The sequence below is a fragment of the Bacillota bacterium genome, assembly GCA_012842395.1.
In the GTDB taxonomy this organism is placed as follows: domain Bacteria; phylum Bacillota; class SHA-98; order UBA4971; family UBA4971; genus UBA6256.
Map to the genome: position 1 here is coordinate 1 of DUSX01000009.1, position 57671 is coordinate 57671.

At 63.7% G+C, this 57671-nt stretch carries 52 protein-coding genes and 1 rRNA gene (1 of these 53 running past the window's edge); 38 read left to right on the top strand and 15 right to left on the bottom strand.

Features of this window, described 5'->3' with window-relative positions; genetic code table 11:
- Nucleotides 1-114, bottom strand: a 16S ribosomal RNA gene (locus GX515_03485); the annotation flags it as partial.
- A 156-nt stretch (nt 115-270) separates the two neighbouring features.
- Nucleotides 271-1782 carry a hypothetical protein gene (locus GX515_03490; GenBank protein ID HHY32079.1) on the bottom strand — a complete coding sequence of 504 codons (1512 nt, stop codon included), beginning with the start codon at nt 1780-1782 and terminating at the stop codon, nt 271-273.
- Between the two features lie 374 nt (nt 1783-2156).
- Between GX515_03490 and GX515_03495 the strand changes: the two genes are divergently transcribed.
- The gene (locus GX515_03495) at nt 2157-2927 is read left to right on the top strand and encodes a DUF4363 family protein (protein HHY32080.1); all 771 of its coding nucleotides are present in this window, start codon (nt 2157-2159) and stop codon (nt 2925-2927) included.
- Between the two features lie 196 nt (nt 2928-3123).
- On the opposite strand, the gene GX515_03500 is transcribed toward GX515_03495, so the two are convergent.
- The 11 genes from GX515_03500 to GX515_03550 form a co-directional block, all read right to left on the bottom strand.
- Nucleotides 3124-4581, bottom strand: a complete 1458-nt coding sequence (locus tag GX515_03500) for an RtcB family protein (GenBank protein ID HHY32081.1) — start codon at nt 4579-4581, stop codon at nt 3124-3126.
- Between the two features lie 361 nt (nt 4582-4942).
- Nucleotides 4943-5599, bottom strand: coding sequence for an archease (locus GX515_03505; protein ID HHY32082.1), 657 nt, complete (start codon nt 5597-5599; stop codon nt 4943-4945).
- A gap of 23 nt (nt 5600-5622) precedes the next feature.
- On the bottom strand, nt 5623-8058 hold the full coding sequence (gene gyrA / locus GX515_03510) for a DNA gyrase subunit A (GenBank protein ID HHY32083.1): 2436 nt from the start codon (nt 8056-8058) through the stop codon (nt 5623-5625).
- Between the two features lie 88 nt (nt 8059-8146).
- Nucleotides 8147-10123, bottom strand: a complete 1977-nt coding sequence (gene gyrB / locus GX515_03515; protein HHY32084.1) for a DNA topoisomerase (ATP-hydrolyzing) subunit B — start codon at nt 10121-10123, stop codon at nt 8147-8149.
- A gap of 628 nt (nt 10124-10751) precedes the next feature.
- A complete protein-coding gene (locus GX515_03520) occupies nt 10752-11015 on the bottom strand; it encodes a hypothetical protein (protein HHY32085.1) in 264 nt (87 codons plus the stop codon).
- 139 nt (nt 11016-11154) lie between these two features.
- Nucleotides 11155-11706, bottom strand: coding sequence for a DUF721 domain-containing protein (locus GX515_03525; GenBank protein HHY32086.1), 552 nt, complete (start codon nt 11704-11706; stop codon nt 11155-11157).
- Between the two features lies 1 nt (nt 11707).
- A complete protein-coding gene (gene recF, locus GX515_03530; GenBank protein HHY32087.1) occupies nt 11708-12862 on the bottom strand; it encodes a DNA replication/repair protein RecF in 1155 nt (384 codons plus the stop codon).
- On the bottom strand, nt 12852-13169 hold the full coding sequence (locus GX515_03535) for an RNA-binding S4 domain-containing protein (GenBank protein ID HHY32088.1): 318 nt from the start codon (nt 13167-13169) through the stop codon (nt 12852-12854). The genes recF and GX515_03535 overlap by 11 nt, the downstream gene beginning before the upstream one ends.
- A complete protein-coding gene (gene dnaN, locus GX515_03540) occupies nt 13166-14395 on the bottom strand; it encodes a DNA polymerase III subunit beta (protein ID HHY32089.1) in 1230 nt (409 codons plus the stop codon). The genes GX515_03535 and dnaN overlap by 4 nt, the downstream gene beginning before the upstream one ends.
- Nucleotides 14396-14856: 461 nt before the next feature.
- Nucleotides 14857-16209 carry a chromosomal replication initiator protein DnaA gene (gene dnaA, locus GX515_03545; protein HHY32090.1) on the bottom strand — a complete coding sequence of 451 codons (1353 nt, stop codon included), beginning with the start codon at nt 16207-16209 and terminating at the stop codon, nt 14857-14859.
- Nucleotides 16210-16263: 54 nt separating this feature from the next.
- Complete coding sequence (locus GX515_03550) at nt 16264-17091, bottom strand: ATP-binding protein (GenBank protein ID HHY32091.1); 828 nt, start codon at nt 17089-17091, stop codon at nt 16264-16266.
- A gap of 913 nt (nt 17092-18004) precedes the next feature.
- Here GX515_03550 and rpmH point away from each other — a divergent pair.
- The 16 genes from rpmH (at nt 18005) to GX515_03630 (ending at nt 33651) form a co-directional block, all read left to right on the top strand.
- Nucleotides 18005-18139 (top strand): 50S ribosomal protein L34, encoded by a 135-nt coding sequence (gene rpmH / locus GX515_03555; GenBank protein ID HHY32092.1) that lies wholly within the window; start codon nt 18005-18007, stop codon nt 18137-18139.
- A 46-nt stretch (nt 18140-18185) separates the two neighbouring features.
- Nucleotides 18186-18539: a ribonuclease P protein component gene (rnpA, locus tag GX515_03560; protein ID HHY32093.1), complete on the top strand. Its 354-nt coding sequence runs from the start codon at nt 18186-18188 to the stop codon at nt 18537-18539.
- A 68-nt stretch (nt 18540-18607) separates the two neighbouring features.
- The gene (yidD, locus tag GX515_03565) at nt 18608-18832 is read left to right on the top strand and encodes a membrane protein insertion efficiency factor YidD (protein ID HHY32094.1); all 225 of its coding nucleotides are present in this window, start codon (nt 18608-18610) and stop codon (nt 18830-18832) included.
- A gap of 39 nt (nt 18833-18871) precedes the next feature.
- A complete protein-coding gene (locus tag GX515_03570; GenBank protein HHY32095.1) occupies nt 18872-19573 on the top strand; it encodes a membrane protein insertase YidC in 702 nt (233 codons plus the stop codon).
- Entirely contained in the window at nt 19557-20273 is a 717-nt protein-coding gene (locus tag GX515_03575) for a KH domain-containing protein (protein HHY32096.1), read from the top strand. Before GX515_03570 ends, GX515_03575 begins: the two co-directional genes overlap by 17 nt.
- 227 nt (nt 20274-20500) lie before the next feature.
- Nucleotides 20501-21913: a tRNA uridine-5-carboxymethylaminomethyl(34) synthesis GTPase MnmE gene (gene mnmE / locus GX515_03580; protein ID HHY32097.1), complete on the top strand. Its 1413-nt coding sequence runs from the start codon at nt 20501-20503 to the stop codon at nt 21911-21913.
- A gap of 26 nt (nt 21914-21939) precedes the next feature.
- On the top strand, nt 21940-23838 hold the full coding sequence (gene mnmG / locus GX515_03585) for a tRNA uridine-5-carboxymethylaminomethyl(34) synthesis enzyme MnmG (GenBank protein ID HHY32098.1): 1899 nt from the start codon (nt 21940-21942) through the stop codon (nt 23836-23838).
- Between the two features lie 42 nt (nt 23839-23880).
- Nucleotides 23881-24612, top strand: a complete 732-nt coding sequence (rsmG, locus tag GX515_03590) for a 16S rRNA (guanine(527)-N(7))-methyltransferase RsmG (GenBank protein HHY32099.1) — start codon at nt 23881-23883, stop codon at nt 24610-24612.
- Nucleotides 24613-24880: 268 nt separating this feature from the next.
- Nucleotides 24881-25780, top strand: coding sequence for a nucleoid occlusion protein (noc, locus tag GX515_03595; GenBank protein HHY32100.1), 900 nt, complete (start codon nt 24881-24883; stop codon nt 25778-25780).
- 165 nt (nt 25781-25945) lie between these two features.
- Nucleotides 25946-26707: a ParA family protein gene (locus GX515_03600; GenBank protein ID HHY32101.1), complete on the top strand. Its 762-nt coding sequence runs from the start codon at nt 25946-25948 to the stop codon at nt 26705-26707.
- Between the two features lie 40 nt (nt 26708-26747).
- Entirely contained in the window at nt 26748-27548 is an 801-nt protein-coding gene (locus GX515_03605) for a ParB/RepB/Spo0J family partition protein (protein ID HHY32102.1), read from the top strand.
- Between the two features lie 2314 nt (nt 27549-29862).
- Nucleotides 29863-30348, top strand: a complete 486-nt coding sequence (locus tag GX515_03610; protein HHY32103.1) for a DUF4446 family protein — start codon at nt 29863-29865, stop codon at nt 30346-30348.
- 474 nt (nt 30349-30822) lie between these two features.
- Nucleotides 30823-31842, top strand: coding sequence for a peptidoglycan DD-metalloendopeptidase family protein (locus GX515_03615; protein HHY32104.1), 1020 nt, complete (start codon nt 30823-30825; stop codon nt 31840-31842).
- A gap of 295 nt (nt 31843-32137) precedes the next feature.
- The gene (locus GX515_03620; protein ID HHY32105.1) at nt 32138-32578 is read left to right on the top strand and encodes a polymer-forming cytoskeletal protein; all 441 of its coding nucleotides are present in this window, start codon (nt 32138-32140) and stop codon (nt 32576-32578) included.
- Nucleotides 32575-33276, top strand: coding sequence for a phosphoribosyltransferase (locus GX515_03625; protein ID HHY32106.1), 702 nt, complete (start codon nt 32575-32577; stop codon nt 33274-33276). Before GX515_03620 ends, GX515_03625 begins: the two co-directional genes overlap by 4 nt.
- Before the next feature lie 129 nt (nt 33277-33405).
- Nucleotides 33406-33651 (top strand): YkuS family protein, encoded by a 246-nt coding sequence (locus GX515_03630; GenBank protein ID HHY32107.1) that lies wholly within the window; start codon nt 33406-33408, stop codon nt 33649-33651.
- Nucleotides 33652-33717: 66 nt separating this feature from the next.
- On the opposite strand, the gene yyaC is transcribed toward GX515_03630, so the two are convergent.
- On the bottom strand, nt 33718-34308 hold the full coding sequence (gene yyaC / locus GX515_03635) for a spore protease YyaC (GenBank protein ID HHY32108.1): 591 nt from the start codon (nt 34306-34308) through the stop codon (nt 33718-33720).
- Between the two features lie 599 nt (nt 34309-34907).
- Here yyaC and GX515_03640 point away from each other — a divergent pair.
- The 18 genes from GX515_03640 (at nt 34908) to ltaE (ending at nt 52077) form a co-directional block, all read left to right on the top strand.
- The gene (locus GX515_03640; protein ID HHY32109.1) at nt 34908-36008 is read left to right on the top strand and encodes a hypothetical protein; all 1101 of its coding nucleotides are present in this window, start codon (nt 34908-34910) and stop codon (nt 36006-36008) included.
- 290 nt (nt 36009-36298) lie between these two features.
- Nucleotides 36299-36907, top strand: a complete 609-nt coding sequence (locus tag GX515_03645; protein HHY32110.1) for a tetratricopeptide repeat protein — start codon at nt 36299-36301, stop codon at nt 36905-36907.
- Nucleotides 36908-36935: 28 nt separating this feature from the next.
- Nucleotides 36936-38417 carry a vanomycin resistance protein VanB gene (locus tag GX515_03650; protein HHY32111.1) on the top strand — a complete coding sequence of 494 codons (1482 nt, stop codon included), beginning with the start codon at nt 36936-36938 and terminating at the stop codon, nt 38415-38417.
- A 77-nt stretch (nt 38418-38494) separates the two neighbouring features.
- Nucleotides 38495-38740 carry an AtpZ/AtpI family protein gene (locus tag GX515_03655; GenBank protein ID HHY32112.1) on the top strand — a complete coding sequence of 82 codons (246 nt, stop codon included), beginning with the start codon at nt 38495-38497 and terminating at the stop codon, nt 38738-38740.
- 26 nt (nt 38741-38766) lie between these two features.
- On the top strand, nt 38767-39099 hold the full coding sequence (locus tag GX515_03660) for a hypothetical protein (GenBank protein HHY32113.1): 333 nt from the start codon (nt 38767-38769) through the stop codon (nt 39097-39099).
- Between the two features lie 51 nt (nt 39100-39150).
- On the top strand, nt 39151-39819 hold the full coding sequence (gene atpB / locus GX515_03665; protein ID HHY32114.1) for a F0F1 ATP synthase subunit A: 669 nt from the start codon (nt 39151-39153) through the stop codon (nt 39817-39819).
- 159 nt (nt 39820-39978) lie between these two features.
- On the top strand, nt 39979-40233 hold the full coding sequence (atpE, locus tag GX515_03670; protein HHY32115.1) for an ATP synthase F0 subunit C: 255 nt from the start codon (nt 39979-39981) through the stop codon (nt 40231-40233).
- Nucleotides 40234-40355: 122 nt separating this feature from the next.
- Nucleotides 40356-40859 (top strand): F0F1 ATP synthase subunit B, encoded by a 504-nt coding sequence (gene atpF, locus GX515_03675; protein ID HHY32116.1) that lies wholly within the window; start codon nt 40356-40358, stop codon nt 40857-40859.
- Complete coding sequence (locus GX515_03680) at nt 40856-42715, top strand: F0F1 ATP synthase subunit alpha (GenBank protein ID HHY32117.1); 1860 nt, start codon at nt 40856-40858, stop codon at nt 42713-42715. Before atpF ends, GX515_03680 begins: the two co-directional genes overlap by 4 nt.
- Complete coding sequence (gene atpG / locus GX515_03685; protein ID HHY32118.1) at nt 42699-43646, top strand: ATP synthase F1 subunit gamma; 948 nt, start codon at nt 42699-42701, stop codon at nt 43644-43646. The genes GX515_03680 and atpG overlap by 17 nt, the downstream gene beginning before the upstream one ends.
- Nucleotide 43647: 1 nt before the next feature.
- A complete protein-coding gene (gene atpD, locus GX515_03690; GenBank protein HHY32119.1) occupies nt 43648-45180 on the top strand; it encodes a F0F1 ATP synthase subunit beta in 1533 nt (510 codons plus the stop codon).
- 3 nt (nt 45181-45183) lie between these two features.
- Nucleotides 45184-45636, top strand: a complete 453-nt coding sequence (locus GX515_03695; protein HHY32120.1) for a F0F1 ATP synthase subunit epsilon — start codon at nt 45184-45186, stop codon at nt 45634-45636.
- A gap of 41 nt (nt 45637-45677) precedes the next feature.
- Nucleotides 45678-46796 (top strand): aminotransferase class I/II-fold pyridoxal phosphate-dependent enzyme, encoded by a 1119-nt coding sequence (locus GX515_03700; protein HHY32121.1) that lies wholly within the window; start codon nt 45678-45680, stop codon nt 46794-46796.
- A gap of 113 nt (nt 46797-46909) precedes the next feature.
- A complete protein-coding gene (tmk, locus tag GX515_03705) occupies nt 46910-47686 on the top strand; it encodes a dTMP kinase (protein ID HHY32122.1) in 777 nt (258 codons plus the stop codon).
- A complete protein-coding gene (locus GX515_03710; protein HHY32123.1) occupies nt 47683-47985 on the top strand; it encodes a hypothetical protein in 303 nt (100 codons plus the stop codon). Before tmk ends, GX515_03710 begins: the two co-directional genes overlap by 4 nt.
- A gap of 2 nt (nt 47986-47987) precedes the next feature.
- Nucleotides 47988-49289: an MFS transporter gene (locus GX515_03715; protein HHY32124.1), complete on the top strand. Its 1302-nt coding sequence runs from the start codon at nt 47988-47990 to the stop codon at nt 49287-49289.
- A gap of 453 nt (nt 49290-49742) precedes the next feature.
- On the top strand, nt 49743-50465 hold the full coding sequence (locus GX515_03720; protein HHY32125.1) for an amino acid ABC transporter ATP-binding protein: 723 nt from the start codon (nt 49743-49745) through the stop codon (nt 50463-50465).
- Nucleotides 50466-51018: 553 nt separating this feature from the next.
- Complete coding sequence (ltaE, locus tag GX515_03725; protein HHY32126.1) at nt 51019-52077, top strand: low-specificity L-threonine aldolase; 1059 nt, start codon at nt 51019-51021, stop codon at nt 52075-52077.
- Nucleotides 52078-52269: 192 nt separating this feature from the next.
- Here ltaE and GX515_03730 read toward each other — a convergent pair whose 3' ends face one another.
- Nucleotides 52270-53718, bottom strand: a complete 1449-nt coding sequence (locus GX515_03730) for a proline--tRNA ligase (protein HHY32127.1) — start codon at nt 53716-53718, stop codon at nt 52270-52272.
- Between the two features lie 1293 nt (nt 53719-55011).
- Between GX515_03730 and GX515_03735 the strand changes: the two genes are divergently transcribed.
- The 3 genes from GX515_03735 to galT all read left to right on the top strand — a co-directional run.
- Nucleotides 55012-55698 carry a DUF554 domain-containing protein gene (locus GX515_03735; protein ID HHY32128.1) on the top strand — a complete coding sequence of 229 codons (687 nt, stop codon included), beginning with the start codon at nt 55012-55014 and terminating at the stop codon, nt 55696-55698.
- A gap of 46 nt (nt 55699-55744) precedes the next feature.
- Nucleotides 55745-56299: a hypothetical protein gene (locus GX515_03740; GenBank protein ID HHY32129.1), complete on the top strand. Its 555-nt coding sequence runs from the start codon at nt 55745-55747 to the stop codon at nt 56297-56299.
- A 485-nt stretch (nt 56300-56784) separates the two neighbouring features.
- Nucleotides 56785-57671 carry the 5' portion of a galactose-1-phosphate uridylyltransferase gene (gene galT / locus GX515_03745; GenBank protein HHY32130.1) on the top strand. 166 nt of this gene lie beyond the right edge of the window, so the window shows 887 of its 1053 coding nt (coding positions 1-887); its start codon is at nt 56785-56787; its stop codon lies off the right edge, out of view.

Sequence of the window (57671 nt, forward strand, 5' to 3'; positions counted from 1 at the left end):
CGTCCGCCGCTAGGATGCCTCGGTAGCAAGCTACCTCAACACCCCCGCTCGACTTGCATGTATTAGGCACGCCGCCAGCGTTCGTCCTGAGCCAGGATCAAACTCTCCGTAAAATACCCGAAGAGCTATCTCTAGCTCCCTCACACAAGCTCTAAATCAAAACCACACCTTGCCTTAGCTCACTGTTTAGTTTTCAAGGAGCAAAGCCAACTTCGGCGGCAGAGCTGTACCTCTGCCGCTTTTTGATATTACCACGGACCTAAGCCTGTGTCAAGGCCCGGCGGCAATTCTCTCGTAACAACTCCTCAACAGCGCTTTGACAATTGCCAAGCTAGACCCGATGTCACCCGATGCCCCGCCCGCCAGCGCACCGTCTCCAAACGGTGTCCCGGAATCGCCGGATCGCACCGCGGCCGCCTGCGCTGCAATGAACTCGCGCGCTTTTGCGGCGAGCTCGGGGTCGCTCCTGGGATCAGCATATGCCGTTCCGAATGGCTCTCGTGACGCCTCCGGCGGACCGAAGAGCACCCGTACGTCCTCGGCAAACGTCTCCTCCGGCGACGACGCCCAGGCTTCGGTGTTCACTTTGCCGTCCGCCGCCCAGCCGCGTATGCCGCGCAGCGACATGTAGCGGCTCCAGGTCGTCGGATTGGCAGCATATGTCGGGCCGAGCGCGCTGAGCTGTATATGGTGACCGAACTCGTGCGCAACCGTGACCGCGACCTGGTTCGCTATGACCTCACGTCCCGCGGCCGCCGCTCCGATGAGCGTGTACCCTTCCGCCCCGAGGCCGCTCACGTCGCCCATTGAAAGCGGGAGCAGGTACACCCGGTAACCATCGAACGCAGGACGAGGCAGGTCCATGGCCCGCAGCGTTCTCACGACCTCGTCCACCTGTGGAAGCCTCGACGGGTCCGCGTCATATAGGGGAGTGCCGTCGCTCAGGCGGTACAGCGAAGCCGCCTCTTGAGCTGCCGCGTCGCAGACTGCACGCTCGCGCGCTGCGCTCAGCCATCCTGTCAACGGGGACCGAAGCGCAGACAAGAGGTCCTCTCGTGTGCGGAGCGCCACATCCAGGACGTGCAACCAGCCGGTTGCTTGGGTGTCGTATACCGAGAACCCCAGGTCCGGGTCACGGTACGAAGGGCGCTCATCGAGATACGCGATGGCTTCGCGAAGTCGCGCGATCTCGCAAGATATCCGGCTCAGGAGGACCGCACGGTCGTCCAGACCGGCATACCCGCGCCCCGAGAGCGCGCCCAAGGTCTGGCCCAGGGTCCGCAGGTACTTTACGTCCCGCTCGAACCAGTCCAGAAACCCCGCGCCCTGCCCGATCGCCGGATCGTTCACCGGGCTCTGCGCCGTTGCGGGCGCAGTCCCCGCGAACGGCGTCTCTCGGGCCTCGCGGTCGCCCTCGACGGCCCCAGCGGTCCCGATGTCCTGCGCGCCAGCAACGTCCTCGGCGCTCCCGCCGCTGCGGCTTTCCCAAAAGCCGCAGCCTGCCACCGGCGCTGGGACGATTGTGCCGCGCTCAGCCGCCGCTCCGGCCTCCCGCCCGGGTCGACCCAGCGTGAGCCCGCTAGACTCCGTAGGCACGGCGGTCGCCCAAGAAGAGCGGGCCCACGCCACCGCTAGGACTGTCAAGACGGCTGTGAGAAGCAGCGCCGCAATGATCCCGAGTCTCTTCGCGCGGCCTGCCGACCATTCCCGCACCTTGCTTGTCACTTTGATATTCCTCAGGGCACACCCGGCCTGGCGTGCGCTTACAACCCGAGCGGACACGTGTCAGTCTCTCCCTCCCACTGTAACTAGGTATGCCGCCAAGAGTTCGCGCTACTTTTCGGCGGAGGGGTCCTGCCCAAGGCTTATCGGCCTTGCCCTCCGGGGACGGAGTGGTTGCGGCGCGCCTCGTTGGAATCAGGCGCTTAAGACAGCCGAATTCTCCACGCCCCGTCGTGCAAGTACCGGCAACCCTAACGCCGTGCCGTCAAGAACGGAGACGAAGACTTGTGGCGCCATACGTAGAACGCAGCAATAATACCACGTTCGGCGCATTATGTAAACCTCGCATCGCTGACGCGCACGAGCTCAGGGCGTGGACAAGCACACCTCTAACCATAGTGCCCTGAGCTTTGGTCTCCTTTCTTGGACAGTGCTTGGGCGGCTGCCTGGTCCTCGCCCGGCGAGGCGACCGGAACTTGGGGAGACTGCGGCGTGAACGTGAATTCGGACGAGGCGCCGCGAAACATCGCCCAGGCATCGACTCTCTCTGCCCCGTCGCTACTCACCGGTCGCAGCGCATTATCCGTAGATGCCCGGCAGATAATACTGTTCGAGGAGGTGATCACGTGGACGACCGTCTATCTTCAGATGACAGAGCAGGTGGTAACAGCGCCGAGCAGGTCTCGGCTGGGGGCGGAGCGAACGGCAACGGCTCAACCAGAGGCGCCGGAAACGGCAACAATAGACGAGGACGGGTGAACACGAGCGCCTGGATAATCGGTGCGCTCGTGGTGGTCATAGCTGTGTTCGCCGGACTGAGGTACGCGAGAACCCCCGCGCCGACACGCCCTGCGCCCACGAGGCCCGCACCTACTACGCCTACTCCATCGCCGACGCGTTCGGCTCCGACCGTCACGGATCTGGAGCGCGACCTGAACAGGGTCGAGGACGCTGTGCGGCGCAAGGACTGGACGGCCGCGGACAAGGAGTCTTCGAGGCTTCGCACCACCTGGGAATCGCTTCGTCCCCGTGTGACCAGCACCAACACGACGAAGGACGTCACGACGTTCGACACGCGCCTGGACAGGCTCAGAGCAAACATCCGAGCGAAGAATGAAGCCGGTGCCAGGCAGGATCTAGCGGAGCTCAAGACGACGGCACGCAAGTTCAAGGTGGCCCCTACCCGCGGGACGACTTCAGGATAGACATGGGGGAAACGCGGGAACAAGATGCGCCGGGGCCTGGCCGCGGACTCACGCGAACGTGAAACGCGAGGTGAGCGGCAGGCCGCCGGCGCTTATGTTGTCTCATTGTCTTGCATTACCCTTGGATTACCTCGCCGCTCCGGCGGAGCCGACGCATGAGACGGATGAGAGGTATCCGCTATCCTCCGACTGAGAGCTATCCCTTGACGACCCCAAGCGGCTTCATTCGTGCGACTTTGTGGGAGATGCCTGCCCCGTGACAGACATGCACCACCTCGTTCACGTCTTTGTACGCTTCGGGCGTCTCCTCCGCAAGCGCACCCCTGCTGGCGGCCTTGACGATGATCCCGCGCTCCCGTAACTCAGCCTGGAGCGCAGCGCCGCTCACCGCCTTTTTCGCCGCCGCCCTGCTCATGACGCGTCCGGCACCGTGGCAGGTCGAACCAAACGTCTCCTCCATCGCGCGCTGCGTCCCGACGAGGAGGTAAGAGTTGCGGCCCATGTCACCCGGAACTAGCACGGGCTGCCCGGTCTCGCGATAGTCCGCGGGCACGTCGGGATGGCCCGCCGGAAACGCCCTGGTCGCGCCCTTGCGGTGGACGCACACACGACGCCTCTTTCCGTCCACCACATGATCCTCGATCTTTGCGATGTTGTGCGCCACGTCGTAGATAAGCTCCATGCCGAGGTCTTCCGGCGAGCGCCTGAACACTTTCGCGAAAGCCTCGCGCGTCCAGTGCATGATGCACTGACGGTTCGCCCAGGCATAGTTGGCGGCGCACGCCATGGCCGCGAAATAGTCCCGTCCCTCCGGCGAACTCAAGGGAGCACAGGCGAGCTGCCGATCGGGAATGGTGATCCCGTACTTCTTTATGGCTTGCTCCATCCTGGCGAGGTAATCGGTGCACACTTGGTGGCCGAGGCCGCGCGAACCAGAATGGATCATCACCACGACTTGTCCAACGGAAAGCCCGAACCTCTCGGCCAACGCGCTATCGAAGACCTGGTCCACCACCTGGACCTCTAGAAAGTGGTTGCCCGAGCCGAGCGTGCCGAGCTGTGGCATGCCTCGCTTTATGGCTTTGTCGCTTACCTTGCCTGCGTCAGCGCCCTTCATGGCGCCGCGTTCTTCTGTGTGATCGAGGTCCCGCGGCCAACCGTATCCGTTCTCCACCGCCCAGAGCGCGCCCTTCTCGAGGACCTCGGCCGTGTCGTTCTTCCCCAGCTTGATCACGCCGGTCGAACCCACGCCCGACGGAATATCCCGAAAGAGCTGGTTCACCAGAGGCTCGAGGCACGCACGCACCTCGTCCTCGAAGAGGTTGGTTCGGAGGAGCCGCACGCCGCAGTTTATGTCGAATCCGACGCCGCCTGGTGAGATGGCCCCTTCGTCAGCGAGGGTCGCCCCCACGCCGCCTATCGCGAATCCGTAACCCCAATGAATGTCGGGCATAGCAAGGGACATGCCCACCATGCCCGGCAGAAAAGCAGCGTTAGCAACCTGCTCGGGAGCCTGATCCTCGCGGATATGGTCCACGTGCCGTTCGTCCGCGTAGATCATGCCGGGCACCCTCATGCCCGCCTTGTAGGTCACTGGGATGCGCCAGCGAAACTCGTCCACCCGCTCAAGAGGGCCTTTCCATCCGTCAGCCATCGCAATGCGCCTCCTGAGTTCCCGGATAGTCCTGGATCTGCCCGATCCAAGCACACCGTGACAGCATCGTCACGCCCGTTTCCAGCCCCGAAGTCCCGTCTTGGATTGGCGGCCTTGCCATCTGGATCCGAATATGCGGATCCGAATACATCGGCTGAAGTCCCCGCCGCTCTTCGGCGCGCGTGTCTCGCCCAGCGTTGCCAGCCTTGTCCTGCCGGGGCGCCGCGCTTGCGGCGCGCGGCGCGCCTGGTCCGAATTCGGCGCGCGAGGCACCTGAATTCTCCAAGCCCCGTCGCGCTCGTGCAACCACCGGCAACCCTGGCGCCGTCAAGCAAGGAGACGAAAACTCATGGCGCCACACCTAGACGTCGAATATGGCCTGCGCCATCCACGCATCGCTGCGACCTTCCCGGGCCGGGCGGCAGGCTACCCCTCGCGCGCCTCGTGCCGCCGCCGCCGGCTCTCCGGCACGTTCTCCTGGCGGCTCGGCGATTCTCTCAACCTTGAGCATGTGGTAACTAACGCCCTTTATCTCGATCTCCAGAGGATGTCGCGCCGGGTCTATACTCTCGCCCCATACCAGCGCGCTTACCTCCCAGGTGCCTGCGCTCTCAGTGGCTCCCTCCGCGCACCACTTGGACCCGGGTCTACCAGCGCCCAGGTCCAGGGTGTTGGGGGAGTCGCCGCCGGTCGCGAGCCGGGCCGCATGTCCCGGCTGAAGCCCTGGCCCCGCTCCCTCCGGGGCTACTATCGAGATCTCCTCCACCCTTGCGACGAGAAACCTCTCTGCGTCGACCAAGTAAACCAGCTCTTCAAGCCAGGCCACGAGCAGACCTTCCAAGTCGGTCGCGGATGCCCTGACCCGCCTCTTGTCTCTTTCGAGGACGAGCCTGTGCTCGGGGATGATGAGCGACATCATGCCCATCGCCATATTCGCGAACGCCTCCCCGAGCGTGCGCCCCCAGGCGCGGATGCCGATGTCGGCGGTATGCTCCAGGATCTCGTACGAGTTGGGCACTGCAGCATCCACCATCCCGAGCGTCAGCCGCCGTTCTTGCCCACCACCTGGGCGAGGGATACGACCTTGTCACCAGGCTCGAGCTTCATCACGCGCACGCCCTGGGTAGATCGCCCCTGTTGCGGGATGTCGGCGGCGTTCATCCTAATTATTATGCCTTCCGCCGAGATGAGCATCAGCTCGTCGTCGCTGGTAAGAACCTTGACGTCGGCAGCCGGCCCCGTCTTGGGCGTCACCTTGAGAGTCTTGATGCCCCTGCCTCCCCGAGACTGGAGCCTGTATTCCGCAAGGGGCGTACGCTTCCCGAAGCCGTTCGCCGTGACGACCAATAAGTCGCAGCCTTGCCTCACGACGTCCATGCCGACCACCGCGTCGCCCTTGGAGAGCGAGATGGCCTTGACACCGCGCGCGACCCGGCCGAGCGGCCGCACCTCGTTCTCCCTGAATCGGATCGACTGGCCCTGGGCGGTCACGATGATGAGCTCCTGGTCGCCTGAGGTCAGCTTGACGCTCACGAGGTCATCGCCCTCAGAAAGGTCGATAGCGATGACGCCGGAGCGCCTGACGTTATCATACATCGAAAGCGCCGTCTTCTTGATGACACCGTGGCTCGTGGCCATCACAAGGTACTTGTCGTCAGCGAAATCCCGGATGGGTATGACCGCCCGGATGCTCTCCCCCGGAGAAAGGGCGATGAGGTTCACGACCGCCGTGCCCCGCGCCTGGCGGCTCGCCTCCGGCACCTCATACGCCTTGACCGAGTATACCTTCCCTTTGTTCGTGAAGAAGAGGATGTACTCATGGGTCGTCGTCACGAAGAGATGCTCCACGAAGTCTTCCTCTTTCGTGCTCATGCCGGTCACGCCACGCCCGCCCCTGCGCTGGCTGCGGTAGGTCGTCAAGGGCAGTCTCTTGATGTAGCCCTGATGGGTCAGGGTCACCACGATGTCTTCCTCCGCGATGAGGTCCTCGACGTCGAGCTTGCCCGCGGCTGCCGCGATCTCGGTACGGCGCGGATCGGCATACTCGGCCTTCAGGGCCAACAGCTCCTCCTTGACGACCTCGAGAACCTTCTTCTCATCGGCAAGGATGCCCTTGAGCTTGGCTATGAGCTTGATGATGTCGATATACTCGTCCTCGATCTTCTGGCGCTCAAGGCCCGTGAGGCGCTGCAACCTCATGTCGAGGATGGCCTGGGCCTGTTTGTCGGACAGCATGAAGGTCTTCATGAGTCCTTCCTTGGCTATCTCAGGCGTCCGCGACTCGCGGATGAGCGTGATTATGGCGTCGAGATTATCGAGGGCTATTTTCAGGCCTTCCAGGATGTGTGCCCTTTCCTCGGCCTTCGCCAACTCGAACTTGGTCCGCCTCGTGACGACCTCTCTCTGATGCTCGATGTAGTAATGGAGGGTCTCCTTCAGGTTGAGCACCCTGGGCTGCCCGTCCACGAGCACGAGCATGATGACGCCGAACGTGGACTCCATCTGCGTGTGCTTGTACAACTGGTTCAGGACGACGTTCGGGTTGGCCTCGCGGCGGAGCTCGATGACTATGCGCATCCCCTCCCTGTCGCTCTCGTCGCGAAGGTCCGTGATGCCGTCGATCTTCTTGTCCCGCACAAGCTCTGCTATGCTCTCTATGAGCCTCGCCTTATTCACCTGGAACGGGATCTCCGTCACGAGAATCCTGGTCTTTCCACTTGAGGAAGTCTCGATCCTCGCACGTGCCCTGATCGTGATGGATCCGCGGCCCGTGGAGTAGGCATCCCGTATGCCGCCCCTGCCCATTATGAGAGCGCCCGTGGGAAAATCCGGCCCCTTTATGACCGTCATAAGCTCTTTGATGGACGCATCGGGGTTGTCTATGAGCATGACCACGGCATCTATGACCTCGCCGAGATTGTGAGGAGGGATGTTCGTGGCCATTCCCACCGCGATGCCGGACGAGCCGTTGACAAGGAGGTTCGGGAATCGCGCAGGGAGCACCGTGGGCTCCTTCAAAGACTCGTCGAAGTTGGGAACGAAGTCCACCGTGTCCTTGTCGATGTCGGCAAGGAGCTTCGAAGTGATCCTTGCCATGCGCGCTTCTGTGTAGCGCATGGCAGCCGGCGGATCCCCGTCGATGGAACCAAAGTTCCCGTGACCGTCTATGAGCGGGTACCTGTGCGAAAAATCCTGCGCCATCCTTACGAGCGTCTCGTATATCGCGGCGTCACCGTGTGGATGGTACTTGCCCATCACCTCGCCCACGATCGTCGCCGACTTGCGGTGGGGCTTGTCTGACGTAAGCCCGAGCTCGTTCATGGCGTACAGGATACGCCGGTGGATGGGCTTGAGCCCGTCCCGCACGTCGGGAAGCGCCCTGCCCACTATCACGCTCATCGAGTACAGGAGGTAGGACCGCTTCATCTCGTCTTCTATGTTTATGGGGATAACCTTCCCGTCCCTAGGTTCAACCAAGCGTCAGGACCTCCCTACGCGCTCTTTGCGCTCATCTGAAACCGTCGCGCCCACAGCACCGCCACGGGCCGTGGCATAGCACCTCAAGCTATATGTCCAGGTCAGTGACCTCCTTGGCGTGTTGCTGGATGAACTCGCGTCGCGGCTCCACCTTGTCGCCCATCAGCGTGGTAAAGATCTCGTCCGCGGCCATCGCGTCCTCGAGCGAAACCTGAAGAATCGTGCGCGTCTCCGGGTTCATCGTTGTCTCCCAGAGCTGCTCCGCGTTCATCTCACCGAGACCCTTGTACCTCTGCACGGTCACGCCCTGCCTGCCCACTTTCTGCAGGATGGCTTCGAGCTCCCTCTCGCTGTATGCGTAAAAATCCTTCTTGCCCTGGCGCACCCGGAAGAGCGGGGGCTGGGCGATATACACGTTCCCGTTCTCTATGAGCGGCCTCATGTATCGATAGAAGAAGGTCAGAAGCAGCGTTCGAATGTGCGCACCGTCCACGTCCGCATCGGTCATCGCCACGATCTTGCGGTAACGCAGCTTGGACGGGTCAAAGTCGTCGCCGACGCCCGTTCCGAGGGCCGTTATCATCGCCCTGATCTCCTCATTGGCGAGGATCTTGTCGAGGCGCGCCTTCTCAACGTTCAGGATCTTGCCGCGCAGCGGCATGATGGCCTGAAAGCGCCTGTCGCGGCCTTGCTTGGCGCTGCCTCCCGCGGACTCCCCCTCCACCAGGAACAGTTCGCACAGCTCAGGCTCGCGCATCGAACAGTCAGCGAGCTTCCCGGGGAGCGATGACACTTCGAGCGCGGTCTTGCGTCGAGTCAGCTCCTTGGCTTTCCGGGCAGCCTCCCTTGCGCGCGCGGCCGATAGGCATTTCTCCACGATGGCCCTGGCGCTCGCCGGCCTCTCCTCGAAGAATTCCGCAAGAGCCTCGGCCACCACCGAGTCGACGATCCCCCGAATCTCGGTGTTGCCGAGCTTCGTCTTCGTCTGCCCCTCGAACTGCGGCGCGAGCAGTTTCACGCTCACGACCGCGGTAAGGCCCTCCCTCACGTCATCGCCGGTGAGGTTTTCCTCGTTCTCCTTCAGCATCCCCGTCTTTCTGGCGTAGTCGTTGATGGTACGCGTGAGCGCCGAGCGGAAGCCGCTCAAATGCGTGCCGCCTTCGGTAGTGTTGATGAAGTTGGCGAATGAGAACGTGTTGTCCACGTACCCATCGTTGTACTGAAGGGCGACCTCCACCGTGGCATCGCCGACGTCACGCGACACGTAGAATATCTCAGGGTGAATGGGATCCCTGTTCTTGTTTAGGTGCTCGACGAAGGAAACGATGCCCCCGTCGTACTGGAACTCGACTCTTTTTCCGTCCCGCTCATCCGAGAGGCTGATCTTCACGCCACGGCTGAGGAACGCCAGCTCGCGCAGACGATGGACAAGGATGTCGAAATTGAACTCTATCGTCTCGAAGATCTTGCGGTCGGGTAGGAACGTAATCGTCGTGCCCGTGCTGTCAGCGGTTCCTTTCACCTTGAGATCGGTGACGGGCTTTCCTCGCTGGTAGCGCTGGTAGTATACTTTACCGCCAGAGCGCACCTCAACCTCGAGCCACTCGGAAAGGGCGTTCACCACTGATACGCCCACGCCATGGAGCCCACCGGAGACCCGATACGCGCCGCCGTCGAACTTTCCTCCGGCGTGAAGCACCGTGAGGACCACCTCAACGGCTGGCCTCCCGGTTTTCGGATGAATATCAACCGGGATGCCCCTGCCGTTGTCGACCACTCGGAGAGAGCCGTCCTTCCCGATGGTCACATCTATAGCGTCGCAGTAACCCGCGAGGGCCTCGTCGATGCTGTTGTCGACGACCTCGTAGGCAAGCTGGTGCAGCCCGCGCACGCCGGTGCTGCCGATATACATGCTCGGCCTTTTCCGAACGGCCTCGAGGCCTTCGAGCACCTGGATCTGCTCCGCGCCGTACGGCGCGTCAACATGGGCTCTATCTGGATGGGCGCCTGGCGCGGCCCCGTAGCGGGCTTGATTGTTCCCTCCACTGCCGATGACATTACTCATGATACCGCCGCACTTTCCATTACGAGGTTGTTGGTTGGGAGCACGTTATCTGAGACTATGCCAGCACCTGTCTCACTTCGGGTGGTCGCCGGGCTGCGGACATCGCACTAGGGGCCGACGGCCGACGCCTCAAGCGGGACGCGCCTCGTCGGAATCCGGCCCTCGAGGCCAGTGACGGGCAACTGACATCCATCGTGCAATCACCCAATCACCGGCAGCCCTTCCTAACAGTCGGGAACAGCCGGGAGCGCTCCTGCACGAGACTGTTGAACTTCCCCAGCAGGTCCCAATCAGGTGCCAATTCGGACAATCCCGGCGACGGCCTCGTCGGCTTCAACCGCGCCAGGGTGGCACAGACTGGTTGGGCTGGCGCCGCTCAACGGCCCCCACCGCCCCTACTTATAGCTAGAGCTTGTCTTTGAACCGTCAAGAACCGTGATGTCATCATCACGGTTCCCGCAACAGAGCAGCCCCGCACCATTATACCAAACGTAGGTTCGACGTCAACCCGCCGCAGCGCGCTGCATTTATGTTATTATACCGCCGGACCCTTGTCAACGAGACCAGGCCGAGGCCGGAGTCCGGAGTGCGGGGTTGGACAAGGCCGGGCAAGGCCGGGCGGTCTCGCTCACTCCTCGCCCTCGGCACCCGCGTCACCCCCGGCAGCTGCCTGGGGATCCGTGTAACCAGCTTCGAGGCGCCGGCGTAGGGTTGCGAGTGATATCGGCGACAAGTACACGGCAGACGGCGTGATCACGGCGCACTTGGCCTCTTGCCCGTCCATAGGCGAAAACCTCTGCCCGGCGCCGCTCTTAGCCAAGAATTCCGCCAAAAGAGGAGATTTCCTCGCAATATCGATATCCAGCATGGCCACGAGATCCTTGACGGCCACGCTTACCTGTCCTCCTATGTGTAGAAACAACTGCATCAGCCCCTCATGTATCGGTGCGTCTCGCCCTTGTCACACCACGCACGGAGTCTAGGCCCATTCGCTTCACCTCGAGCCCGATCGCTACCCAGTCATCCCGAACTCACCCCACGTTCGCCGGCCCGCCCAGGTCCATGTCTTGGCGTGCCCTGAGCGCGGCCGCCATTGCAGCTCGGGTGAAGGCCGCCCTCACTTCAGGGTCGGCGATCGCCGCAGCAAGAGCCTGGATCTCCTTCATTTCGGCGCTGGCGAGCGCGTCCGTGCGAGACTCCCCGCGCCCGCGCCGGCCGTTCGGCGCGCCTGCGCCGGGCCCGCTGCTCTCGCTTGCGTCGCACCGGGCTGCGTTCTCGTCGCAACGTCGGTCCCTTCCCAGGCTCCTCGCCTGGAACCGGATGTCCACGATCGTGCCGCGTCCGAGCTGTCGGTTGAGCTTCTTGATGATGTCCGCCTTCAAGAGCGAGAGCTCGTTCGCCCAGACCGAGCTCTTCACGGCCACGAAAAGAACACCGTCCCGGCAACTCAAAGCTCTCGACGCTTGAGCGGCAGCAGGCCCCACGACCTCTGTCCAGACGTCGACGGCCCGCGCTCGCCTCACCTGTCTCATAATGCCGAGGCGTTTCAGGCCTCCATCAAGCGCCTGCTGCAGCCGCACCACCTCAGCTCACCTCTTCCACTCGCCCTGCCTCCACCCGGAATCGCTTGAGCGGCCCACCCATGTCACCCAGCAGCTTCTCGTCGGTGGTTGTGACGATAGTCTGCACGCGGTCATTGAGATACTCCCAGAGTCGTTGTCTCTTTCCCGGGTCCAGCTCGCTGGAAACATCATCCAGCAGCAGGATGGCATCCTCCCCGACCTCGCTCTTCACGAATTCGAGCTCGCCCAGCCTCACCGCAAGCAGGACCGAGCGCTGCTGACCCTGAGAGCCGAAGACCCTCATGTCCACGCCGTCGACGACGAAAGCCACCTCGTCCCGGTGAGGGCCCACGAGCGTGACACCTCTCGCCAGTTCCTCGGGACGGGCCTTCTCGAGCTCGCGGTGGAAAGCCTCCTCCCACCTGCGCGCCGTGTCTCCTTCCTCGCCCCGCGTTTTTGCAGCAGCTCCCACGTTCACGAAGACGGAGGGCCGATAGACCATTTCAAGGGTGCCGTCCGGGGATATGTGCCGATGCGCGACCTTGGCGAGCACCGAGAGCTTTCTTATCGCCTCGGCTCTCTTCAGCATGACACGGGTGCCCGCGGCAGCGAGCTGCTCGTCCCACACGTCCAGGGCGGGGTCAGGCTTGCCGGCTGGCGGGGAGTCGTAGCGCCTCTCCTTGAGATAGGCGTTTCTCTGTGCCAGGATCCTACGGTACGCCGAGAGGTCTCTGCGATACGACTCGCTCACCGCACCTATCTCCGTGTCGAGGAAGCGGCGCCGTTCCATCGGGCCGCCTTTGATCATCCGAAGGTCGTCCGGGCCGAACACTACGATGTTCGCCGCGCAGATGTTCTCAAAGGCCGAGTCCTGCGGAACGCCGTTTATCTTCACGGTCTTACCGGCTTCACGCGTGCAACCTACCTCCACGACGAGAGGCTCCTTTCTACGGATGAAGCGACATGCCGCGTAGAAGGCGCTCTCGCCCCACGTGATGAGGTCAGCGTCACGCACCGTCCGGTAGGACGACCCGGTGCCGCAGAGATACACGGCCTCCAGGACGTTGGTCTTGCCCTGCCCGTTGTTGCCCGATAGCACGTTTTTCCCGGGAAATAGCTCCAGGTCTGCCGTGACGTAATTCCGGAAATGCCTGAGCTTCAGCCTCTCAAGGACCATCGCTGCCCTCTCCCGCGCCCACAACGCCCTCTCGCGCGCCCACAACCTCGAAGGTTTTCACCGGACGCCTTCCCTGGCCATCAACCGTCCCGTCATTTCCTGTGACGGTCACAGCAACGATGTCGCCGGGGTGGAGCTTTCTTCCGCGGCGCAGCTCCTGCTCGCCGTTCACGCAAACCCAGCCGTCCAGGACCACGGCTTTCGCTTGGCCCCCGGTCTGGGCTACGCCGGCCCACTTCAGAAACTGGTCGAGCCTGATCGTGTCACCAGAGATGTGGACTCTCGTCGGCTCTTTCGCGACTGTCATGCGTTCACCGTCACCGGCATTATGAGGTACAGGTACTCACTGCCGGCCCCTTCAGGTCGCGGTTGCTTTACGACCACCGGGCTCACGGGCCCCGTGACCTCGAGGACAAGCTCGTCATCGCCCACGGCTCGCAGCACGTCCAGAAGGTACCGCGCGCGGAGAGTCGTCTCGCCTGCCTCTCCCTCGCTCCTCGAGACCGCTATCTCCTCGAAAGCCGTGCCTACCTCGGGCGCGTTGGCGGTGATCGTGAGGGTCTCTCCCCCATACCCTAGCTTGACAGTGCCGAATTCGTCCTTCCCGAGCACCGCGACGCGTTCGACAGCCTCCAGGAGACTTGCCCTCTTCAAGAGCAGACGACTCTTCCACACCTTTGGAATCACCCGCTCGTAGTTGGGGAATTGCCCGTCGATGAGCCGGCTAACGATGGTCGTCGTGCGGCACCTGAAGGCCACCTGGTTGGCGGAGGCGTGCACCTCCACCTGTGCGGCCTCGCCCTGGACGATCCTGCCGACCTCGCCGAAGGCCCTGGCAGGGACGATCATCTGGACCGCGCCGCGTTCGGGGTAACCCGCGGCGGTGCCGGTCTGTCCGCCGTCCAACCCCACTTTACGGAGGGCAAGCCTGAATGTGTCAGTCGCAACGAGCCTCGCCTCGCCGGCCCCGATCGACACGAGCACACCGGTCAGGAAGGGACGATTCTCGTCCACGGCCGCTGCGAACGACGTCTGCCTCACGAACTCGGCGAGATCCCTTCCCGGAACGCTCCAGCATACGTCCCCCTCGACCTGAGGAAACAGGGGAAACTCGGCGGGGTCCATGGAGTTGATGCTGTACACCGCTTTGCCGCTGGAGATCGTTGCAACCCGGTTGCCTGGATCGAAATCGATCGTAACCTCACTAGCGGGAAGGCGCTTCACTATCTCTCCCAAGTAGCGGGCCGGGAGCACCATCGCAGCCGCGGACGTGACGCTCACAGGCATGTACGTCTCCACGGAAAGCTCAAGGTCGGTCCCCACGAGACGAAGGCCTTCGGACGTGGTCTCCATCAGCACGCCCGAGAGTATGGGCAGGGTAGTCCGGGCGGACACGGCGCGCTGCACCGTGGCCACTGCCGAGGCCAAATCGTCCCGGTCACACGAAAGGCGAATCGGGTATCCGACCGGTCTCCCCTCTTCTGAACCTGCTGTCTCGATAGTTGACTGCTCCATCTGATCAAGGTTATCCACGCTTGTCAGGTCCCCCTCTCATTCGCGGCGGTCGTCGAGTCTCCGCAACCCCGCGACGGCTTTGTTGGCTTTTTCCCCCGGGCTGACCTCACAGGATGCGGCAGAACCCAGCATTCCCGTGTCGCTGTGGTTGGGTATGAGAGGCCGATCACGTGAGGCGGTTTTCCACAGGACCGTACTCCGGATCTCATTCTTAGTACGTGTACAGTTTTCTAGTACCAGTAGTAGGGCCTGTGGATTTGTGGATAAGCCCCGCGATCCGTTGCGCGGCGCGGCGTCTAGGTGTGGACAAACCTGTGGATTTTCGGCACGATCTGTCCACATTATAAACAGGTCGTCCTGATTCGACACCTTACCCACAGTGGCTCCACAGGCTATCAACCGCTTGTCCACAGGATGCTCACAGGCGGCTCGGCCATGTGCGGCGGCGGCATTAATGGGCGTCAACGTCAAGGTCAACGTCAGGTCATCTCCTTCAAGCGGGCGATGATGGTCCGGATCGCGCCGGCGAGGGCCTCGTCCTCCTCCATGTCCGCCCGTATCTTCGAGCAGGCGTGGAGGACTGTGGTGTGGTCTCTGCCGCCGAAGGCGACGCCGATCGTCGGAAGGGACTCCTCGGTGAGCTCCCGGCAGAGGTACATCGCGACCTGCCGCGGGTAGGAGATGGTCCTGGTTCTCTTCTTCGCTTTCATCTCGTCCGGAGGGATCTGGTAGAACTCGGCAACAGCCTGCTGGATGTGGTAAATCGAGACCTGCTTCGGCTTTTGAGACGGGATCATGTCCTTGAGGCACTCCGCCGCCGTGGCGACGGTGACGGGCTTGTTATGTATGGAACAATGCGCTGCCACGCGGGTGAGGGCGCCCTCCAGCTCCCGGATGTTCGACCGGATCTGGTTCGCGATGTACGCAAGGACTTCGAGCGGCATGTCGAGCTGCTCGAGCTGAGCCTTCTTCTTGAGAATCGCTATACGGGTCTCGAGGTCTGGTGCTTGGATGTCGGAGATGAGCCCCCACTCGAACCTCGACCTGAGCCTATCCTCAAGCGTGGGGATCTCTTTTGGAGGACGGTCGCTAGAGATCACGATCTGCTTGCCTGCCTCGTGTAGAGTGTTGAAAGTATGGAAGAACTCCTCCTGCGTTCGCTCCTTTTGGGCCAGAAACTGGACGTCGTCGATGAGAAGGACGTCGACGTTCCGATATCTCTCCCGGAACTCCACGGTTTTGTCATCCCGAATCGCGTTGATGAGGTCGTTCGTGAACTTCTCGCAAGGCGCATACACCACCCGTGTGGACGGGCTGTGCTGGAGCACGAAATGGCCGATTGCCTGCATGAGGTGGGTCTTGCCTAGGCCGACGCCTCCGTAGATAAACAGAGGGTTATACGCCCGGCCAGGAGCCTCGGCGACAGCGAGGCAGGCAGCGTGCGCGAAGCGGTTGCTGTTCCCGACCACGAACGTCTCGAATGTGTACTTCGGGTTCAGGCGAGTCGTGTAAAGCTCATCGTTCATCAGCGACCCCGCATGGCCCGCGTCATCTCCGGCAAACTCGTCCGCTCGTTCGGAGGGCACGGAGCATACGAAGGACACGTCGAGGTCCTCGTTCGTGAGCGCTTTCAGCGTGCGACGGATGGGCTCGCGGTAGTTATCGGTCAAGAACTTCCTGCCTATGTCGTGCAGAGTCCGCACTACGAGCGTGTTCCCGTTCATACCGATCCCCTCGGTACCGCGAAGCCACGTCTCGAAACTGGGCTTCGGTACCTGACCCTGCATTACCTCGAGGACCTTCGCCCAGAGTGCATTCGCGCTTTCAGCCATAACTGCTTACCTCCCACAAGAAGGCCCACCAGATGTCCCGCTATCCCCCACCATTTACCTCGCAAGGCGAGCGAGGTACGTCATGCCTCGCGCCGTAAGGCGGCGCTTTCCGCTTCCGTCGGCGGGCTCGACAAGCCCGTGCTCCTCAAGGGAAACGAGATCGCGGTAGGCCGTGCTAAGGCTTATGTCAAGCTCTTTCACAATGGTGGAGGGCCCCGCCTCGCCCTTTTCAGCGAGCACCCGGAAAACCTTTCTCTGCCGGTCTGAAAGGGTGGCATCGAGCCTTTCGAAAAGACCCTTTTCATCCCGGGCATCTGAAACGGCCGCTCCCTCGTCAACGACGCCCTTGCGTGGCGCCGCGGAAGGCTCCGGGCGGGCCTCGCGCAAGCCGGGTTCAGCGACCTTTTCCACGGTGGAAGGCCTTTCCGGAGCGCCGGACACGGACTCGGGCGGCCTAGAAAACGACGAAAGGGTCACGACGCACCCGCGCTTCAGGTTGTCCTCGATCGAGACAAAGCCCCCGATCGCGCGCATGGAGTCCCGCACGATGGGAAGGCCGGAGCCCACACCTCGGATTATCTTGCGCATTTCGGTGGTCGCCGTGGTGAAACCAGGAAGGAATGCCTTCTCCTTTTCAAGTATTCCAGGACCCTGGTCTGACACCCTGATAGTGTTTCCGTCCGGCAGGATGCTTATCACCGCGTCCTGGAAGTCGGCGTGAAGGAGGTTTTCGACGACCTCCTTGATGGCGACGTACGGGAGCTGGCCCCCCTTTTCGTGAGCGAACGAGTACGTCTTCGAGGCCAGCTCGTTCAGGAGCTCTGAGAAGTCCTTTCCGCGTACGTCCACGATCCTGGGGACCGTGCTCAGCGAGTCGTACACGGCTATGCGCACCTCTCGCTCCGACTGCCTCTTCCGCTGGGTGAGATGATCGCCCTGCGAGCTAGGCTGGAGGGAGTGGCTCTCTGAGCCCTTGCGGAAAAGCCATGAAAAGACGCCTGGCATACTGTCTGCGGCCCGCCTTTCAGCCGGAGTTTTCCACAGAGTTTTCCACAGCTGTGAAAAACCCTGGGGGAAAGGAACGTGCACAGGAAATCCATAGGTTGTCCACAAGTTATCCACAAAAACTGTGGATAACACATGCTGAGGCCAGAGAGGGGTTTCCAATATCGAAAGGCCGTCTAGCTGGCCGTCGGTGATATCCACAGGCGATTCCGGAAAGCGTTGAAAGGCTTGTGGCGCCGTGATCAGAAACATCAACAGGTTACCCACAGAGTTATCCACAGGCTGTGAATTAGTCTGTGGGAAACTGGGAACTCTATACTTCTGACCAGGCGACATGGAAAGCCTGGAAAAGCCTCCGAAATCATATTAGCAGAGCTTTTCCAGGGTATCAAGGGACGATGGGACGAGGGGAAACGCGAGGGGGAGGGCCCGGAAAAGCACGGGGGAGTGCGAGAGAGTATTGGGATGAAAGGGACGGGTTGCGGGGACGCCGGAAGGAGGACGACGCGGGAGTCGAAGTGAGGCGGGAGGTGGTGAGCGGGCCGCGAGGAGGCGTGGAATGAGGGGCCGGAGGTTGTGCCGCCGCGGTGCGTAGGTCGCGGGGTGGTCTGTCACGGCGGGCTCGGGGCGGCGCTCCCCAGCTTGGGTGCCCAGCTTGGGTGCTGGTGTGGGATGGGCGTGGGTGTTGCGAAGCGGTTGCCGCACTTGACATGCAGGAAAGCGTTGGCTATAATTTGGCTGGCGTACACGCGCCACGGAACGGACGAGATACAGGAGGCGCGCGGTTATCATGAAGCGAACTTATCAACCTAATGTAAGGCACCGGAGCAAAGTGCACGGTTTCATGAAAAGGATGTCGACGCGTGGCGGCCGCCTCGTGCTGAAAAGGAGGCGCGCCAAGGGTAGAAAGCGGCTGACCGCGTGATGTCGGCGTGAAATGGGCGCGCCGTGGGGCCTATGGGGTGCGGTGGATGCCGAGAAGCGAGCGGCTGCGCAAGAGCAGTGATTTCACGAGGGTTTTCGAGGAAGGAAAGTCCCTTCCAGGCAGGCGGGTTGTGGTATACTACTTGGAAAACGGCCTGCCGTTCAACCGCGTCGGGGTTGCTGTGAGCAAGCGTCTCGGCGGAGCGGTTGAGAGAAACCGCCTGAAGAGGATCGTTAAGGAAGCGTATCGGACGAGCGAGGCGGCACTTCGGGATGGCCTGGACATTGTATTGCTACCCAGGTCGAAAGCGAAGACCGCCTCTTTTCAGGAAGTGAAAGAGGAGCTTCTCGGGCTTCTTTCGACGTGCGGTGCCTTACGAAAGGACGACGACGAAAAGTGAAAAAGGTGGGCATCACGACGAAAAGGGGAGCGGCTTGGCATAACGCGTGGGCGCGCGGCAGACTTGCTGTGTCCAGAACAGCCAAGGGTCTTGCTCTCCTATGTATCTGGGTTTACAGAAAATGGCTGACGAGGCTGAAGACGAGGCCCACGTGCAGGTTCTACCCTAGCTGCTCGGCGTACGCGTATCAGGCAATAGAAAAGTATGGGGTGCTCAAGGGCGGCTATCTAGCCGCGAGGCGGATCGTGAAGTGCCATCCGTTCCATCCCGGAGGGTACGACCCGGTCCCGTAGGCGAAACGGGGATGGAGAAGCGACGGGAGGGTGCGTGTATTGACTCTCACAGGCATTATCAACTCCATAGTTCATTTCCTCCGGGATGTGACGGGCAGCGACGGACTGGCTATCATCGCCTTGACCGTCCTCTTGAGGCTCGTCACGTACCCGCTTACGGTAAAGCAGACCAAAGCCATGGAGGAGATGAAGCTCCTTCAACCCAAGGTGAAGGAGATACAGGACAAGTACAAAGAGCAACCCGAGGAAATGCAGAAGAGGCTGATGGAGCTGTACCGTGAGCACAGAATCAACCCTCTCGGAGGCTGTTGGCCCACGCTAATCCAGCTACCCATCATTTGGGCCCTCTTCACCGCACTTAGGAGCTACCCATTCGAACAGCGGTTCCTGTGGATGCCGAACCTTGGAAAGCCCGACGTGGCGCTCGCGGTGCTGGCCGGTGTGGCCACGTACCTTCAGTCGGTGATGATAAGCACGGATCCGAGCCAGAAGATGATGAACCTGATAATGCCGGCGTTCATCATCTGGATCAGTTTGAGTTTCCCTGCGGGCGTGACTCTCTACTGGGTGGTCACGACGCTTCTCGCCGCAGTGCAACAATGGTGGATGGGAAAGCAGGTTGCGCGGACGGGGCTCGTTGTCGAGACGGTGACGCGGCCGAGGAAAGGCAGCGTCCCAAAGGCTGTTTCATCGCAGCCTCAGGAAGCGGAGGGGGAATCCGGGCATGGCACAAAGCGTTGAAAAGACCGGCCGGACGGTTGACGAGGCAGTCCAGGAGGCCCTCAAAGCGCTAGGCCTGATGCGCGACGAGGTGGAGGTCGAGGTGCTCGAGGAGCCGGCGAGGGGCATCCTTGGGCTGGTAGGCCAGAGGCCGGCACGAGTGAAGGTGACCGCCAAGGAGACGGCCGAGGCGGGCGCGGCTGGCACGATCGAGGTCTCGGGAAAGGCCGTTGAATTCCTGAAGGAACTGCTGATGCATATGGGGTTCACCGACGTGTCAGTAAACGCCCGGGAGGCCGACGGAGTGCTCAGGCTCGACGTGGAGGGGAAGGGCCTGGGCGGGCTCATCGGGAGACGTGGTGCCACCCTTGACGCCGTGCAGTACCTGGTCAACCTGGTCGCGGGTCGTTACGCGCGGGCGACGGGGCGGCGTGGCGCAGCGGACGAGGAGAGGCTCCGTATAATAGTGGATGCCGAAGGCTACCGGGCGAAGAGAGCGAAATCCTTGGAGCGACTGGCCCAGGCGGTGGCAGAGCGCGTGCGCAGGGAGGGGCGCAGTGCGACTTTGGAGCCCATGAACCCCATGGAGCGGCGCATAATCCACCTCGCTGTTCAGGGTTGCGACGGGGTCACGTCGTTCAGCGAGGGAGAGGAACCCTACAGGCGGGTGGTCATAGCGCCTGCGAAGAACGGGGGAACGGAGGATGGGGAGACCACGTGAGTCACAGGAGGCGCCCTGGTGCGGGCGCGGGCCGGGGGCCCGCTTCGTGGAAGTTCGCGGAAGGCGAATGGGTGGTTGACCGAGCGTTTTGGCGTGAATGCGTGTCGTGCAGGCACGCATTTTAAATTGGCGCCCTGGCCTAGAAGTCCGGGTGGGCGGGCGGCAACGACGTGGCCGTGCGGCGACGCGGGACACATGCGCAGGGAGCGTGCAGGGAAGAGAGCACTATGGAAGGACGCTGGGTTGCTTCGAGCGAGGATACGATAGCGGCCATATCCACGGCTCTAGGAGAGGGCGGGATCGGGATCGTGCGGGTGAGCGGGCCGCACGCTTTCGAGATCGCCTCCAAGGTGTTCCGGGACCCGTCGGGAAAGCGGCGTCGCAGCCTGAGGCCATGGGGGCTGAGGTACGGCGTGGTCGTGGACCCGAACACGGGCGAGGTGATAGACGAGGCGCTCGCAAGCGCGATGCCGGCTCCCCACAGCTTCACCCGGGAGGACGTGGTGGAGTTCAGTTGTCACGGCGGGGTGGGGCCTCTCTCCCGTGTACTGGATGTGGTGCTGAAATGCGGCGCGCGTCTGGCGCAGCCCGGCGAGTTCACGAGGCGCGCGTTCCTTTCGGGAAGGATCGACCTGGCGCAGGCAGAGGCGGTCATCGAGATCATACGCGCGCGCACGGATTCCGCACGGAGGCTGGCGCTGGCAAACCTAAGAGGGGAGCTGTCCTCATCGGTGGCGTCTATCCGGGAAGACGTGGTGGCGCTGTTGGCCCATCTCGAGGCGGTTGTGGATTTCCCAGAGGACGATGTTGAGGAGTTGGGACGGGCCGCGGTGGCGAGCGCGGCGCGCGAGGGCGTCGCGAGGCTGCGGGGCCTTGCGGCGAGGACACGGCGTGGGCGCGTGTACAGAGAAGGTGTGAGCGTGGCCATCGTCGGGCGGCCCAACGTTGGGAAGTCCAGCCTCCTCAACGCTCTCCTCGGAAGGGCGAGGGCGATCGTGACGGATGTGCCGGGCACGACGCGCGACGCTGTGGAGGATTGGACGAGCATGCGCGGCGTGCCCGTGAGGCTCGTGGACACCGCGGGCCTGCGGCATACGGACGACCCGGTGGAGCGCATGGGGGTCGACCGGGCGCTGGAGCATCTCACCGATGCCGACCTCGTCATCATCGTGATCGACGGGAGCGAGCCGTTGCAGGAGGACGACGTCCGAGCCTTGGGCCTGGCTGGTGAGAGAGGCGAAAAGGGCTGCGTGGTGGCGCTTAACAAGAGCGATCTCGAGTGCAAGGTGTCGGAAAGCGATATCGCCCAGCTTGCACGCGGCATGCCGATAGTGCGTGTGAGCGCGAAGTGCGGCACGGGCATAGCGGACATCGAGGAGGCTGTTGCGAGACTCGCCGTGGGCGCAGTCGCTGGCGTGAGCGAGGGGACGGTGATGGCGACGGCGCGGCAGCAGGAGGCCCTGGAGCGCGCGGCGGCGGCGCTGGAGGACGCGGCATCCGCTGTGGACCAAGGCGCACCCGTTGATCTCGCGGCGATAGACGTGCGGGAGGCTCTGTTCTGGCTCGATCAAGTCACGGGGCGGTCGGCTTCGGATGATGTGTTGGACAAGATCTTCTCCGAGTTCTGTGTGGGCAAGTGAGCTGGCGAAAGGGGGTGTTGGCAGAGGTGAAAGAACGTGAGGCGGACGTCATCGTGGTTGGCGGAGGCCACGCCGGATGCGAGGCCGCGCTCGCGTGCGCGCGCATGGGCGCGGGCGTGCTTCTGCTGACCCTCGGCTGGGACGCGGTGGCCGCAATGCCGTGCAACCCGTCCATCGGCGGACCCGGCAAGGCTCAGCTCGTGCGGGAGATAGACGCGCTTGGGGGAGAGATGGGCCGGAACATAGACGCGACCTATCTTCAAATGAGGTTGCTCAACACAGGCAAGGGGCCGGCTGTACGCTCCCTACGAGCCCAGGCGGACAAGACCGCGTACGCCGAGAGGATGCGCGAAGTGCTGCGGCGGGAGCCGAACCTAGCGGTGGAGGTCGCACATGTCGTGGGGATCGAGGTGGGCGCGGACGGCGCCGTGTCGGGTGTTGTGACGCGCGAGCGCGGTCTCCTACGAGCGGCGGCTGTGATCATCGCGACCGGCACATATCTCGGGGGAACGGTCCATGTGGGTGAGCGTTCTTGGTCCTCGGGGCCTCAGGGGCAGCCTAGCGCGCAAGAGCTCGGACGCGCGTTGGCCGCGCTGGGCCTGCGGCTTGCGAGGTTCAAGACTGGTACGTCTCCAAGGGTCAGGAGGGACAGCGTGGACGTGGCAAAGATGCAGGAGCAGCACGGGGAGGTGCTCCCGTTCGGCTTCTCGTTCGATACGGAAGGCACCCGTCCCGATCAGGAACTCTGCTGGCTGACGTACACAACCCCTCGGACCCACGAGATAATCCGGGCTAATCTCGGCAGAGCTCCTCTCTATACTGGGGCCATCACCGGACGCGGACCGCGCTACTGCCCGTCCATCGAGACCAAGGTGGTGCAGTTTCCTGCCAGGGAACGTCACCAGGTGTTCTTGGAGCCCGAGACGCGGGACGGCGATGTCATGTACCTGGGAGGGCTGTCCACGAGCCTCCCGGCGGACGTGCAGGAGGAGATGGTCCACAGCGTCCCTGGGTTGGAGGAGGCCGAGATACTCCGTCCCGGTTACGCCATAGAGTACGATTGCCTGGTCCCCACGGAGCTCCTGCCCTCGCTGGAGACAAAGAAGATCTCTGGGCTGTTTGCTGCAGGGCAGATCAACGGGACGTCCGGCTATGAAGAGGCCGCAAGCCAGGGGCTCATGGCGGGCATCAACGCGGTCCTGAAGATCCGTGGCAAGGAGCCGCTGGTGCTGGAGCGTTCGGAGGCGTACATCGGCGTCCTCATCGATGACTTGGTGACGAAAGGGACCTGCGAGCCGTACAGGATGATGACCTCGCGGGCGGAGTATCGCCTCACTCTGAGACAAGACAATGCAGACTTGAGGCTTACGGAAAAGGGCCACCAGGTCGGGCTGGTTCCGGAGGAGCGGTACGAGAGGTTTCTCGCAAGACGGCGGATGATCGAGGACGAGATGAAGCGGCTCGGCCGGACGGTCGTGCCGGGGGATGCGAGGACCGCGCGCCTGCTGGCGGCCATCGGCACCGCGCCCCTTCAGTCGGAGACGTCGCTCGCGGATCTCTTGGCGAGACCCGAGGTGAGTTACGACAGACTGGCGGCAGTGGACGAGGGGAGGCCCGCGCTGCCGCAGAACGTCGTGCAGGTGGTGGAGATAGAGCTGAAGTACGCCGGCTATATAAGGAAACAGAAGGCGCAGATTGAGCGGGCGAGGCGCCTCGAAGCGCGGCTCCTGCCGCCCGACACTGACTACCGGATGATAGCTGGGCTTTCTCGCGAGGCCGTGGAAAAGCTCTCGGAGATCCGCCCGCGGTCGATAGGACAGGCGGCGCGCATATCTGGGGTATCTCCCGCTGACATCATGGCGCTCCTGGTTTACGTCGAATCCGGGCGGCGTCGAGCAACCATCGGCGGCTTGCGTGGCGCGTGACGGTCCAGACTGGGGGTGGCGGCTGCGGGTTTCAGGGACGTCTTGGAGCGAGGTGCGAGTGAGCTCGGAATACGGCTCGACTCCCGGGCGATCGGTGTTTTCGAGCGCCATTACCGTGTGCTCGTGGACTGCAACCGGCGGGTGAACCTCACTTCGATTGAGGGCGAGGAGGAGGCGGCGGTGAAGCATTTCCTGGATTCCTTAACGTGCCTCCTCGCCGTTGATCTGCCGGAAGGGTGCAAGGTAGTGGACGTAGGGAGCGGCGCGGGTTTCCCCGGTGTGGTCCTGAAAGTGGCCCGTGGCGGGATCAGGCTTGCGCTGGTGGAGGCGTCGCGGAAGAGGGCGGATTTCCTGAGAGATCTCGTGGACATGTTGGGGCTCAGCGATGTCGAGGTATTGTGGGACCGTGCGGAGCGGCTGGGACGAACGTCGGTACACCGGGAATCGTACGACGTGGTGACCGCACGGGCTGTTGGCGAAATGGCGGTCCTGGCGGAGCTGTGCTTACCCTTCGTCAGAGTGGGGGGCATGTTTGTCGCCCAGAAGGGGCCGGACGCGCGTGAAGAGATGGAGGCGTCGGCTGAGGCCGTGGAGACGATGGGAGGCGTGGTGGACCGCGTAGTACCGGTGTGCCTGCCCTTTGGATACGGCGGACGGAGCATCGTGGTAGTAAGAAAGGAATCCACGACCCCTGCCCGTTATCCGAGACGTCCCGGGATCCCTGAAAAGAGACCCATTAAGAGAGCCAGAGAGCCGGAGCTGACACGGGGTTGAAGCTGCCGGGAGGCGGGGCGGGGGCGGCGCGCGGTGATGAACGGCGCCGCCCGTGCATGCGTGTATGCGTGCGTGGGTGGGTGCGTGGGTGCGGGCGGGCCGGTGGGGCCGGTGGGGTGGGCCGGCGCTGTCGTGAGGCGGAGAGCTGCGAGGCTGGCGGGGAGCGGGCGCGGTTCGGGTGGGTGTTCTTGAGGGACCTGTGGGGAGGATCTAGGTTCCCGGCGACGAAATACTATGTTACCGGTTCTGGGGGAGAGGCGGCTCGGCAATGAAGGATGAGCTTGCGCGCCTCATAGGGTTGCGCAGGAAAGGCGAGACAGGGGCAAAGGAAACCGTGAGGGAGATCCCGTTGGACCTCATTGGGCCAAATCCCTATCAGCCGCGGGAAGCCTTCGACGAGGAAAGCCTCAGAGAGCTAGCCGACTCCATAAGGGAGCACGGCTTGATCCAGCCCGTGATAGTGCGGCAGCTAGGCGAGAAGTACGAGGTCATCGCGGGGGAGAGGCGGCTGCGAGCCTGTCGGCTGGCGGGGCTGCAGACCGTGCCGGCCATTGTCCGGGATATGTCGCCTGGCGAGAGCGCCGAGGTCTCGCTCGTCGAGAACCTTCAGCGCAAGGACCTGAACGTGCTGGAGGAGGCTACTGGCTATCAGAAACTGCTGGGTGAGTTCGGGCTGACGCAGCAGGAGTTGGCGAAGCGCGTAGGCAAAAGCCAGTCGACGATCGCGAACAAGCTGAGGTTGTTGAAACTACCGAAGCCCGTGCTCGATGCGCTGGCAAGTGAGATCATATCCGAGCGGCATGCAAGGGCTCTTCTCAGGCTTCCATCAGAGCAGGAGCAAGTGATGGTGTTGCGAAGGATTCACGCCCAGGGCCTGACGGTGGGGCAAACTGAGGCGCTCATCGACGAGAGGCTGAAGGAGATCCGGCGCAAACGAGTGAGACGAAAGGTGCGGGGACAGGAAGCCGGAGCCGTGCGCGCGTTCAAGGATATACGGGTGTTTCTGAACTCTGTGAGGGATGTGGTCCGGCAGCTAAAGGCAACGGGCGTGAGCGTGGGCTTCGAGGAGAAGGACGAGGGTGACGTCCTCGAGCTCAGGATCAGAATCGCGAAGTCGGGTCGCGATGAGAGTGGCGAGTCTCAAGGGCCGAAGGCTGCCGAAGGGTGAAAGCGCAGGAAAGCGCCGGAACGCGCAAGGGCGCAGGCGCGATCGGGGCGCGGTCGTGGGTGGCTGCGACGCGGCCGCGGCGGGCCGGGCGGGCTGCGGGGCAGGTGCGGCGGAGAGAGCCGAAGGTTAGGGTTCCCGGCACAACATCTGCAGGGGCGTGTGACGATGGGCAAAGTGATGGCTGTGGTGAACCAGAAGGGCGGAGTTGGGAAGAGCACGACGGCTGTGAATCTCAGCGCGTGCATCGCGGCGCAGGGACTGCCGGTCCTGCTCGTGGACGTGGATCCGCAGGGCAACGCGAGCAGCGGGGTCGGCGTCGACAAGGGGTCGACCAAGCGCTGCGTGTACGACGCTATCATCAATGACGAGCCGCTGGAAAGCCTCACCCTCGGAACTGCCATCCCCGACCTGAAAGTGGTGCCTGCAAGCATACAGTTGGCCGGAGCGGAGATCGAGCTCGTGTCCACCATGTCACGCGAGGTAAGGCTGCGGAGAGCGCTCGAACGCGTGCGCGACAGGTATAGATACGTGATAATCGATTGCCCGCCGTCGCTAGGCCTTCTGACGTTGAACGCGCTCACCGCGGCGGACTCGGTCATCGTGCCGATCCAGTGCGAGTACTACGCGCTTGAGGGCCTGAGCCAATTGCTGAATACCATCCAGCTTGTCCAGAAGCACTTGAACCCGGCGTTGAAGCTGGAGGGCGTGGTCCTCACCATGTACGACCCCCGCACGAACCTGTCTCAGCAAGTGATAGACGAGGTCAGAGGCTTCTTCAAGGAGAAGGTGTACGCGACAGTGATTCCGAGGAACATCCGCCTCAGCGAAGCCCCAAGCTATGGGAAGCCGATCATCCTGTACGATGATAGGTCCAAGGGCGCCGAGGCATACAGACAACTGGCGAAGGAAGTGATGGCCAGTGCCTAGGAAGGGGCTGGGTAAGGGGCTGAGCGCGCTCATTCCAGATATGCAGCCCGAAGACTCTGAGCGAGTTAGGGAGCTGCCGATAGATCAAATCCAGCCCAACCCGTATCAGCCGAGGAAGCGCTTCGACGATGCGAAGCTTGCTGAGCTCGCGGACTCCATCAAGGCCCACGGCATCGTGCAACCTGTGGTGGTGCGGAAGGTGGATGATGGATACCAGCTCGTGGTGGGACAGCGGCGCCTTTTGGCGGCTCGGATGGCCGGGCTCGCGGAAGTTCCCGCGGTGGTGACCGAGCTGGACGACTCGGAGATGATCCAGGTCGCGCTGATCGAGAACCTGCAGCGGGAAGACCTCAATCCGATGGAGGAGGCCGAGTCATACCGGCGGTTGGTTGAGGACTTTGGGATGAGTCAAGAGGAGCTCGCGGGAGTCCTCGGGCGGAGCAGGCCGTCCATCGCTAACACGCTGCGGCTTCTCAATCTTCAGCCAGAAGTGCAGGAAGTTGTTTCACGTGGAACAATCTCCATGGGGCACGCGAGGGCGCTCCTGGCTATTCAAGACCCGGCGTTGCAGGTGGAGACGTGCGATCACGTGGTTCGAGAGGAGCTCTCCGTGCGCGAAACGGAGGAGCTGGTGCGCCGGGTGCTGGCGGCCGGCAGGATCGGCGAGAAAGGAAAGAAGGACGAGCGTCCAAAGGATCCGGAGATAGCTTCCCTTGAGGAGAGGTTGCGACGGGCGTTCGGGACGCAAGTGAGGATCATACCGGGCAAGAAAAAAGGCAAGATCGAGATAGAATACTATAGCGACGAGGACCTCGAGAGGATACTCGCCCTAGTGTTGTGAGCACGGCCGGGCCCGGCCTCGGGGCCGCGCATCGGACAGGCGTGGCAGGGTCGGCTGGCCGGGCTTGCGTGAAGGCGACGGGGAGGCTTGGCTTTGATGGAGGCCGGGCGCGATGTTGGTGGAGAGCGCGCCCGGCCCTTTGCATCTCAAGGACATCCCCACGAGACCGTCGAAGTCACGGGCATCGTGGCAAGACGGCCGGGCCGTGAATGAGAGTGCGTTAGTCTTTGCCCCGTTGCCGGCAGTTACCAGATGGCGGGTGTTGTGCCGCGTGGGCGATGTTGCGCCGTTGCGCTCGGGGACGCGGGGACGGCGCGCAGAGCGGGGCGCCTAGACAGAATCCAGCCCGTGAGGCTAAGTACGAGGCTAGGTACGTTGGGAAAAGTCCGCACGACTCTTCGGGATGGGGCGGTCCTTCCCGGGGTTGCCGGCGTTGCCCTCCGGGGACGGCGCGCCTGCTGCGCGTCTCGTTCGAATTCGGAGCTTAAGGCGGCCGAATTCTCCCCCCGCCCCGTCCCGCAGGCACCGGCAACCCTGGCGCCGTCAAGAACGGGGACGAAAAGTCATGGCGGAGAGTGTTGAACTCCCCAGTGGTTGCCAATCTGTGCAGCCTTGGCGACGGCTTGGTGGGCTTCAACTGGGCCGAGGCGAAATAATGTGGGAGGGTTCGACGCTCCCACGGCGCCATACTTAGTGGCTAGTGGCCGGATGTTGACACGCCCCATGCTGTCACCGGCTCCCCTCCGACGATCTGAAGCACTTTCGCACGAGAATGTTGAACCGTTGAACCTCGCGGTAACCGGCCACCTGCGCGGCCACAGCGAGGGTTTTGCCGACTTCAAACGGGCCGAGACGGCGTGATATCGGGAAAACGAGAGGTGTGCGGCACCTCCCTCTGGCGTTGAGAGGCAATGGTGTGTCGTTCGCGCGCGACGGGACGCGCCCGGGTGCGAATGAGCCTCCGTTGAGGGCGCCCGCCTGTCCCAGGTGGCCCGCCCGCCATGCAGGGCGGTCTCTCTTGGCCCGGGCGCGCCACGTGGGCAGGGCTCAGTGTGGGAGAGCCCTGCGTTCCAGGCGAACCGGGAACGGAGGTTTGCGCAGGTGCGGGCGTGGGTTCAGGGTGCAGTCGCAGGTTGGCCGGAGGCGGCGAGATCGCGGAGGCCGGGGTAATCCCACTTGGGTGGCCGTGGCCCATCCGGTCTGACGTGGCGAACAGCCGTTCGGTTTCTGTATAGGCAAACGCCCTTAGTCCAAAGAGAGTGTTCCACGTGGAACATTTTCGTTTGCCCACGGTGAACGCCCCTGGGCTGGGGTGCGTTATGCAGGGTGCGTTAGCTGCCGTCCCATTGCCAGCACCTGCCGGGTTACCGGTATCATACTCGGGAACGGCCCCCACCCCCCGAGCGGGCCACGCTCCGCCGCAACCCGGTCCCTCAGGCCAGTGCCGGGCCTCTCACACGCCCCGTGCAACCACCGCCAACCCATCTCAATGACCGGAAGCATTCTTGCACATCCACTCAGAATGTGCGGCCCTTCACGCCCCTCTATGGAAACACCAGCCATGTATAAGCGGTAGGCGGCACCCGAGTCCCTGTCGCGGGGGAGCCTGCGACGTCCACCCCGAGCGAGCGCCACGGCACAAGAGGATGCAGCGGCCTCTCAACCAGTCTTGAGTAAGAGACTAGCGCCGCGAACGCCTTGCCTGCTCGCCCGTTGAGTGGTTGCGGGAGGACATCACTGGCGAGACCGGCAGGACGCATGCGCCACGGTGCGGCGCGAGCCGAACCTTGCGCCGTGTGCCCGGCTGCTGCGGAGAGCGCCTGACCGCCGGCTGGGCCGCCGTCCGCCAGTACTCAACTTGCTCGGGCAATTGCAGGCGGGGCAATCGCAGGCGACGCGTTAGCAGCTCGCGCAAGCACGGTCCGCGCTACGGCACCTCCCGCGTGAGCGTGACGACTGTGTGACGAGGGCCATGCGACCAGCGCAGCACGGCAGCGTGCCGTGCCTCTCGGGAGCGGGTATTTCCCGGGAAATACTCATCGAGCGTCCCCCGGCGTGGTGGACGCATGGTGGAAGGCGATGCGTGCGAGGGTACGATTGGAGCGCCGTCGCGCGTCCCAGGAGAGGACGACCGCTCCGCATGCACGAGGCCGTCGGGGCAAGTCCTCGCGCGAGACGGGGCCGGGTCAGCCGCATCAAAGGAGGTTTCCCGGATCATAGCAGCTTGGAGCAGGAAAGCCCTCACTCCTGTCGAATGTAGAGAACCGGGTTGGGAGGAGGGGAACGTGTGGGAGTGTTCACTTTAGTCGAGGATCTGATTTCCGCCCACCTGGGGACGCTGACACTCGTCCTGGTCGTCCTTCTAGCGGCAGGTACCGTGGCGTTGGCAGTCCTGGACTGGCGGCTTGGACGGCTGTTGCGGAGATACCGGGCGCTCGTGCAGGGCTCCTCTGGGGAAAGCCTGGACGGCATAATAGAAGACTGCGTAAGGCGCACGAGGCAGCTCGAAGGGGACCTCGAGGAGCTGAGGAAGTTCGTAGAGGACATGCACCATGCGTCGCGACGCCACTTGCAGGGACTGGGCATCGTGAGATTCAACGCCTTTCAAGACATCGGCGGGGATCAGAGCTTCGCGCTCGCCATGTTGGACGGTGCCGGGGACGGCGTCGTGCTGAGCAGCCTGTATGGACGGGACGAGTCACGCGTGTACGCGAAACCGGTGGAACGGGGCTCGTCAACCTATGCCCTAACCGCTGAGGAGCAAAAAGCCGTCGATGCAGCTCTGCGCGGCAAGCGTTAGCGCCAACCTCACGCGCTGAAGGCGCTGTGAAGGCGGCCGCCCACGACGAACGCGCGCCTCGCCCCAACCGGCGAAATCCCGGCGCCGTGCGCGGCAAACTACCCGCCTACGCCCGTGACGCGGGGGGGGGCGGACGGCGGGCCGGGGCTGAGCCGGCTGCTGAGGTCCGGGCGGCGGAGGCGACGAGGCACATGGAGCGGGCGCGGGCCCGGAACGCCTCCGCAAAAATCCCGGCGCATTCTTCCCGTTCCAGGCAGGAAAACCGGCAGTGACGTCGAAGTTTAGACCTGCCTTTTGGGTCGCTCTGTGTTTTCTGGTGAATAGTACCTGCTCCATCATATTTCCGGCAGATCTTCATATACTTCAATAGTGGACCAGCCTTTGTTTCGGACCGGGGCGCGTGCTTCCCGCGTGCTTCCCAAGACAACCGGTGGCAGAGTGACGGGCGCAACTATCACCTGGAAGGGGAGAACCATGATGTGGCGCAAGGTGCTCAGGCGCAAGCTCGCAAGACGTCGCCGCGGCGCGCTCACTATCATGGCCATACCTGCGACAGACGGCACCATCCGAAGCATCAGCATCCCGCTCCTTCTCGTGTACATGGGTTCCGCGGTCGCCGTAGCGGTCATTGCCTTTCTCGTGCTCTCCTATTTCGGCATGACAGCGACGGTCGCGCGGTTTTACCACGACCAGGTCGCCAAGGATGCCCACATCGAGGAGCTGACCAAGAAGAACGCGGAGCTAGAGCAAATCAACGCTGATAACAAGAAGCAACTTGAGACGTTCGCCAAGCGGACGGCTGAGCTCGAAAAGGAACTTGCGCGTCTCGACGCGCTGAGTAAGGAGATCACGAGCATAATAAAAGGTAAGAAGGTGTCGAGCACCGCGACCAGCACCACGACCTTGGCCAGCCGGGGAGACTACCAGCGCGGTGCAGCGCCGGGCGAGGACAGGGAGGTCGACCTTGAATCGGACCCAGCGGCTGGACTGGCCCAGCTCGCAGTCGAAACCGACTCGCGCCTTGCGGACCTCGCGCGCGCTGCGGATGACATGGCCGCGGACCTCTCGTCGCTTCGCCGGTCCGCGGTATCATATAGAGAAAAGCTCGACCATACCCCTGACGGATGGCCTGCGAGGGGAAGGATCACTTCAAGCTTCGGGAGGCGGCGCCATCCGATCACCAGGAACGTCCAGCCCCATGACGGCGTCGACATCGCGGCGCCGGTAGGCACTCCCATCAGGGCGACCGCGGACGGCACGGTCCGGTTCGCGGGGACGCAGTCAGGGTACGGCCTCATGGTCATAATAGAGCACGGGTATGGGTTCCAGACCGTGTACGCCCATAACTCACGGAACGTTGTCCGTGCGGGGCAGCGGGTAAAGCGGGGGCAGGTCATAGCGTATGTGGGAAGCACTGGCACCAGCACCGGCCCGCACGTCCACTATGAGGTACGCGTCTCGGGCAAGCCTGCGAATCCGCGAAACTACATGTAGCGTTCGGTTCCTATCGATGGAGCACACGGCCACAGCTCCGAGCCTCTCTTCAGGGGATATAACCTCTCCCGGCCTGTCAAAGGCACAGTGCAAGAGCGTAGATTCGCGAACGCCGGCCTCAGGGCACGGCTCCCCTGCCAGCGATGCCCGTCGGGATGTCCGTAGAGCCGCACGTTTGCGGAGGCGCAGGGCCGCTCCTATGGCGTACACGGAGGGGTTGGCCGGACGATGCGCCCCAGGGACCCTTCAGCATACGCGGTATCGATGATCCTTTCACAAAGGAGGCAGGACTGCCATGTTTGGCAAGCGTCCCAGCGAGCCGGCCCAGCCACGCAAGGTCGACACCATTATCGGCAAGGAGACCCGAGTGACCGGGAGGGTGCAAGCGTCTGGCACCATACGCGTAGACGGTTCCATCGACGGCGAGATAGAAGCTGATGGCGACGTTGTCATCGGCGAGCCTGGACGGCTGGTCGCGTCGATACACGCGCGCAACGTCACCATAGCGGGTGAGGTCCAGGGTGACGTCCACGCCGAAGGAAGGCTGGAGCTCCTTCCCACGGGAAAGCTCTACGGCGATGTGAAGACCGCGATCCTCGCCATAGAGGACGGGGCCATCTTCAAAGGAGCATGCGAGATGATCGCAGCCGAACCACAGGGCAGGCTCCTGACAGGGAAGGTGTCCCCGCCCGCGCTCCCGGAGGGGACCGCAGAATCGGGGGATGCCGCGGAATGATCTTCGAGGATCGCGCCCACGCAGGGCAACTCCTCGCCAGAGAGCTCGCGCGATACGCTGAGCCCGACGTTCTTGTGCTAGCGTTGCCCCGAGGCGGGGTCCCGGTGGGAGCCGAGATCGCGCGCGCGCTCAAGGCCGAACTCGATGTGGTGATCCCGCGCAAGATAGGCGCGCCCGGCGACCCCGAGCTCGCCATAGGTGCAGTCTCGGGAAACGGGGCTGTCATCCTGAACGAGGAGCTCGTTCGCGTCCTCGGGGTCCCCGAGGCATACATCCGCGAAGCGGCAGCGCGCGAGCGGGTGGAGATCCGGCGCAGGTCGCTGCTTTACCGAGGGAGGCAGCCCGCGCCACGCGTCAAGGGCAGGACGGTGATCGTGGTGGACGATGGCATAGCCACCGGCTACACCATGCTCGCTGCTCTGCGGGGCGTGAGACAGGAAGGGCCGGCGATGCTCGTGGCCGCTGTGCCCGTGGCACCTCCCGACTCCATTGCGAAGCTCGAGGCCGAAGCGGATGAAGTCGTGGCGCTGTCCACACCATCTCACTTCTTTGCTGTGGGCCAATTCTACCAGGACTTCTCGCAAGTGACCGACGAAGAGGTCCAAGCCATCCTTGCCGAGGCGCGCGTCCCCGTCCGCCCGCCGGGCCCCGCTGACGACAGCTCTCCTAACGACGGCCCTCTGAGACGGCCCGAATAGCCCTCGAAGGAGCGGGGGATGATAAAGAGCGGCGCGCTAGCAGCGGCCCGCCCTCCCCAGACGGAGGAGGTGTGCCGATCAAACTTGAATGCTCCCGCGCGCTCATTCGTCACCCGAGGTGAACCCGGAATGAAAGGGATCATAGCGGTTTCCGACAGTCTGTCCGATTATCGAGACATGCTCGAGGAAGAGGGCTACGAGGTGGTAAGCCTCGAAGAAGGCCTCGACATCGCCGACGCAGTGCTGATCTCCGGGATGGACCGAGACCACTCAGGCATCTCAGCCATCGACACGGAGGTACCCGTGCTCGACGTAACCGGGAGACGGCCGGATGAAGTGCTAAGAACGCTCGAAGAGCGCCTAGAGCTTCTGTGAGCGACGAGAGGTAGAGGTAGAGGTAGCCAGCAGCGCTCGCCGCCTCGTCCTCTCCGGCTCGTCGGCTCATGTAGGCGAGTCCCATCTGGTCGCGGCGACGCGCTGCGCCATCTCGAGAGCGGGGGACACCCCCAGGAGCTCGCGCGCGGCGGACGCGAGCGCGCATCCGATAACCTCAGCCATCCTCATCACCAGATGGAGTCTGGTGTTTTGCAGGACCATGTATTCCATGTACCCTCCGACGTTCACGATCCCCGTGATGTGAGCATGCCCCACCTGTGGCAGAGTCTTGCTGACGCCCGTGCCAGGCCTGAGAGGCCCTCTAGTGGCGGTGATGGTCCCCACGCTCTCAAGCCTGCCCAGACACGCGTCCACCGCAACAATGTAAGGGTTTGCGAACGCCGCAAGTGCCCTGTTAATAGACTCCTGAAGATTCGCGGCGTGAACTGGGCTGTCTAGCGTGCCCCAGACGCGGGAGCTATCGATCCCGAGGCTCACGAGGCGCGTGCCTGTGAGGGGCCCGAGCGAGTCGCCGGTCGACCGGTCGGTGCCGATGCAAAAGAAGAGAAGGGGTCTACGCGCCGGGTCCGGCACGTCCCGCAAGAAGATCGATCGAAGCGACTCCGCGAGCACGGCTGGCGCGTCGGGATCGTCCACATGAGCGCGGCATACAGGCTCTCTGTTGCCTCCGAAAAAGCCCAAAGGGGCGCCCTCCCTAAAGAAATGATGGCCCTGACGTGCACACCCTGGACGGAACGTCACTTGCAGTATATGAACCGCGACTCACAGGTATTCCTGTCCATGCCAGCCTTCTAGCGGGAAGCGAACCGACGGCGCACCCTCACTAACCGCCGGCTGCGCCGCCCGCCTGCGCCTAACGGGCGCGGCGCCCGGACGCGCTCTACTCTGCAGACACCCTGGGCCCTCAGCCCTCGCCCCATCCAGAGGCATCCCACGTGACCGAAAGGCACCGCACCAACGGCCGCAGGGGGAGGGCCCGGAGACCGGGGTCTCCGCCGTCGTGGTGCGTCTTGCCTCCGACGGGTGCCGTGAACGACCCGGACCGCAACGCGCCGGCTATGGTGCTGTACAGGCAGCCAGGCTGAATATAAATCCCGATGTAGGCCGGTCGCTGCCCCGGGCCGCGCCAGTCCAAGCTCTCGTCTCAACGCCCGTTTCAGCGAACGTCGCGGCGAGCTCGGAACGTTGCACCGGGCCCGGGGCGACAAGGCGACGCCGGCCGCGGAGGTGACGAGGTGAGACCTACCTCCAACCGCACCGTTCCCGCCATGAACGTCAGACTCGCCGCCACGTACCTCGGCACCGTGGTCGGCGCGGGCTTCGCTTCAGGTCAGGAACACCTGCACTTCTTCGCCAGGTTCTCGCGGGGGGGAGACCTCGGGGTGGCACTTTCCGGCCTTCTGTTCATCACCCTGGGGGTGATGCTTGCCGACCTTGCCTCAAGGCATGCCACGTCCTCGGCTGAGGATCTCCTGGAGCTCCTCGGCGGTCCGGTGGCCGCGCGTGCGATGGATGCGGTTCTCACGGTGTTCACGTTCTGCTCGCTCTGTGTCATGATGGCGGGGAGCGCCGCGCTCTTCAAAGAGCACGCGTATCTCCCCTCAAGCCTGGGGATGAGCCTCACGGCGCTGGTCACGGTGGCTGCGGTCGTCAAAGGGGTCGAAGGGCTTCTCTCTCTGAACACCGTGATCGCCCCTGTTCTGCTGGGTGCTCCCGTGACGGTCGCATCTCTCTCGCTGATACGAGCGATAGCGCGCTCATCACCGTGCCCGGGCCCGCCCTGGCCCGAAGGTGCAAGCGGGAATGCGTTCATTCCAGCGTGGCCGGTAGCGAGCGTCCTGTACGTCTCATACAACCTCATCCTTGTCGTGGCAGCGTTCGCGTCCATGGGAAGGGATCTGGACGACCCGAGGGCCGCGCGACGCGGTGCCGCCCTCGGGGGAGTTGCGCTTCTCGTGTTCATGGCGGCGATTCACATCTCGCTCGAGCTTCACGGACCCGCCATCTGGCGCGCAGAAGTGCCGATGCTCCTAGCGGCCTCGCGCTTCGGCTTGGGCCTCCGTGTGGTGTACTTCGCAGCCCTCTGGGTGGCAATGGTCACGACAGCCGCAGCGGCATGCTTTGCGTTCTGCCGGAGGCTCGGGAGACGCAACAGATCGGTGGAGCGCGCGCTCGCCGTGTCGACCGTGCTCGCCTCCGCTCTGCTTGCGCAGGTCGGGTTCGGAGACCTGGTGAGCCGGGTATATCCGGTCTTCGGCTACCTCGGCCTCCCTCTTGTGCTCGGCCTAGTGCGAGCTTGGCTCAGGAGCCGGTTCGCGTTGATTTTCCTTACGTGACCGAGCACGCCGACTTGCGGAGCGTGCGCGCTAGGTCGCGGACGAGGCGCGTCGTGGGGGCGTGCCGGCCTCGCAGGGGAGCGCGGGCGACCGCAGGCGGGGCCCTTTCTGGTGCGATGTGCCACTAACCCAGTGAGATGTCCTAGACGTCGTGGCGCACAGCTTCCGCACAGCTTCGCCCGTCGCGCGCCGGGCGAGGCAAGACACGGGGCAAGACACCACGTTGACTCTTGATATATAATTGCGGTGAGGGATGGGTGCGGACGCTACGGAGTATGGAGGCGGTGTGCTTGAGATTCGCTCCTTGGAAACCCGTGCCGGCCAAACCTCATACCGAGTCGAACGATCACCCGCACGCGGGGACGGACGCCACGACCCAACGGGCGGATGCAGCGCAGCGGCTGAAGGACGCCTGCGACCTCCTGCGTCTCGGCAAACTCGACGAGGCGCAGGCAGTGCTCGAAGCGGCCGTAGGCCTGGACCCGGAGAACGCGGAAGCCCACAACAAACTGGGAGTCGTGCTGGCGCGCAAGGGGCGGCTCGACGAGGCCGAGACCAGCTTTGAAAGGGCCCTCGCGCTCAACCCGCGGCACGCCGCAGCCATGAGCAACCTCGGCAACATATACAAAGAAAAGAACATGCTTGACAGGGCCATACAGTGCTATAATATGGCGTTGTCGATCGATCCCGACCACGCCACGGCCCATCACAACCTTGGCGTGGTGTACCGACAAATGGGAATGATCGACCGTGCAGTCGGCCATTTCAAGCAGGCACACAGGCTTCAGGTGCGCGGTTTCGTCGGAGAAGGCCGGACGGGGGTCATGGGTGGCCGGTACCTCTGGTTACTTGTTGTTGCGGCCTTCATCCTGGTTTACGTCCTTGGGTTCAGGAAGTGAGGCGCGTTTCCGGGATGTCCCTCCAAGCGTGGAAGAGGGCCGGACGCGGGGTGATGGTGTGAACTTCCTCCTTACGTGGGTCTTGGCGATACAGACTCCAAATCAGAGTGCCCGCAAGCCGGCGAGCACTGCCATGACGGCGGCGATGGCCATCGCCGTTGCGGTGCTGGTTTTGGCGGGCGGTGCGGCCCATGCCGCTGCCCCGCAAGCGCCCCGCATCATCGACGGGGTGCGGGTGGCCGACATTGCCCTCGGCGGCCTTACGCCCGAGGAGGCCAGCCGCGTGTTGGAGCGGTTCGCATCCGAGGTGGTTGCGGCCCCTATCACCCTTGTGTGGGAGAACCAGTCGTGGCAGCTCAACCCCGTCGACATAGGCGTGGAAGCACACGTATCGGCTACCGTGGAGCAGGCCATGGCCGTGGGACGAACTGGGCCGTGGCTCGCAAGGTGGCGGGAGAGGCGCGCCGTAGCTGCGCACGGCCGTGACGTGCCGCTCATCATCACGGTAAACGAGGACCTCTTCAGAGACGTCGTGTTCGAGCTTGCGGCGGAGATCGACAGGCCGGCGGAAAACGCGGGCTTCACCATCGCTCCGGACGACACGGTGAGCCTCCGGCCCTCGGCCAACGGCAGGCGCCTCGACGTAAGCAGCCTGGGCGCGGCGATCAAGGCGGTCCTTCCCCAGCGCACAGGGAGGATTGTGCGGCTGAGCGTGGAGCCGGTCGTTCCCCAGGTGACCACGGAACAGCTGCAGGCGATGAACATCAAAAGGTGTATAGGCGCCTACACCACGAAGTTCAACCCGGCGGACGAGGCGAGGGTCCACAACATCCGCGCCGCTGCGGACGCCATCAACGGCGTCCTGGTGGCGCCGGGCGAGGTATTCTCGTTCAACACTGTGGTTGGCCCGCGCAGCAAGGAAGCGGGCTACCTCGAGGCACCAGTCGTGGTCGAGGACGAGCTCGTTCCGGGTGTGGGCGGGGGCATATGCCAGGTCTCGACGACCCTCTACAACGCCGTGCTCCTCGCTGGCCTGGATATCGTGGCACGGGCGAATCATTCGGTGGCACCGGCGTACGTGCCGGTAGGCCGCGACGCCACAGTGGCTTACGACTACATCGACCTCCGGTTCAGGAACGACGGTTCCAGCCATGTGATGCTGGCCTCGCAAGTCGGCAAGGACTCCGTCACCGTCAAGGTGTATGGGAATGCGCCGTCCGACCGGAAAGTGATCATCGAAACGGAGATCGAGGAGAGGATTCCCCCGGGCGTGGTCAGGCGCGAGGATATGTCCCTCGCTGCGGGCCAGGAAGTGATCGAGGATGAGGGGACCTGGGGCTACGTCGTTAGTGTCTACCGCATAATCAAGGTAAACGGCGTGGAGACGAGCAGAGAGCTTCTGTCACGCGACCGATACCGGCCGAGAGCAAGGCGGATTCTGGTCGGCGTAGGGGCGCCCCGGGCGCCAGACACGGAGGCTTCGGCCACCGGCCGTCAACCGAACCACTGAACCCGCATAGGTCCGGTGCGTGCGCGCCCGGCCCACTGCGGGTGAGGCCGGCGCTCCGGTGGTCTGGAGGTGGGAACTTGGGAGAAGGCAAGTTCGACCCGGAGCTCGTGAGGGCGTTCAAGTTCTACGGCACCATCAGCTTCAACATCGCGGGTTCGATGGCCATAGGCTTTGCCGCGGGGCACGCCCTCGACACAAGGCTCGGGACACGCCCGTGGTTCGCCGTGACGGGCTTCCTTCTTGGCGCCCTCGCGGGGTTCTGGGGCGTTTACAAGCTCGTCATGTCCGAGTTCCGCGACAGACCACCGAGACCAAAACGTTGACATCCACTGAAGGGGGATAGCTCTGCATGGCAGCAGGGTCACTCGCCGGCGCCCTTCTCGGGGCGCTTGATCTTTTGACGATGGTCCAAATGGCGAAGAAAGCCGCGGCCCTCAACCCGAACCGCGCATCGGCGCTTGTGCGCCGGGTTGCGCTCGGACGGATGGCCCTCGTGTTCGGGGCGCTGGCGCTGGGGGCGATGGTTCTCGGTCAGACATCGTTCCTGTGCATGGCGGCCGCCTACATCGTCGTTCGCCTGGGCGGGCTGTTCGTGATTGCTGCGAGGAGCCGCGCCGCCTGGCGGCGCACCGGCGTGGACGCGGGAGCGTCCCTGCGTGCCGACAGAGCAGAGCGAGGGTGAACGGCGAGCCGTGACGGCTCCTTTCTCAGCGGGCTGATCGGAGGCGAGAAGATGTCGAACGCTTCCAGCGAAATCGGTGCGCACATCGTGTTGCGCATTGGGATGTTCACGTGTCACCTGGACACCATCATCATGACGTGGATCGTAATGGCCCTGCTCGTGGCGGTGGCCGTGATCGCGACGCGCAGGATGAAGGATGTGCCAGGCGGCTTCCAGAACATGGTGGAGTACGGTGTGGAGGCTCTATGGGGTCTCGTGGTGGATAACGTGCCGCCGCGAGCCCGGGGCTGTTTCCCCGTCATCGCGACTCTGTTCCTGTTCATACTGGTGGCGAACCTCATAGGGCTGGTTCCGGGCATGAAATCCCCGACGGCGGATATCAACGTGACGCTGGCGCTGGCCGCGGTGGTGCTAGGGCTCACGATCTATGCCGGGGCGTCCGTGAAAGGGGTGTGGGGGTACATCGTGGGATTTGTGAAGCCGAACCCACTCTTCCTGCCCCTGAATCTGATCGAGCTGTGCACCAGGGCGATCACACTGGCCCTACGTTTGTTCGGCAACATATTCGCTGGTGACGTCCTAGTGATCATCCTTGGCAAGCTGGTGGCCTACGCCGTGCCCACGGTGGGCCAGGCCTTCCACGTATTCGTGGGGGTGCTCCAGGCGTATCTCTTCGTGATGCTGTCCATCGCGTATGTCACGGTGGCGGCCGAGGACTGAAGGGCGTCCGAACCCAGAGGACGGGCGTCCCCCGACGCGTCGTCGACGCGCGCGCGGCCGTGTGGCCACACAGGTGCGAGGTGGGCGGTCTCTCGTGACCGCCTGTGCGCCGCGCGTCCTCCGACGAACGACAAACTTACGTAAGGGAGAGGGGTTACCATGACAGAGGTAATGCTTCTTAAGCTCATCTCAGTTGCTGCCATCTGCATCATCGTGTGCGTTGCAGCGCTCGTGGCCGGCTTGGGCGACGCCCACGTGGCCGGGAAGGCTGTGGACGGCATCGCCCGTCAGCCCGAGGCGAAGGCATCGATCTTCTCGACCATGCTCATAGGTATCGGCTTGGTCGAGGCAACGCCTATCATAGCACTGGTTGTTGCGCTCATCCTCCTCTACGCCAACCCATTCCTGGGGTGACCGCGAGGTAAAGAGGCGAGGCTGCCGGGCGCGGGCGGCGCGACAAGGTCATCCGCCCTCGAACCCGCGCGGCAGGAGTCCCATTGTCGCCCGGAGGAGGCGTGCAGAGGGGGGAATCTACGTTGATCCAGATCGACATGACGTTCTTTGCAAGCGTGCTCAACTTCCTGCTGCTAGTGGCGCTCCTCACGTTCTTCCTTTACCGGCCGATCCGGAAGTTCATGATGGACCGGCAGGACCGGATAAAGCAGTCTCTTGAGGAAGCAGCACGAAACCGCGCTGAGAGCGCGAAAATGAAGCAAGAGTACGAGGCCCGCCTCGCGCAGGCGAGCCGCGAGGCGCAGGAAATCATCGAGAAGGCCGTCGTCCAGGGGGAACGCGCCCAGACCGAGATACTGGAAGCCGCGCGGAAAGAGGCGAAGGCCATTCTCGAACAAGCCAGGGCCGAGGCTGCACGCGAACGGCAAGTGGCGTTTGAAGCCCTGCTCGACGATATCGTCGACCTGGTCGTGGCCACGGCCAGCGCAGTCACGGCAAAGAAAGTCAACCTCGCCGACGATGAAGCAGTCGTGAAACGCCTCATCGAGGAAGGTTGGCTGAGTGGCGCGGGGGAGCGGGAACTATGAGACCCATCAGAAAGAGGACACAGCCGCCGGCCGAGCGGCCGGTGCGCGTCATCGTGAGAACGGCCCGCCCACTGTCACCCGAGCTCGGGGAGACGATCCGGACGCGTGTGTCGGAGGGGCTGGGCAGGCCGATCCTCCTCTTCTTCGAGGAGGATCCCTCTCTTCTGGGCGGGATCACGCTTCAAATCGGTAACACCGTCGTGGACGCGAGCCTGAGCCGGAGCCTGGAGGAGATTCGGGCGAAACTCGCGGAGTACTTCCACCTGGCGGCGCTGGGCACGGCTCCGGGAGTACCCGGCGGCGAGCCTGAGGGCGACTGGAAGGGCCCGAAGCTCACGTCAGAGATGCTCAGAACAGCCATCGAGCTCGTGAAGAAGCATACGCCCGCCCCGGTGGTAGAAGAGGTCGGCACCGTCATCTCCGTGGGAGACGGCGTAGCGAGGATAAGCGGCCTTCCGTCGGCGATGGCCGGAGAGCTCGTAGTGTTCGACGGCGGCGGTGAGGGTATGGTCCTCGACCTTGACGTGGACGCCGTGGGGTGCATCGTCTTCACGGGCGCGGAGAGGATCACCGAGGGGTCCGTCGTGCGATGCACGGGAAGGGTCGCGGACGTGCCTGTGGGCGAGGAGCTCCTTGGGCGGGTCGTGAACCCTCTCGGCGAGCCGCTGGACGGCAAGGGGCCGATCCTGGCGCGGGCGAGGCGCTATATCGAGAGCCCCGCACCGGGCGTGGCGGAACGCGAGCCTGTGAGCGTGCCGCTGCAGACCGGGATTCTGGCGGTGGACGCGATGGTGCCGATCGGGCGCGGCCAGCGCGAGCTCATCATCGGTGACCGCCAAACCGGAAAAACGTCGATCGCTGTGGATGCCATAATCAGCCAGAAGGATACGGGGGTGCTATGCATCTACGTGGCCATAGGCCAGAAGGCCTCGAGCATAGCCCAAACCGTCAGCGTGCTCGAGGAGCACGGGGCGCTCCCATATACCACGGTCGTGGCGGCGTCCGCGAGCGATCCAGCGCCGCTTCAGTACATCGCGCCATACGCGGGCTGCGCCATGGCTGAACACTTCATGTACAGCGGCAGGGACGTCCTTATAGTGTATGACGACCTGTCCAAGCACGCAGCCGCTCACCGGGAAGTCGCGCTGCTGCTGCGCAGGCCGCCGGGCCGCGAGGCTTATCCAGGGGATGTCTTCTACATCCATGGCCGCCTCCTGGAACGTGCGGCCAAGCTCTCGAAAGAACGCGGCGGCGGGTCGATGACCGCTCTACCGATAGTGGAGACGCTAGCGGGCGATGTCTCGGCGTACATCCCCACCAACACCATATCGATCACGGACGGTCAGATCTATCTCGAGAGCGACCTGTTCTTCTCGGGCGTGCGGCCGGCGGTGAACGTCGGGCTCTCCGTGTCGCGCGTGGGCGGGGACGCGCAAGTGCCGGCCATGCGCGAGCTCTCGTCCCACCTGCGCCTTGACCTCGCGCAGTACCGAGAGCTCTCAGCGTTCGCCCAGTTTGGCTCCGACCTGGACAAGGCCACCCAGGCGCAGCTTCGCCGGGGCGAGCGGATAGTGGAGGTGCTGAAGCAGCCAAACCACGAGGTGCTCACAGTCGAGGAACAGGTGGTCACGCTGTTTACGCTGACCGGTGAGACGCTGGACGACATCCCCGTGGACCAGACGAGGTGGTTTGTGAAGGAATTCCTCGTCCATGTGAAGGACGCGTACCCGTCCATCATGCGCCGGATCCGAGACACAGGCCGCATCGACGAGGTGAGGGCGGACCTCGCCCGGGCGCTAGACGAGTTCAAGAGGGATTTCGCAAGGATGGTGGAGCGCCATGCAGAGTCCGCGTGAGGTCAGGCGTCACATCCGAACCATTCGCGAGATCAGGCACCTCACGAGAGCCATGAAGCTCGTGGCTGCGGCGAAGCTGCGGGATGCCCAGGCGAGGGTCGAGGCGGCGAGGCCTTTCGCCAAGAAGATCAGCGAGGTCCTGCTTGACATATCGTCGTTCGCCGGGTACGTACACCCGCTCATGGCCGCGCGCCCGCCGCGCACCGTGGGCGTGATGGTGGTCACGTCCGACCGGGGCATGTGCGGGAAATACAACGACGACATCATCAAGGCGGCGCTCGACCTCATAGATCGAGCATGCGGCCGCGCGAACGCGCGGGTGATCGCCGTGGGCCGCGTGGGCGCGAGAGCCCTGCGCGAGCAGGGAGTGCCTATACTGGGGGAGAGGAGCCTTGCGTCAAAGCGCCCCACGTTCGCGCTCGCAAGAACCATAGCGGCGCGTATACTCAAGGCGTTCGACGCCGGGGAGCTCGACCACGTATACCTGGTCTACTCCCGCTTCTACTCGGCGATGCAGCAGCGCCCTCGGGTCTTTCGGCTGATCCCGATTGTGCCGCTGGGCAGCGGCCGGTCCGATCATGTTCCGGCTGGCACGTGTCTTTTCGAGCCGTCGCCGAAGGAGGTCGTGGATCACCTGGTCGTGAGATACGTGGAGGTAGAGGTATACCGCGCCCTCCTCGAGGCCGAGGCGGGGGAGCGCGGCGCAAGGATGACTGCCATGAGCGCTGCCTCCGACAACGCTTCGGAGATGATCGAGCGACTGACGCTCGCGTTCCACAGGTCGCGCCAAGCCCAGATCACCCGGGAGATCGCCGACATAGTCGGGGGTGCCGAGGCGCTTGGCGCCGGTGCTGAGGGGTCCCCGGCGCCAGGGGGGCAGATTTTCGACGGACGTGTGCCCTCCACGAGGGTTGAAAGCGAGGGGGCGTAACATGAAGGGTCATGTAGTAAGGGTCAAAGGTGCCGTTATCGATATCAGTTTCGAGGGTGAGGAGGAGCTCCCACCGATACACTCCGCGGTGTTCATTCCGAAAACTGAGGCAAACGCGGGGCGGCCGGGCGGGCCGCGGAGCGCAGGCGCTGGAGTGGGCGCACGCTCCGAGGACGCGGACGCACATGGAGCAAGTGGGCGAGCCAGCGAGAGTGTGCCGGCAGAGGCTCGCGGGGCCGTGGTCGCTGAGGTTGAAAGCCACGTGGGAGCCGGGGTCGTTCGGTGCGTGGCGTTGTCCCCCACCGAGGGTCTCCGCCGAGGCATGGAGGCGCTGACAGACGGCAGGCCGCTTGCCGTGCCGACGGGGGAGGCCGTGCTGGGGCGCGTGTTGAACGTCTTCGGCGAGCCAATCGATGGCGGGCCGCCGCTCTCTAGTGTGGACGCGCCGCGCAGGCCGATACACCGCCGGGCGCCGTCCTTCGAGGAGCAAGACACCAACCTACGGATGCTGGAGACGGGCATCAAGGCGATTGACCTGCTCGCGCCGTATCCTCGCGGTGGAAAGGTCGGGCTCTTCGGAGGCGCGGGCGTGGGCAAGACCGTGCTCATCATGGAGCTCATCAGGCACGTCGCGGCGGAGCACGGGGGCGTGTCGGTTTTCGCCGGCGTAGGCGAGCGAACGCGTGAAGGCAACGAGCTATGGCTTTCCATGAAGAGGTCGGGCGTGCTGAACAAGGCGGTGCTTGTCTTCGGCCAGATGAACGAGCCCCCGGGCGCGCGTCTCCGGGCTGCGTACACCGGTCTGACCATGGCAGAGGCGTTCCGCGACGAGAAGGGTCAGGACGTGCTGCTGTTCATAGACAACATATTCAGATTCGTTCAGGCGGGAGCGGAGGTGTCCGCCCTGCTCGGCCGGATCCCGTCGGCCGTCGGCTACCAGCCGACACTTGCCTCGGAGCTCGGCAGCTTGCAGGAGAGGATCACGTCCACGCGGCGCGGGGCCATCACTTCGATCCAGGCCATATACGTGCCGGCTGACGACTATACGGACCCGGCACCCGCGACGACGTTCAGCCATCTCGACGCCACCACCAACCTCGAACGAAGCATCGCGGAGATGGGCATCTACCCAGCTGTGGACCCCCTCGCGTCCACATCGAGGCTGCTCGATCCGAGGGTGGTCGGAGAACGCCACTACAACACCGCACGCGGGGTCCAGGCCATTCTCCAGCGGTACAAGGACCTCCAAGACGTGATAGCGATCTTAGGGGTCGACGAGCTGTCCCCCGAGGACCGGCGGATCGTGGCCAGGGCGCGGCGGATTCAGAGGTTCCTCTCACAGCCGTTCTTTGTGTCCGAGCAGTTCACGGGGATTCCCGGGCGGTTCGTGCCCGTAGAGGAAACCGTGCGTGGATTCGCGGAGATTCTTGAGGGGAAGCACGACGATTTGCCCGAACAGGCGTTCTATATGGTTGGCACCATAGACGAAGCCGTGAAGAAGGCCGAGGCTATGGCACGCCGGGAGGCATCGTGAGCCGTGTCCAAGACTCTGCGCCTTGAGGTGGTCACGCCCGACAGGCTCGAGTTCTCGGGCGACGTGGAATCGGTCATCGCGCCAACCGTTTCGGGGTATATCGGCATCCTTCCGGGGCACATACCCCTGATAGCGAGGCTTGCCGTGGGGGTGCTCACCGCGCGAACGGGCGATTCGCGCCTTATGCTGGCCGTAAGCGAGGGATACATGGAGGTCTCGCCCACGAAGGTGATCATCCTGGCCGAGGCCGCCGAGATGCCCGGGGAGATCGACGTCCAGCGGGCCCTGGAGGCTAAGCGCCAAGCAGAGGAGATTCTCGCTACCAGCAAGGAGCATGTGGTGCTGACGCGCGCGCGGGCGTCGCTACAGAAGGCCCTCAATAGGCTCAAGGTCGCGAAATACCAGAATGGGGGCGGGCAGGGATCTGCCTCGACTCCGGAGAAAATAGGGGAGTAAGGCAAACGGGGCCAGTGGAGGCCAGTGAAGGAGGTCGAAGGATGAGGATCGAGCCGTTCTCCATCGAGAGATGGTTCGGCCGCTACGAATTCACTGCTAGGTACAATATCGCCGAGAGCTGCGTGAAGGCCTTCACCCTTGCAGAGCTCACGGAAGTTTGCGGGGTCGACGCGCTCCACGGGGACGTGCCTGTAGATCTCGGGTACACGGACAGCCGGGGTCTCCCGGAGCTCCGCGAGGAGATCGCGAGGATGTACCCCGGGCGCGGTCCGGAAAACGTGCTTGTAACCACGGGGGCGATCGAGGCGAACTTCCTCGTCTTCGCGGCGCTCCTCGGGCCGGGGGACACGGTGATCTCGGAATTCCCAGCGTATCAGCAACTTTATGAGGTCCCGCGTTCCCAAGGGGCGGATGTGAGACTTTGGCGCCTCACGGAGGAGAAGGGCTTCAGGCCCGACATATCGGAGCTCGAGGACCTCGTGGGACGCGGCGCCAAGATGATCGTTATCAACCATCCTCACAACCCCACAGGTGCTCCGATAGACGCGGGGAGCATGGCTGCGGTATGCGAGATCGCTGAGCTGTGCGGCGCGGTGCTCCTCTCGGACGAGGTTTACCGAGGACTGTCGCTCTCCGACGGGGTGGCCTCGCCATCGGCACAGAGGTTTTCGGACGACGCTGTAAGCGTGGGCAGCATGTCGAAAGCCTACGGCCTCTCGGGGCTGCGGATCGGGTGGATAGTGGGGCCCGAGGAGGTTATCGAGAAGTGCTGGGCGCTTCGCGATTACACGTCCATATGCCCCGCCGGGCCCTCACAGCTTCTCGCGCTTGCCGCCCTCCGGAACTCCGAGAAGGTGTTGGCCAGGAGCCGATCGATTGCGCGCAGGAACTTCGCGGTCCTCGACGAGTGGGCTCGAGCGAACGCGGATCTCGTGCGTTACGTCCCTCCCAGGGAGGGCGTGGTCGCCTTCGTAAAGTATGCAGCCGACGTGCCGTCCATCGATATCGCGACCGAGCTCGTAACCCAGGACGGTGTACTGGTGGTCCCGGGCTCATGCTTCGAGACCGAGGGCTATCTGCGCATCGGCTTCGGGGGCGACACGAACACCCTCGAGGCTGGCCTGGACCTGCTTGCGAGGCGGCTTGCGTCCAAGACTTGACGTGCTGACCCCGTGTCACGCGGTGGTTTCGTTGTGCTTTCGTTGCTAGCCGTTCCACGCAAAGGTATAATATAACCGAAGCAGGCAGGAACGAGTTTGAAGAGGAGTCGCCGATGGAAAAGGGTAAATTCATTGTTATCGAAGGGATAGACGGGTCAGGGGTCACGACGGAAGCCGTCAAGCTCAAGGAATACGTAGCAACCAAGCTCAACCTCCCCGTCCATCTCACGAAAGAGCCCACGGATGGCCCGGTCGGAGGGCTTATCCGGACGATTCTGGCGAAAAGGGTGGGCGGACCCTCTCGCAACGGCAAGTTTGAGAGCATTGATCCGAGGTGTCTGGCCCTTCTCTTCGCAGCCGACCGCGTCGATCACCTCGAGGTAGACATTCGCCCGAAGCTGGAGGGCGGCGTCGTGGTCATATGCGACAGGTACATCCTTTCGTCCCTCGCTTATCAGTCCCTCAACGTGGATAGGCGGTGGCTCGAGCAGATAAACGCCAAGGCCATCACGCCCGATCTCACCATCTACCTGCAGGTGCCGCCGCTCGTGGCCGAGCGGCGCCGGAACCAGGCGCGCTGGCACGTGGAGCTCTACGAGGAGACTCCTAAACTCGAGAAAGTTGCGGAGAACTATCTTGAGGCCATTAGCGAGCTGCGCAGGCGAGGCCAGAGGGTGGAGATCATTGACGGCAACAGGCCTATGCGCGAGGTCCACCGCGACATAGTGGCGCTGGTGAAGCCGCTCCTCACCACGAAGGCGCTGTCCGGCCGCAAGAGGCGCCGGCCGGCCGCCGGTGAGCTGCCGCTCAACATGCCGCTCGCAGGAGAGGGAGAGCCGGAGGCGCCCGGAGCGAACGGGCCTGAGGCGAAGGAGGCCGTGGTTCGATGATCGGTTTCCACCACGAGAAGATCGAGGTAGCTCGCTCGGGCGAGAGCCTCGATCCCGTTGCCCTCAAGTGGAGGGACAAGGAATACAAGATCACGCAGATCAAAAAGGTGTGGCAGGACGCGGCGTTCGCCGGCCCCGCCTCGGGGCGCGGCCGTTCCAGGAGCTGGTGGGACCAGCACGGGCGGACGTTCTATCGGGTTGCGGTTGACAGCGGCCAGACGCTGGATATCTACTTCGACCCGAGAAAGGAAGAATGGTACCTGAGCAAGAGCTGGAACCTGCCCACTGAGGAGACGTAGGCGTGCGCGGAAGTGTGCCGACGGTCCTGCACTCGTACCTCGACAAGATCCGATCGTTTTCCCCCAATGCGAAGCTGTTTCTCCTCAGCAGCGCGCTGGCCTCGGTCCAATCGGGGATATTCCAAGTTGTCCTGGCGCTGTACATCGTGGCCCTCGGCCACGCCCGCGATTTCCTCGGGGTCATAACCGGGTTCGGCGCGCTCGTCACCGGCATCGTGAGCCTTCCGGCCGCCGCGGTCGCGCACGCGACCGGGCATCGGAGGGCCCTTCTGGCGGGCGCAATCCTGTCGTCCCTCGGTGCGCTTGGCATCGCTGTCTTTTCGTCACGGGATGTCCTTCTGTTCTTTGAAGCATGCCTCGGCGCCGGCACCGCGTTCACCTTCGTGAACACCGCGCCCTTCCTCGCCGAGAACAGCGGTGACGCGGAGAGGGCCTATCTTTTCAGCGTGAACAGCACGATGTTGCTGGCTGTTGCGGTGGTGGGGAACTCCCTCGGCGGCGCGCTGCCTGAGGTCTTTGGCAGACTTGCGCCTGGTTGGAACCCATCTGGAATGGGGCCGCTCCGCGCGACCATGCTGGTCGGAGTGGCCTTCGTGGCAGCCTCGGCAGCCCCGCTGGTGGCGCTCAAGGAATCGAGCTTTCACCGTGTCCGCGAGGCCGCTTCGCGCCTACCGGACGTGAGCTGCAGCGACACCAAGGCGCATCTCATCGTGATTGGGCGGTTCGTTACGACCTCCGTCGTGACGTCGCTGGGCGCGGGCCTGATGATCCCATTCCTTCCCGTCTTCCTGGCGGACAAGGGCGCGTCGCCGCCCGTCATCGGGCTCGTGTTTGCCGGCTCCATGGTCATGACGATGGCGGGCACTCTCCTTGCACCGCTCTTGGCGGAGCGATGGGGCAGCGTGAAAACGGTTGCGGTGACCCAGATCGCATCGGTGCCCTTCCTCGTCGCCATGGCGCTTGCCCGGGACACCGCGGTGATCGTGCCGGCCATGTTGCTGCGCTCAGCACTGATGAACATGTCTGGCCCCGTGGACTCCAGTTTCAGTATGGAAGCGGTCTCGGCACGGGACCGGGCGATCCTCAGCAGCCTGCGGGGGATGGCTTGGAACATCAGCTGGGCGGGAGGTAGCGTAGCGGGCGGGGTCATGATCGAGCGCTTCGGTTATGCCGTGCCGTTTCTGATTACAGCTACGTTGTACCTTGCATCCGCCATCATGTACGTGCTATTCTTTTCTAAACTAGACTTGCGCCAGTCCCGGATGGCAGGACATCACCCCCGGCCACGGTCGCAAGGTCGCTAGTCTCTGAGCACGGTGCCATGAGTTTTCGTCTGTTTTCCTGAGGGTGCCAGGCTCGCCGGAGTTTGCACGACGTGTGCGGAGAATCCGGCTATTCTCGCACGCCAAATCCGGACGAGGCGCGGCGCCGCAGGCCGCAAGGTGCGCCTTCCCCGCAGCGTAGGGCCGACAGCCTCAGGAGGCAGAGTCTCCGCACTGAAACGCAGCGTGAGCTCCTGGCGATGCACTCGGGCGCTAGCGGCCTGTGCCTTGCTTGTAGGCCCCCAGCCCTGCACCTAGTACCCCACATGGCCCAGGCTTGCGCGGTCCAGGAGGAGCCGGGCAAAGAGCGAAGGGGTAGAGTGAAGGGGTGCGGCGATCCAGAGCAGGGCCAGGCGGGTCCGGCGGCGGGCCCTGGCCGTGGTCGCAGGCGGGAAGGGCGCTACGTGGGAGGAGAATCCCGTGATTGCGGAGCCGATGATCAGAGTGGTCGGGCTGAACAAACGCTTCGGACGGTTGCACGTCCTGCGCGACGTGAGCTTCCAAGTCGCCAGGGGCGAAGTCGTGGTCATCCTTGGGCGCAGCGGCTCCGGAAAGAGCACGCTTCTCAGATGCCTGAATTATCTCGAGCCCCCGGACAGCGGCGAGGTGTGGATCGACGGCCAGCGCATCGACCCGCGAAGGACTAACCTGCAGGCGTTGCGCGAGGAAATGGGCTTCGTGTTTCAACACTTCAACCTCTTCCCCCACCGGACCGCCCTCGACAACGTTACCCTTGCCCTACGCGTGGTGAAGAAGGTGCCGGAGGCACAGGCGAAGGAGATCGGCATGGCCATGCTCGCGAAGGTGGGACTCGCCGCGAAGGCCGACGCTTACCCGGACCAGCTCTCAGGGGGCCAGCAGCAGCGCGTGGCGATAGCGCGGTCGATGGCCATGAACCCCAAGGTGATGTTGTTCGACGAGCCTACCTCGGCCCTCGACCCCGAGCTCATCGGCGAGGTGCTCGCCGCAATGGAGGATCTTGCGAAGGCGGGCATGACGATGATCGTTGTAACACACGAGATGGGCTTTGCGCGACGCGTCGCGCAGAGAGCGCTCTTCATGCACGAGGGATCGTTCATAGAGGAAGGGACGCCGGCTGAGCTTTTCGAGAACCCGAAAACGCCCGAGGCGAGAACCTTCATCAGCTCGATTCTCTGACGCCTGAGCGAGCGGGCTCTTGTCAAGTCCGGTCCCGATGACGCTTCTTCATGATGCTTCTTAAGGGTAAAGGCGGAGGTGTCCCCGGCGGCAGCGCCTAAGTACGGCGCCATGAGTTTTCGTCTCCTTTCTTGACGGCTCTAGGGTTGCCGGTGTTGCCCTCCGGGGACGGCGCGCTTGCGGCGCGCCTCGTTCGAATTCGGCGCGGGAGACATCCGAATTCTCCACGCCCAGTCGTGTAAGCACCGGCAACCCTAGGCAGGACCCCTCCGCCGAAAAGTGGCGCGCAGCGCGCGCAGCACGCGCAGCGCGAAGTCTTGGCGGAGACTGTTGGGCTTCCCCAGTAGCTGCCGATCTGCGCGACCGCAGCGACTGCTTTGTGGGCTTCAATTGGGCCGAGGCGACACCGCGTGGTAGAGTTCAACGCGCTCTTGGCGACATGCTCAGTGCCTTGTCCGGGCTCGTGAAGGGTCCTCGCGCTACGTCGCGGGGGCGACCCTTTGTTTCCCGAGCGATACGGAGAACACTTATGGTCTAGGGAGGTTCCGGGATCATGCGGGAGACGGTTAACCTTATGAGTGACACGGTTACTCTTCCCACGCAGGAAATGCTGCAGGCCATGGCGACAGCGCCCCTTGGGGACGACGTCGCACGCGAGGACCCCACAGTGAACAAGCTGGAGGCACTTGCGGCCGAGAGGCTCGGGAAGGAAGCGGGCTTGTTCGTGGCGAGCGGCACCATGGGGAACCTCGTCGCGGTGCTCGCCCACACGCAACGTGGAGACGAGGTCGTCATGGAGTCCGAGTGCCACATGTACTATTACGAGGTGGGCGGCCTGGCAGCGGTCGCGGGCGTGATGCCAAGGCTGGTGCCAGGGAGACACGGGGTGCTCGACCCGGACGACGTGGCCCGTGCCATCAGGGGCGCCAACATACACTATCCAACCACCCGCCTTGTTGCGGTTGAGAACACCCACAATCGCGGAGGCGGCACCGTCACGCCGCTGAACGTCCTCACCGCCATCTGCACCGTCGCGCGGTCGAGGGGGCTTGCGACCCACCTGGACGGCGCGCGGATCTTCAACGCAGCCATCGCCCTGGGAGTGGACGCCCGCGAGATCGCGAGGCCTTTCGACTCGGTCATGTTCTGTCTGTCGAAGGGGCTTTCTGCTCCGGTCGGCTCCGTGCTCGTGGGGACGCGGGATTTCATTGAGAAGGCTCGCAAGTGTCGCAAGCTGATCGGGGGCGGAATGCGCCAGGCGGGCGTGATCGCGGCGGCGGGTATAGTTGCGCTGGAGAAGATGGTGGACCGGCTCAGGGAGGATCACGAGAACGCGCGCGTGCTCGGGGAGGGGCTTGCGGACATCCCGGGGATCTCCGTCGAGCTTGAGACCGTCCAGACGAACATGGTCTATTTCGACGTGGCGGGCCTCGGCCTCGACACGTACTCGTTCTTGAAGGAGCTCGCCGAGTATAACGTGAGGGCGTCCGACCGCCCGCCGACGGGGGTCAGGATGGTGACTCACAGGCATATTTCCCGGGAAAACGTCCTCTACGTGCTTGATGTCGTCAGGGAGATCGCGTTGCGGCACCTCAAGGCGAACCCGCATTGAGGTGCGGCTCCCTGGCCTCATCGGAAGACACACGCGGGCGGGCCGTCGCACAGTGAGTGCAGCGGCCCGCCCGCACATCTCGTGCGTCGTGCGCTATGCCGTTTGGTTGCCCCGCGTGGCCCCGTTCCCGCCCGCGCCTCTGGTGTAGGGGCGAGGGCGCTGGCGGAGGAGCTACACGCCCTTCGGTATGCTTCAGTACGCCTTGGCGAAGTAGACCCACGTGCTCGTCTCCGATCCGCAGCGCATGCACCTTGCGGGGCCCGGAGAATCCTCGAGCGGGATGCACCTGATGGTGGCGCCGGTCTCGTCCTTGATGGTGGCCTCGCACTGCGAGTCACCGCACCATGGCGCGTACACGAAGCCTCTCTTCGTGTCCATGATGGCCTTGAAATCCTCATAGTCCTGAACCCGGCGAGTATTCTCGTCCATGAACCGCTTGGCGCGCTCGTACAGCCCGCGTTGCACCGAGGCCAGCTGGTCCTGAACGGCGCGTTCGAGGCCGTCCATCGGTACGTTCGTTTTCTGTCCGGTGTCGCGCCTCACGAGCACCACGTGGCCTGCTTTGATGTCTCGAGGTCCGATCTCCAGCCTGAGCGGGACGCCCTTGAGCTCCCACTCGTTGAACTTCCAGCCAGGCGAGTACTCCTCGCGTGCGTCCAGCTCAACCCGGCACACCCTTGCGAGCCTCGCCTCGAGGTCGCGCGCGGCGGCGACGACCGTCTCGCGCATTGCGGGCGGCATGATAGGCACGATGACGACCTGGATCGGAGCGACCTGTGGAGGGAGCGCGAGCCCGCGCTCATCCCCATGGACCATGATTATCCCGCCGATGAGGCGCGTGGAGACGCCCCACGACGTCTGCCATACGTGCTTGAGCTGGTCGTCTTCGTCGAGAAACGTGATGTCGAAGACCTTTGCGAAGTTCTGGCCGAGGTTGTGCGACGTGCCCGCCTGGAGCGCCCTGCCGTCGGTCATGAGGGCCTCCACCGAGTAAGTCCGCACCGCGCCTGCGAATTTCTCCCTCTCAGTCTTCCTTCCCGCGATGACGGGAATGGCTAGGTCTTCCGTGAGGAAACTCCGGTAGACCTCGAGCATTCTCCGGGTCTCCTCCTCGGCTTCCTCCGCGGTGCGGTGGCACGTGTGGCCTTCCTGCCAGAGAAACTCCGATGTCCTCAGGAAGAGCCGCGTGGTTTTCTCCCATCTGACAACGTTCGCCCACTGGTTGATGAGCACAGGCAAGTCCCGCCAGGATTTGATCCATTTCGAATACATGTAGCCGATGACGGTCTCTGACGTAGGCCTGACCACCAGCGGCTCGACCAGGTCCTCACTGCCCGCCCGCGTGACCCACGCGACCTCTGGGGCGAAGCCCTCTACGTGCTGGGCCTCGCGTCGAAGAAAGCTCTCTGGGATGAAAAGCGGGAAGTACGCGTTCTTGTGCCCCGTGGCCTTGATGCGGGCGTCGAGCTTGGCCTGCATGTTCTCCCAAAGAGCGTATCCATACGGCCGTATGACCATGCACCCGCGCACCGGGGCGTAATCGGCGAGCTCGCTCTTTAGGATCACATCCGTGTACCATTGTGAGAAATCGTCTGTCTTGGAGGCTATGTGCTCCACAAAACCTTCCTGCTTCTCCGGCATTTCACCCGGCGCGTATGAACCAGCCCCCCGCGCACGCCGCGCGCCTGCAGACAATATCCCGCGTCAACCGCCTCCCTGCAAGCGCGGGCAGCGTCTCCCGCCGCACCATCACGCGCCGACGCACCATGCGATGACGGGCTGTGTGTCGGCGTGTGGCGGGCGGCGAGGGCGGCAGGCCCGCCTCAGCGCCATTCACCCTCCTTACACGTATTCTGTAAGCATTGATTCTCAAGCCCTGACAGGCACCAAGTACGTCTCAAAAGTCCGCGCTACCTTTGGGCCCAGAGGCCTCGCCCAGGCTTGCCGGCCTTGCCATCCAGGCGACGGCGCGCTTGCGGCACGTCTCGTTGCAACATGGCGCGCGAGCGAGCCGAATTCTCCATGCCCCGTCGTGCAAGCACCGGCAACGCTAGCACTGTCAACAGAGGAGACGAAGACTCGTGGCGCCATACTTGGCATGTGTACCGCGTCACTTAGGGCTATCTCCCTTGTCTCCCAAACCGCATGCCTCGACCGGTGCGCGCTTTCCGGAAAGCCGGCCTCTCCGGCGAGTAGCAGGGCAGCAGGAGCTGGACCTCCCTCGTGCAGTCGTCGCCCCAATCCCCCTAAAGATCCGGAGCGCTCCTGCGCTTTCACTTAGCCCCCGGCTGGCCGTTCTTCGCGATGGGCTCGCCAGCTTTTAAGAATATGAGAAAAGCCTTCGTCCTCATCGAGGACGAAGGCTCGAACCTCCGCGGTGCCACCTCGCTTGGGACCGGGTCGTCACACGGGAGTACCCAGCCACCCGCTCGCCCCTGCGGCGCGCACACGAAGGCGCGCGTCGCAGGCTTCCCGGTAACGGGGGAAAGGCGTCGAACTCATCGTTCGCAGCTCCAGGGTGGGGTGCCGTCGAGCACGTGCGACAGGTCTCACAGCCCAGGACCCGCTCTCTTGACGCCGTGCGCTCGCGGCGGCCCCTTCATCGCCGATCTTGGCCGATCTTGGGCAGAATTCGGATGTCTCCACTATAGCATATCCCTAGCGCAAAGGCAACACGCGCCGCACACCCCGCGTACCAGCCGCGCGCTGCGGCTGGCGGGAGGCGGTTTCCCGACGAAAGCCCCCGCGGCAAGCAGGTAAACACGGGGAGCCCGTAGAAAAGCTAGTCTCACAGCCGTGGGTGGTGCGGATGCCGGCCGTTGCGCCAGCCGGGCGGGGCGGTGCGCCCGCCACATGCGGCGGGAGGCACACGTCCACCAGAAATACGCAATAGCGGGCGCACCATATGCGGCCAGAAGCAGGGGGTTGCAGCACTTGACGGGCACGGTAATAAACGTCGGGGCGGTGATAGCAGGCACCGCTGTGGGGCTCACTTTACGACAGAGGATGCCGGAGAGGATATCCAACACAGTAGTCCAGAGCATCGGGCTCTTCACGCTCTTCATCGGAGTTAGCATGGCCCTCGAGACGAAGAGCGTGCTTGTGGTGCTCTTCAGCGTGGCCATAGGATCGGTGATCGGAACAGCCATGGATGTCGAGGGGTGGCTCGAGCGGACGGCGGCGCGCGTGGAAGCCCGCTTTGCGCGCGGTGAGGAGGGCAGGCTCGCGAGAGGATTCGTCGCAGCGAGCCTCTTGTTCTGCGTAGGCCCGATGGCTGTCCTTGGGTCCATCCAGGACGGCCTTACGGGGGATTACCGCATCCTTGTGACAAAGGCGGTGATGGACGGGTTCTGTTCCATCGCTTTCGCGGCCACCCTCGGTGCCGGGGTTGGGCTGTCCGCGGGTGCCATCCTCGTATATCAAGGCGCCCTCACGTTAGCCGCGGCAGCCATAAAGGCGTTTCTTACGGACGCCGCAGTCCGTGAGATGACGGCCACGGGCGGCCTGCTCATCATGGGGATCGCCATCGATATGCTCGGTATCAGGAAGGTCCATGTGGCTAACATGCTCCCGGCGATAGTTGTGGCCCTTGCACTGGCGCGGCTGGTGCTCAAGGCCTGAGGCGGGTTTGGCCATGTTGGCCATCATAATTCTGGAGGTGGTTGCGATGATGTGGGCGAAGGCTGGCCCTGAGAACACCGTTGAGACGCTCAAGATCGCCATTGACGCGGCAAGGCGCGAAGGCATAAGAAACCTCGTGGTCGCGTCGAACTCCGGAGCAACGGCGAAAAAAGCCCTGGAGATAGGAGCGCAGGGTCTCTTGGTCGTTTGTGTCACGCATCACGTCGGCTTCGATGGTCCCGGCGTGGATGAGATGCCACCTGCGACGAGGCAGGAGCTCGTCGCGCGGGGAGTCAAGGTCCTCACGACCACGCATGTGCTGGCCGGGGTGGACCGATCCCTCAGGCTGAAGTTCGGAGGCGTGTACCCGCCCGAGATAATCGCTGCAGCCCTCCGCATGTTGGGCCAGGGCGTAAAGGTGTGCGTGGAGATCTCCATCATGGCCCTGGACGCCGGGCTAGTTCCGTATGGCGAGCGCGTCGTGGCCGTGGGCGGAACGGGTAGCGGTGCCGACACCGCGGCGATCATCATGCCAGAGCATTCCAACAACGTCTTCGGCCTCAAGGTTGAGGAGATCCTCTGCAAACCCAGAACGTGGTAGGCGCCGTTCTCGCGGGCGCCAGGCGCGCGGGGAAGCGCGGCGCGAGAGGTCAGGCCCGGCGCTTCACCACCAGGATGCAGGTCTTCTTCCGCCACTTGAACAACGGGCCAATGACCCTTTCGAGCAAGCGATACACCGGGGACCCTCCTTTCCCGATGGATGATCGACGAGCGCTGATCGCGCGACCCCGGCTCGGGGCGCTCGGGAGCTCCGTACCACCATAATATCGCCCTCGCGCTTGAACTGTGACGCCATGGGAGGTAAAATGTTTGCGGCGCGACGACCGCAGGCCGGCCCCGGCCACGGGGTGCGGCCTGCGGCCCGCGAGGTCGCGCGAGGCCGTAGGCCTGCGCTGGTGGGGTGGGAGGGCACTGCTCCAGGGCCCGGGCTGGTGTGCCCGGGGCGAAGCCGGATTAAGCGCAGAGCCGTGCCGTGCGCGGAGCCTGCCGGAGCGGGTCGCAAAGCTGCGTTGGGAGGGGCGATGCGTGCCTGAGCTGAGGCTTGATCCCGTGACAGGACGTTGGGTGGTGGTTGCCACCGAGCGTGCGAAGAGACCGAAGGACTTCGCCCGTCAAGACGCCGCGTCCCACCAGGCGCGGCCAGAACGAAGCGAAACGTGCCCGTTCTGTCCCGGCAACGAGAGCGCGACGCCGCCGGAGGTATTCTCGTTCCGGCGCTGCGGCACGCGTCCGAACGAGCCAGGCTGGCAGGTGCGGGGTGTTCCGAACAAGTACCCCGCGCTCACGCCCGAGCCGACGGTGGAGGCTTCGACATCTGGCATCTTCAGCGTTAGGCCGGCCGTTGGCGCGCACGAGGTGATCATCGAGTCCCCGCTCCACAACGCGAGCCCGGCGACCATGTCGTACGAGGACATGACACAGGTGGTGCGGGCCTATGTCCATCGGTATTGCGCGCTCGCGGACGCCCCAGGCATCGAGTACGTGCTGATCTTCAGGAACCACGGAAGGGACGCCGGGGCGTCCCTGGAGCACCCGCACTCGCAGATCGCCGCAGTGCCGCTCGTTCCGCCGGTGGTCATCGAGGAGCTCGCGGGCGCGAGCCGGTACTACGAGACCACGGGGCGGTGTGTGTTCTGTGAGATGATCCGCCAGGAACTCGAAGCGGGGGCCCGCGTCGTTCTGGAGACGCCCGGGTTCATCGCGCTGGAGCCATATGCGTCGAAAATGCCTTTCGAGACGTGGATCCTGCCAAAAGAGCACGCGCCGTTCTTTCAACAGCTCGCCCCGTCCACCTACCGCGAACTCGCGGAGGTCCTCGTGGACGTGCTGGGCACCATCGGGGCGGGGCTGCACGATCCGCCGTACAACTACATCCTGCACACCTCGCCCACCCACGAACGGTGTGGGAGCTC

Bases quoted from the DNA above. Each gene is read 5' to 3' on its own strand.
- GX515_03500 (HHY32081.1), bottom strand. From the start codon at position 4,581: ATGGCTGACGGATGGAAAGGCCCTCTTGAGCGGGTGGACGAGTTTCGC.
- gyrB (HHY32084.1), bottom strand. From the start codon at position 10,123: ATGAGTAATGTCATCGGCAGTGGAGGGAACAATCAAGCCCGCTACGGG.
- recF (HHY32087.1), bottom strand. From the start codon at position 12,862: ATGGTCCTTGAGAGGCTGAAGCTCAGGCATTTCCGGAATTACGTCACG.
- GX515_03535 (HHY32088.1), bottom strand. From the start codon at position 13,169: ATGACAGTCGCGAAAGAGCCGACGAGAGTCCACATCTCTGGTGACACG.
- dnaA (HHY32090.1), bottom strand. From the start codon at position 16,209: ATGGCTGAAAGCGCGAATGCACTCTGGGCGAAGGTCCTCGAGGTAATG.
- rpmH (HHY32092.1), top strand. From the start codon at position 18,005: ATGAAGCGAACTTATCAACCTAATGTAAGGCACCGGAGCAAAGTGCAC.
- rnpA (HHY32093.1), top strand. From the start codon at position 18,186: ATGCCGAGAAGCGAGCGGCTGCGCAAGAGCAGTGATTTCACGAGGGTT.
- GX515_03575 (HHY32096.1), top strand. From the start codon at position 19,557: ATGGCACAAAGCGTTGAAAAGACCGGCCGGACGGTTGACGAGGCAGTC.
- mnmE (HHY32097.1), top strand. From the start codon at position 20,501: ATGGAAGGACGCTGGGTTGCTTCGAGCGAGGATACGATAGCGGCCATA.
- noc (HHY32100.1), top strand. From the start codon at position 24,881: ATGAAGGATGAGCTTGCGCGCCTCATAGGGTTGCGCAGGAAAGGCGAG.
- GX515_03600 (HHY32101.1), top strand. From the start codon at position 25,946: ATGGGCAAAGTGATGGCTGTGGTGAACCAGAAGGGCGGAGTTGGGAAG.
- GX515_03605 (HHY32102.1), top strand. From the start codon at position 26,748: ATGCAGCCCGAAGACTCTGAGCGAGTTAGGGAGCTGCCGATAGATCAA.
- GX515_03615 (HHY32104.1), top strand. From the start codon at position 30,823: ATGATGTGGCGCAAGGTGCTCAGGCGCAAGCTCGCAAGACGTCGCCGC.
- GX515_03620 (HHY32105.1), top strand. From the start codon at position 32,138: ATGTTTGGCAAGCGTCCCAGCGAGCCGGCCCAGCCACGCAAGGTCGAC.
- GX515_03625 (HHY32106.1), top strand. From the start codon at position 32,575: ATGATCTTCGAGGATCGCGCCCACGCAGGGCAACTCCTCGCCAGAGAG.
- GX515_03630 (HHY32107.1), top strand. From the start codon at position 33,406: ATGAAAGGGATCATAGCGGTTTCCGACAGTCTGTCCGATTATCGAGAC.
- GX515_03660 (HHY32113.1), top strand. From the start codon at position 38,767: ATGGCAGCAGGGTCACTCGCCGGCGCCCTTCTCGGGGCGCTTGATCTT.
- atpB (HHY32114.1), top strand. From the start codon at position 39,151: ATGTCGAACGCTTCCAGCGAAATCGGTGCGCACATCGTGTTGCGCATT.
- atpE (HHY32115.1), top strand. From the start codon at position 39,979: ATGACAGAGGTAATGCTTCTTAAGCTCATCTCAGTTGCTGCCATCTGC.
- GX515_03680 (HHY32117.1), top strand. From the start codon at position 40,856: ATGAGACCCATCAGAAAGAGGACACAGCCGCCGGCCGAGCGGCCGGTG.
- atpG (HHY32118.1), top strand. From the start codon at position 42,699: ATGCAGAGTCCGCGTGAGGTCAGGCGTCACATCCGAACCATTCGCGAG.
- atpD (HHY32119.1), top strand. From the start codon at position 43,648: ATGAAGGGTCATGTAGTAAGGGTCAAAGGTGCCGTTATCGATATCAGT.
- GX515_03700 (HHY32121.1), top strand. From the start codon at position 45,678: ATGAGGATCGAGCCGTTCTCCATCGAGAGATGGTTCGGCCGCTACGAA.
- tmk (HHY32122.1), top strand. From the start codon at position 46,910: ATGGAAAAGGGTAAATTCATTGTTATCGAAGGGATAGACGGGTCAGGG.
- GX515_03710 (HHY32123.1), top strand. From the start codon at position 47,683: ATGATCGGTTTCCACCACGAGAAGATCGAGGTAGCTCGCTCGGGCGAG.
- GX515_03720 (HHY32125.1), top strand. From the start codon at position 49,743: ATGATCAGAGTGGTCGGGCTGAACAAACGCTTCGGACGGTTGCACGTC.
- ltaE (HHY32126.1), top strand. From the start codon at position 51,019: ATGCGGGAGACGGTTAACCTTATGAGTGACACGGTTACTCTTCCCACG.
- GX515_03730 (HHY32127.1), bottom strand. From the start codon at position 53,718: ATGCCGGAGAAGCAGGAAGGTTTTGTGGAGCACATAGCCTCCAAGACA.
- GX515_03740 (HHY32129.1), top strand. From the start codon at position 55,745: ATGATGTGGGCGAAGGCTGGCCCTGAGAACACCGTTGAGACGCTCAAG.